Genomic DNA, 56,526 nt, shown 5'->3' with positions numbered 1-56,526 from the left:
TCGACCCCGAGGAGGAGGCGCCCGAGGAGGCGAGCACGCCCACGACCGTGACCCGGGTGCCGTTGACGGTGACCTGCTGCCCGACGGGGCTCTGCCGGCCGAAGAGCTCCGAGGCGGTGTCGGCGCCGATCACGGCCACCGTGGCGCCCTCGGCGGCCTCGGCCGCGGTGAAGAACCGGCCGGCGCTCAGCTCTCTGCTGCGCACGTCCGGCCAGGCGGTCGTGGTGCCGGTGAGGGAGGTGGTCCAGTTCGTGTCACCGTTGACGAGGGACACCGAGCTGGTCGTCACGGGCGCCACTCCCGCCACGTCGGGCGCCGCCTCCGGGTCCGCGAGCGCGGTGGCGTCGGCGATGGTCAGCGTCGACGCCGAACCGAAGCCGCCACGGATGCCGGAGCTGCTGGTGGTGCTGCCGGGCGAGACGATCAGCAGGTGGGAGCCGAGGGCGTCGATCTGGTCCTTGACCTCCTTCTGCGCACCCTGGCCCAGGCCGACGGTGAGGATGACCGACGAGATGCCGATGACGATGCCGAGGACGGTGAGCGAGGAGCGCAGCCGGTGCGACCTGATCGCCGCCAGTCCGGAGCGGACCGTCTCCCACCAGCTCATGCCGGGACCCGCGAGGTGAGGCGGTCGACGGTGATCAGCCCGTCGTCGATGACCAGGTTGCGCCGGGCCCGGCCGGCGACGTCCTGCTCATGGGTGATCAGGACGATGGTGCGCCCCGACTCGTGCAGCTCGTCGAAGAGCCCCAGCACGTCGCGGGTCGAGGTCGAGTCCAGGTTGCCGGTCGGCTCGTCGGCCAGCAGCAGGGCGGGCTCGGTGACCAGGGCCCGCGCGACCGCCACCCGCTGCTGCTGACCGCCGGACAGCTCGCCCGGCCGGTTGTCGACCCGGTCGGCGAGACCGACCTTCGTCAACGCCGCGATCGCCCGCTCCCTGCGCTCCGGACGCGGGACGCCGGCGTACACGAGAGGAAGCTCGACGTTGCGCCAGGCCGACATCGACGGCAGCAGGTGGAACTGCTGGAACACGAAGCCGATCCGGCGGTTGCGGATCTCGGCGAGGGCCGCCTCGTCGAGCTCGGCGGTGTCCTCCCCCGCGAGCACGTAGTGGCCGACGGTCGGGACGTCGAGGCAGCCGAGCAGGTTCATCAGCGTCGACTTGCCGGAGCCCGACGGCCCGATCACGGCGACGTACTCGCCCTCCTCGATGGTGGCGTCGATGCCGCGCAGCGCCTCGAACTCGACACTGCCCGAGGTGTAGGTCTTGCGTACGCCGGACAGCTCGATCAGGGCGCTCACCGGCTGCCTCCGCCCGGGAACCCGCCGGTGCCGCCGCCCGGGAAGCCACCGGGGGGCAGCCCGCCGTTCTGCTGCATCTGCTCGCGGAGCTGCTGCATCTGCTGGTCGCCGCCACCGCTGCCGGGGCCGGTGAACCCGGCGATCTCGACGACGTCGCCCTCGCTCAGCCCGGAGGTGATCTCGGTGGCCAGGCCGCTGGTCTCGCCGACCTCGACCTCGGTGCGCTCGGTGCTGTCGCCACTGACCTTCTCGACGTACGTCGTGTCGCCGTCGGTACGCAGCGCGCGGCTGTCCACGGTGAGCACGTCGGAGCGCTGGCTGACGACGATGGCGACGTCGGCCGACGTACCGCCGAAGAGGTCGTCGCGGGTGTCGGTCACCTGGACCGTGACGGGGAAGACAGCGGCACCGCTCGAGTCCGTCTCGGCGACCAGGCCGACCTCCTGGACGGTGCCGTAGACCGTCTCGTCGACGCCGCTGACGGTGATCTCGGCCTGCAGGCCGACGCTCACCTTCGCGATGTCCGCGCTGGCGACGGTCGCGTCGACGACGAACCGGCCGGTCGAGACGACCGTGATGGTGCCGGTGGCGTCCGTGCCGCTGGACGAGCCGGCCGAGCCGGCGCCGGCGCCGGCGCTGCCGGCGGAGTCGCCGACCTCGAGGCCGACGGCGGTCACGGTGCCCTTCGTCGTGGAGCGCAGCACGGCGTCGTCGACCGCCTCCTGGGCCTCGGCGAGCTGGGACTCGGCGGCGAGGACGGCGGCCCGGTCGGCGGCGAGCTGCACGTCCGCGGCGCCGTCGGCGATGTTCTCGGAGCGAGCGGTCCGGGCCGCGGTGAGCGAGCTCTGCGCGGCGTCCAGCTGGGCCTGGAGCACGTCGTCGTCGATCGCGGCCAACCGCTGCCCCTTCTTCACCGTGTCGCCCGGCTTCACGTAGACCGCCGTGACCGTCCCGCTCACGTCGAAGGACAGGTCCGCGGTCGTGGCGGCCGCCAGCGTGCCGCTCGCCGTGACGGTCTGCTTGAGGGTCTGGGTCTGCACCGTCGCGGTCGTGGTCGTCGCGGCCGCGGGCTCATCGCCCCGGAACAGCAGCCAGCCGCCGGCGACGCCGGCGAGGACGACCAGGGCCGTCAGGGAGAGGACGAGGCGCCGGGGACGACGCAGGCCGCGGACGCGGCGCAGGAGCTTGCGTTTCACGAGCCCGACCCTGTTCGGTCGGACTGTGGCGGTCCTCGGCCGAACCTATGGGCGCGCTGTGAGAGCGACCGTGATGCGGGTGTCCCCCGGGACGCTGCGCAGGGCGACCGTGCCCCCGTGCGCGCTGACGATCGCCTGCACCAGCGCGAGCCCCAGCCCGACGCCGTCGGAGCGGTGCCGGGACGCGTCGCCACGGGTGAACCGCTCGAAGGCGGTGTCGACCAGGCCGGCCGGGAAGCCGGGGCCGTCGTCGTGGACGTCGAACCCGTCGCGCCGGACGGTCACGGTCACGGTGGTGCCGGCCGGCGTGTACTTGCGGGCGTTGGTCAGCAGGTTGGTGACGACCTGGTGCAGCCGGTGCTCGTCGCCGACGGTCTCCACGGGCTCGCCGTCGGCGGGCAGCACGATCCGCCAGCGGTGCTCGGGCGCCACCACCCGGGCGTCGTCGACCGCCTCGAGCAGCAGCCGGGTCAGGTCGACCGGCTCGGCGGCGAGCGGACGGCCGGCGTCGAGCCGGGCCAGCAGGAGCAGGTCCTCGACGAGGGCGGTCATCCGCCCGGCCTCCTCCTCGACCTTGGCCAGGGCGACGGCCGAGGTGGCCGCGTCGCCGCGGCGGCGCGCGAGCTCGGTGTAGCCCGCGATCGTGGTCAGCGGGGTCCGCAGCTCGTGGGAGGCGTCGGCGACGAACTGCCGGACCTGCAGCTCGCTGCGGTGCCGGGCCGACAGCGAGGACTCGACGTGCTCGAGGAGCTGGTTGAGGGCCAGGCCGACCTGGCCGGCCTCGGTCCGCGGGTCGGTGAGGTGCTCGGGCACCCGCTCGGTCACGCCGATGTCGCCCTCCGCCAGCGGCAGCTCGGCGACGGCGTGCGCGGTCGCGGCGACCTCGGTCAGGGGCCGGAGCTGGCGGCGTACGACGGCGGTGCCGGCCAGCCCGGCGGCCACGATCCCGAGCAGGGCCAGCACGATCTCGAGGCGGATGAGCGACATGGTCGCCTCGTCGACGTCCTCGGTGGGCAGGCCGGCCACGACGGTGAAGTCCGAACGCTCGTCCCTCCCCCGCATGACGCGGTACTTGCCCAGGCCGGGCAAATCCACCGTCGTCGGCTCGCTGCCGACCTCCGCCAGCACCGAGAGCACGGCGGAGTCCAGGGATTCGGGCTGTACGACGTTGCTGCGCACCCGGACCACCTCCCCTTGCCGGGCGCTGCCGGCGAACCTGGCCTGCAAAGTGCCCGGCGAGCCGAACAGCACTCGGCCGCCCGGGCCGGGGCGCAGGCTCTCGGCCACGTCGGAGTCGAGCCGGTTGGTCAGCCACGCGTGCATGCCGAGGGTGGTGACCGTGCCGACGAGCAGCGACACCACCGCGACCAGGGTGACCGCGGTGACGACCAGCCGCGCGGTGAGCGAGCGGGGCACCAGGCGGCGCATCACGCCGGCTTCAGCACGTAGCCGGCGCCGCGCATGGTGTGGATCATCGGCTCCCGCCCGGCATCGATCTTCTTGCGGAGATAGGAGATGTAGAGCTCCACGACATTGGCCTGGCCGCCGAAGTCGTAGTTCCAGACCCGGTCGAGGATCTGGGCCTTGCTGAGGACCCGGCGCGGGTTGCGCATCAGGTAGCGCAGCAGCTCGAACTCGGTGGCGGTGAGCGCGATCTCCTCACCGGCACGGGTGACCTCGCGACTGTCCTCGTCGAGGACCAGGTCGCCGACCACGAGCGTGGAGCGACTCTGCTCGACCGCGGTGCCGGCCCGGCGTACCAGGGCCCGGAGGCGGGCGACCAGCTCCTCGAGCGAGAACGGCTTGGTGACGTAGTCGTCGCCACCGGCGGTCAGGCCGGCGACCCGGTCCTCCACGGCGTCGCGGGCGGTGAGGAAGAGCACCGGCACGCTCGGGTCGTCGGCGCGGATCCGGCGCAGCACCTCCATCCCGTCGTGGTCGGGAAGCATCATGTCGAGCACCACGACGTCCGGGCCGTGGCCGCGCACCGCCGTCACCGCCTCGGCGCCGGTGTGGGCGGTCTCGACCGCCCAGCCTTCGTAGCGCAGCGCCATCGCCACGAGCTCGGCGATGTTGACCTCGTCGTCGACGACGAGGGCGCGCAGCGGGGTGCCGTCGGGGCGGGTCGCGCTCTGGGTCATGACAGCAGACTGTGCCATCAGCCTGTGGGGATCCTGTGGATCCCTTGTGCGGATCCTGCGGCGCGACCTCGACACCTCACGGGCGGAGCACAGGCTCAGCACAGGGGGCGGAGGGAGCGTGGGGACATGAGTCAGCACGACGACCCGACCCCGCAGCCGCCCACCGAGCCACCCACCGAGCCGGCAGAGGCGTTGTCACCGCCCGACGTACCGCCGGCGCCGGCCCCGCCTCCCCCGGCGCCGGTGCTCAAGACCCGCTGGCGCGACCGCGCGTTCACCCTGCGCGCGATGGTCGCGGTCGGTCTGGCCGGCCTGGTGCTGGGCGCCGGCGCCGGAGTCGGCACCGCGCTGGTCGCCGGCCACGACGACGGTCCCGACTTCCGCCACCAGCGGATGGACGGGCCCGGCCAGGGCGGCTTCCCCGGCTGGGGCGGGCGCGACGGCCAGGGTGGTCCGCCGAACCCGGGGCAGGTGCCGCCGGGGAGCTCGCAGCAGCAGGAGGACACGCCCCAGGACGGCTCGTCGGCGGACACCTCGGGGAGCTGAGAGACGTCCGGGCCGGCGACGCCACGCGTCGCCGGCCCGGGTGGTGGGGTGACCGGTGCGGTCTAGCGGCGCCGCACCGTGAGCTTGACCGTCGCCGTCGAGGCCTCCGCCGAGGCACTGCCCGCGTAGGTCACGCGCACCTTGTGCTTGCCGGCCTTCGCCTTCGGCAGCTTCACGGTCACGCTGCCGCCGGCGCCGACCGCGGCGGTGGCGACCTGCTTCCCGTCGAGGGTGACCGTGACCGTGCCGGACACGTCAGCGCCCGGCGCGGCGACCATGACCTTGACCTTGGCCCGCTTGCCGACCGTGACCTTCTTGGCCTTCTTCACCTTGGCGGTGAGCGTCGAGGCGACCTTGCCGACCACCAGGGTGGCCGGCGCCGAGACGCTGGCCTGGAAGCCGGCGTCGCCGCCGTACTCGGCGGTCAGGGAGCGCGCCCCGGCCGTGGTGAATGCCTTCAGCGCGATCGTGGCGACGCCATCGCCGTCGATCTCGCCGCTGCCGACCACCACATCACCATCGCGGATGGTGACCACGCCGGTCGGCGTCGCCTGGTCGCCGGGGCCGGTCGCGGTCACCGCTACCTTGGCGGTGACGCCGGTGGCGCCGACGGCCACCTTCGCCGTGCTCAGCGTGAGCGAGGTCGCGCTGCCGGGCAGCGGCTCCTCGAAGCCGACCTCCGCCTTCCACGAGCGGTAGTTGCCGGGCTGACCGGGCACCAGGTGCCGCTCCACGTTGCCGCGGCTGTCGACCGTCAGCCAGCGGATCTCGGTCCCCTCGTCGACCTTGAGCCGCTCACCGTCGGTGTTGCGCAGGCCCGAGGCGTCGTACCGCTCGGACTCCAAGGTCGGCAGGCTGCCGTCCAGGGTGTAGAAGATGGCGGCCGGCTCGTTGGTGTCGAACACGACGTTCACCTTCCCCTCGGTCGCCGAGGGCGTGACCTCGACGGTCGAGACCGGCGGCACGTCGTCGCGCTCGTGGTCGAGAGCGACCTGCGCCATCTCGATCAGGCCGTTGGCGAACTCCTGGCTCTCCTCGTGCGCCGACGGCCCGTCCGGCGACGCGGCCGCGAACGGCGGCTGGAAGGTGACGCCGACCTCGAAGTCCCAGGCGTAGATGCCGTACTTGTACCAGAGCAGGTCACCGGAGTTGCCGGCCGCCGAGTAGAGCACGTCGACCACCTGTCCGGTCTTCGCCGGGGTGACGCTGAGGCCGCGGTGCCGCTTGATCGCGGTCAGGATCCGCGACGAGGCGCCCCAGAACAGCCCCTCCTCCTCGAGCGTCGGCACGGGCGCGGTCTCGCGTCCGGCCGCCTTGTACGACGCCGGCGACCACATGAAGTAGTTGCCCGAGCTGTGCACGTTCATCGAGAAGGTGATGTTGGGGTGGGTCTTGGCGACCCAGTCGACATTCCTGGCCTCGGGCTCGGTCAGCTCGCCCGGGCCGGCCGACGTACTGCTGGTGCAGCTGGTGGTCGAGGCGCCGGAATAGCCGTCGAAGGCGCTGTACTCGGTGTAGTTGCGGTTGACGTCGACACCCCAGCTGTTGCGGCCGTTGAAGTCGCCGTTGTCGGCGAGCCCGCAGTGCCTCGTCATGTTCTTGCGCTGCTGGGAGTAGTCGTAGAAGGAGTAGTGACCACCGTCCGGGTTCACCGACGGCAGGATCCAGATCTCCAGGTTGTCGACCAGGTCCCGGGTGGGGGCGTGCGAGGCGTAGTTGCGCAGCAGTCGCTCGGCCGTCTCGATCGTCACCAGCGGCGGCACCCACTCACGGGCGTGCTCCTGCGCGTAGTAGAAGACGCCGGGCTTCGAGCCGTCGCGGACCTTGCCGATCTTGATGGCGTAGACCTGCTGCGGGTCGCGCGAGACCGACGCCGGGGCGCCCAGACCGTCGGTCAGGGTGATCGGCTGGGTGGTCGCCGGCGTGACGCCGGCGCCCGCGTCGCCTCGATAGGTGTACGCCGTCACCAGGGTGCGCGCGACGACGTTGGCGTTGATCGCGGCCACGATCTGGGCGGCGGTGCTGGTGAGCGCGCCGGTGCCGTCGGTCGCGGAGGAGACCTTGATCGCCTTGCCGACCACGTTGACGCTCAGCGGCGCGCCGGCGACGCCCGGGTCGCTCACCTCGACGGTGATGCCGTTGCCGCCCTGGTGTCCCCAGGCCTTGGAGTCGAGGCCGAAGCGCTGCGAGACGGCGGTGGGGTTGTTGGCCGTCGGCCCGACCAGCGCCTGGGCGAGGCGCCGGTAGCCGTTGGTCTTGTACGGGAGCTTCACGATCTCGGCGAGATCGGGGAACTGGTCGGCGAGGTTCTGGATCCGGTCGTAGAGCTGGGTCGGGTCCAGGTAGGACCGAATGAAGTCCTCCTGGTAGCCGGCACCCTTGAACGGGTCCTCCTCGCCGTCCTGGGTCGGCAGCCAGTCCTCGACCTTGGCGATCGCCACGTCACCGCTCGGGCTGGTGATCCGGATCCGGTCGGGCCGGGTGGTCAGCTTGCTGGGATCGCCGTCGGCGGTCGAGCTCGCGCCGAAGTGGTACATGTACACGCCCACGTCGGTGAAGTCCTGCAGTACCTGGGTGCCGCCGTCACCGAACGCGGTGCCCGGACCGGCGTCCCGCTCGACGATCAGGTTGGCGACATTCGCGCCGTCGGCGACCTGCGCCTCGACGGACAGCACCGGGACCCCGAAGGAGGTGTAGTAGTCGGCGCGCAGGATCTTGACGTCGCTGACGTCCGGGTCGGTCGCGGCCTCGTCGAAGGCCTCCGCGGCCTCGGCGTTCGCCCGCACCGTGGCGTCGCGCTCGGCCAGCGCGGCCTCGCTGTCCTCCGGGGTCAGCAGTGTCTCGCCGACGCGGAAGCCGAGCTTCTTCAGCTGGGCGACCTCGCTGGGCGTGACGACGGCGCGGACGCCGAGCCCGTCCTCCTCCTGGTGCACCCCGTGGTCGAGGTCGACCCCGGTGGCGACGAGGCGGTCCAGCTCGGCGGTGCCGGAGACCACGATCTCGACCACGTCGGCCGCCTCGTCGGCCGGACGGTCCAGGGCGGCGTCGTTCGGGGCCGCCTGAGCGCGGACCGCGGGAGCCGCGGTCGAGGCGCTCGGGAGCACCCCGACACCGAGAGCGAACAGGGCCAGGCCGGCGGCGGATGCGCCGAGTCGTTTCCTTCTCAGATGTGCAGACACGATCAACCTTTGCGTGTGGGGGGACGGCCGATCACACTCCGAAGATGTGAGGGGCCTCACAAAAAAGTGTGTGCACACACAATCGGGTTCCACCGGGCTCGTCAACGGGTCCGGGCGAAATCGGTCGGACCTCTGCACGTTTGGCGCCGAAACGGCCCCCGAGAATGCCAAAAGCCCCGCCGGGCGGACCGGACGGGGCTGTGGAGCGTTGGCTCCCCCGATTGGACTCGAACCAATAACCCTGCGATTAACAGTCGCATGCTCTGCCAGTTGAGCTACGGGGGAAAGCTGCTCTCCACCGCGAGGTGGAAGCGGGGAAACACTAGCAAGGACGCGGCCCCTGCTGGAAATCGAGGTGGGGCTCAGCCGCCGACGTCGGCCTGGGCGGCCGCGAGCGCCTCCTGGACGACGGCGTCGACGCGGGGGTCGGCGGGGTCGAGGCCGTCGTCGTACTCGACGAACCAGGCGAGCTCGCCGTGGGCGCCGGGGGCGCGGCGGGCCAGGATCCGGACCTGTCGGCGGCCCGAGACCGGGACGTGACGCTGGACGGCGATGCTCGCCGTGACCCGCTCGCGGACCAGCTCGAGCAGGCGACCGGCCTCCTCGAGCCGCAGCAGGTGGACCGGGCTCGGCTCGCCGAAGCGGGCCACCTCGACCACCCGCAGGGTCGCCTCGTCCTGGTCCCAGTCGGCGCTCGCGACCTGCTCCCACGGGATCCGCTCGGGCAGGTAGAGGGCGTCGCGGGTGCCGCCGACGAGGTCGGGGCCGGCGCCCGGGTGGCGGACCGTGGCCCAGGCGAGCAGGCGCTCCCCCGCTGCGACGGGGAACGGCGGCCGGCGCGACGGCAGCGGCGGGAACCTCACGACACCGGCCTCACGGACCGCCGACGATCTTCTCGCGCAGGGTGCGGCGGTGCTGCTCCAGCGCGGCGAGCTCGCCGAACATCTTGTTGTAGTCGGTGGGGTTGTCGAGCGGGTTCGTGCGCTGCAGTCGCGACTTCACCTCGTCGATGCGGCGCAGCACGGTCAGCTCCTGCAGCCGGAACAGGTGGGTGGCGATGTAGCCGGCGTCGATGTCGCGGTTGGCGGGGATCGGCTCGACCGCCAGCGCGCTGACGATCGACGACACCGCCGGGTCGGTCGCGGCGTCGCGGACGTGGGCGACCCAGCCGGCGTCGTTCTGCCCGGCGACCGCGCCCCCGGCGGCGGTGATCGCCTCCCACACCCCGCGGTAGGTGGGGTGGACGAAGTCGTTGAGCCCGATGTCGGCGCTCGTGCGGCCGATCGCGACCGGATGCTGGAGGACCAGCTTGAGCGTCTCGCGCTCGATGCTGAACCGCGGGTCGCGCAGGTCGGGGACCCGGGCCACGGCCACCGGCTGCTCCGGCGGGCGCTCCGGCGCCCGGGCGTTGCGACCGCCACGCTCGCCCTGCGGCCCCTTCGCCGCGGCCCGGCGTACGGCGGCGAGGACCTGGTTGGTGTCGATGTCGGCGCCGATCAGCCGCGAGATCTCCTGCGCGAACGCGGTGACCTTGGACTGGTCGCGCACCGAGGCGACCAGCGCGGCCGCGTCGCGGACGGCGTCGATGCGGCCGTCGGCCCGGTCGAGGTCGTGGCGCTTGACGACGTTCTCGAGCACGAAGCGGTACAGCGGGCGCCGGCTCGCGATCAGCTCGCGCACCGCCTCGTCGCCCCGCTTGATGCGCAGGTCGCAGGGGTCCATCCCCTCCGGGGCCACCGCGACGTACGTCTGGGACACGAAGCGCTGGTCGCCCTCGAAGGTGCGCAGCGCGGCCTTCTGTCCGGCCTCGTCGCCGTCGAAGGTGAACACGACCTCGCTGCGCAGCTCGGCGTGGTCGTCGAGGAAGCGGCGCAGCACCCGGGCGTGGTCGTCGCCGAAGGCGGTGCCGCAGGTGGCGACGGCGGTCTCGACGCCGGCGAGATGGCAGGCCATCACGTCGGTGTAGCCCTCGACCACCACGGCAGTGGAGCTCAGCGCGATCGGCTTGCGGGCCAGGTCGATGCCGTAGAGCACCTGGCTCTTCTTGTAGATCGGCGTCTCGGCGGTGTTGAGGTACTTGGCCTCGATCCGGTCGTCGTCGAAGAGCCGGCGCGCCCCGAAGCCGATCGTGTCGCCGTTGGTCTCGCGGATCGGCCACAGCAGCCGGCCGCGGAACTTGTCGTAGAGCGAGCGGCCCATCGCCACCAGTCCGGCGGCGACCACCTCCTCGCGGGTGAACTTGCGTCCGCTCAGGTGGCGCCACAGCGCCTCGCCGTCGCGCGGCGCGAAGCCGACCCCGAAGGTCAGCGCGGCGTTCTGGTCGAAGCCGCGCTCGGCCAGGAACTGCCGGGCCGCCAGCGCGTCGGGGGTGCCGAGCTGCTCGGCGTAGAACTCCTGGGCCACGGCGTGCGCCTCGATCAGGCGACGCCGCTGCGGCCCCTTGGGCCGGTCGTCGCGCCCGGTCTCGTCGCGACGCAGCTGGACGCCGTACTTGTCGGCCATCCGCTCGACGGCCTCGCCGAAGCTGAGGCCGTCGATCTTCATCAGGAAGGTGAAGACGTCGCCGCCCTCCTGGCAGCCGAAGCAGTTGCCCGTGAGGATGTTGTCCTCCAGCGTGAACGCGTGCCCGTCCTCGACCTCGGCGCAGAAGACCTCCTCGACCCGATCGGTCTCCTCGACGCTCTCGACGACCCAGCCGCGCCGGGCGAACGCCTTGTGCGCCGCGGCGAACCGGTGGCGGTGCGGGTCGAGGAGGAAGAAGTCCTCCTCGAGATCCTCGTTCACCAGATGGATGCGGTACAGCTCGGACGGCTCTGTCCCCAGACCGAGGCGCGTCTGCGCCGTGATGCCGTAGGTCGCGATGCCGAGGCGGGTGCAGACAGTGCGGAAGAACTCCAGGTCGTCGCGGTCGGCCGAGTTCATGATGACGGTGCCGTCAGCCGCGACGAACCCGTCCGCTGCGAAGTAGCCGGCCAGCCAGCCGTAGAGGTAGGGCACCGACTCGTCGAGCGACGGCCGGTCCTTGAAGAACTTCGGCAGATGGTGGACGAGCAGGTTCCCGTCACCGCGGTCACTGGTGTGGCTGTTGGGGAACCACTTCAGCATCGCCTCGTCCTTGGGCGGGCAGATCAGCGCCATCGAGCCGGTGCCGTTGAGCGTTCCGTCGCCGTAGGTGAAGCCATGGGCGATGCCGAAGGGCGAGGGCGTGCTGCGCCGGATCCGGGACCGCGGGAACTTCGAGACCAGCCGGTCTCCGGCCTTCAGGTCCGTGGTCAGAACCTCACGCGCGTTTTTCTGGGCCTTGCCGGACCGGATGAACCACCGGTGCCCGTCAGTGGCGTACAGCTCCTTGCGCTGGCGGTTGCGGGTCACGGTGAGGCGGTGGAGGCGCTGGACGCCGTACGACGCGAAGGGCGCCTCGATCCAATCGCCCCTCGCGCCGAGAACCCGATGGACACCGCCGGCGAGCTCACGGATCTCCCGCGGCCCCTCCCAGGTGAGCACGCGGGTCTCGCCGGCCAGGCAATGGAAGAAGCCCCGGCTCGGCGTGACGTGGAAGGACGGCGACTTCTCGTCGTGGAACGGGCACAGCCCCTTCATCGAGCCGCCACCGGCGTTGCGCAAGGTGACGTACGACGACACGACCTCGTCGATCTTGACCCGCTCACGGACCGCGGCGATGTCCTCGTCACGAATCCGGCCGACCATGCGGCGATCCTACTGAGCACCCCCGGCACGAGCTCCGGCAGTCGGGCCCCGGTGGCCGGCGGACGCATTTCGACGCCGGGCGTGACCTTCGTCGCACCGGTTCGTTGCTCGTTCGGGAGAACCGCACGGGGGGTGTGGGGATGGACGTTCTGGGAGGGACCGAGCATGGAGGAGTCGCGCCGCCGTACCAGCTGGCCGGTGACGCTGGTCGTGCTGATTTTCGCGGTCTCGACGCTCGTCATGTTCCTCAAGGACGGCGGGGACGAGACGACTCCGGCGGCGGCGCCCACGGCGCCGGCCGACCTGGACCTCAAGAAGCTCCCGGTGAGCACCACCCACACCACCATCGAGGCGGCACCGCGGGATCCGCGACCCTCGAAGGTGCCGAACGGCACGGTCGTGCACCCCAAACGGGTGACGGCGCTGTACGACGAACCCGACGGGACCCCGTTCGGCAAGGTGCGCCCGACCGAGTTCGGCGACGTGTGGCTGCCGGTGATCAGCCGCAACCGCGACTGGGTTCAGGTGCTGCTGCCGTCGAAGCCGAACGGCTCGACCGGGTGGATCCGGGCCTCCGAGCTGGCCGAGGCCCGCAGCCGCTTCCTGGTGCGGGTGCATCTCGGCGAGCGCGAGCTGGAGCTGTTCGAGGACGACTCGCTGATCGGCACCTGGACCGTCGCGATCGGCGCCGGCTCCACCCCGACCCCCACCGGCCGGACCTTCGTGCTCGGGCAGATCATCGACGACCAGCAGCCGTTCTCGCCGGTGATCATGCCGCTGGGCAGCCACAGCGAGACGCTCGACTCCTATGGCGGCGGCCCCGGCACGGTCGCGCTGCACGGCTGGACCGACCCGTCGGTCTTCGGCAAGGCGATCAGCCACGGCTGCGTGCGGGTGCCCGATGACGCCCTCGACCTGCTGCGCATCGTCCCGATCGGCACCCCGGTCATGGTCGAGGCGACCTGACGGTCACGAACGGCTCCCCCTCGGGAAGAAATGATGAAGATGAAGGGAACACCCATGAAGAACAAGCGGCACCTGGCTCTGACCGGCGCGCTCCTCCTGGCGGCGGGAGCGGCGACGTCCGCGGCCCTTCTTCCGGGTGGGTCGGCGAACGCGGCGGGCACGCCGTCGTCCGCCTTCGGCCTGGAGCTCTCCATCGCCGGCAACGGGGTGATCCCGCGGACCCCCGCCGTGAGCTCCACCGACGGCGCGCTCAAGACCGACTCGCTGATCGGTCTCCCCGCCAACCCGGTGGCCAGCGGCGGCATCGTCAACGCGTCCGCGCAGAACGGCGCCGCCAGCGCGAGCGTGACCGACCTGACCGTCGGCCAGGACCTGCTCAAGACCATCGACCCGCAGGGCGCGCTCACCGGCCAGCTCAAGACCGCCTGCACCCAGGTCACCGACGCGCTCGCGCTGCCCCTCGACCAGGTCAAGGGCGCGCTCGACCAGGTGCTGCCCGGCCTGCAGACGGCGATCGACACCATCGCCGACTCGAGCAAGGGCACGCCGCTCAACCTGAGTGGGCTCGGCGCACTCGACATCACCAAGCTGACCGACCCGACTCAGCTCAAGGCGCTGTGCGACGTGCTCGCCGGCAACCTGAAGGTCGTCGGCGCCGGCGCCGTCGAGGCCAAGTGCACGGGCAACACCGGCACCACCACCATCGCCGACCTCAAGGCGCTCGGCCTGCCGGTCAACGTGGACACCAAGAAGGCCAACCAGGCGGTGAAGGTTCCCGACGTCGCCGGGGTGCCGCCGATCGTCGAGCTCGTCGTGAACCGGCAGACCGCGAACGCCGACGGCACCTTCACCGTCGACGCGCTCTACCTGAACGTCCTCGACCAGGTGAAGCTCACCGTCGCGTCCGCGACGTGCGGCAACGTCATCGCCGACCGCGGCGCACCCAAGCCCGGCGACGCTCCCGCCCCGAAGCCGGTCAAGCACCACATCCCGGTCACCGGCTGACCCGACCGAACCGATCGGCCCGTCGCGCGACAGCGCGGCGGGCCGATCCGTTTCCCGCGACCAGCCCGCGCCGCGAGGTCCTCCCGGTTCGGACTCAGCCCAGCAGACGGTCGTGCCAGGCCACGGCGCTGGCGTCGGTCAGCGAAGCGACCTGGTCGATGACCACCCGGGTCCGGGCGGCGTCGTCGGCCGCGGCGTGCCAGTCGGCGGCGTACGTCTCGTCGAGTGCGTCCGGAGCGCGGTCGAGCAGCACCTCGACCAGCGCCGCCAGCAGCTCGCGCTGCCGGACCTGCAGGGCGACCCGGTCGGCGGCCTCCATGACGTAGTGGGCGGCGATCCCCTTGAGCACGGTGATCTCGGCCCAGGTGTCGGCCGGGATGACCAGTTCGCCGACGTAGCGCACGAAGGGGCCCTCACCCGCCGCGAAGGTGGCCTGCTGCACCGCCCCGCAGAACCGGCCGATGAGGTCGCTGGTGAGGTTCTTCAGCGCGGCGAGGCCGGCCCGGCCGCCGTCGTACGGCGCCCGGGGCCAGCTGCCGACGGCCCGCAGCCGGTCGAGGACGGCGTCGAGCTCGTCGTCGCTCGCGTCGGGGAGGTACCAGACCCGGACCGTGTCCCACAGCGCCGCCCGGTCCAGCCGGGTCAGGTCGACCTTGCCGGCGACGGTGCCGTCCTCGACGTCGTGGACCGAGTAGGCGACGTCGTCGGCCAGATCCATCACCTGCGCCTCGAGACAGCGTCCGTCGGCCGGCGCACCGGCCCGCAGCCACTCGAAGGCCGGCCGGTCGTCGTCGTAGACGCCGAACTTGCCGGCGTGCTCGGCCGCCCGCTCCCGCCCCCAGGGGTACTTGGTGCAGGCGTCGAGGGTGGCGCGGGTCAGGTTGAGGCCCGCTCCGGGCGTCTTGGCCTCCAGCCGGGTGAGCAGCCGCAGGGTCTGCGCATTGCCCTCGAACCCGCCGCACGAGGAGGCCAGCTCGGCCAGCGCCCGCTCGCCGTTGTGGCCGAAGGGCGGGTGGCCGAGGTCGTGGGCCAACGCGGCGGTCTCGGTGATGTCGGGGTGGGTGCCGAGCGCCCGGGAGAGGTCGCGCGCGATCTGGGCGACCTCGAGGCTGTGGGTGAGCCGGTTGCGCACGAAGTCGTCACTCTGGGGGCCGACCACCTGGGTCTTCGCCGCCAGCCGCCGGAAGGACGCGGCATGCACCACCCGCGCCCGGTCGCGCTCGAACGGCAGCCGCTCCGGCGCCTCCACCCGCTTCGGGGGCTCGGGCACGATCCGCTCGCGGGCGTGCGCGTCGTAGCGCTGCTCGACCGGGTCCACGACGCGACCCTACCGATCCGCGGCGCCAGCACGGATCGCAGGCGCGCCCGAGGTGCGTGCCCTAGGCTCCGCGCATGCACGGTCCGCTCGCCCTCGCCGCCGACGGCTCCGGTGACTCCACGGCGTACGTCTTCCCGCTGGTCATCGGCATCGCGGTCACGCTCGTCGTACTCGAGCTCTGGGCATTGGTCGACGTGCTCAGCTGGCCGCGCTCGACCTGGGAGGCGGCCGGGCTGAGCCGGCGGCGCTGGGTAGGTCGGGTCCTGCTGCTCGGGCTGATCGGCGCCTGGCTCTACCTACGCGCGCCGAGGCCGGACCTGAAGGCCGCGTACGCCGACCTGCGCTGGCGGCGTTGACGCCGGCGCCGAACCGGTAGAAACCTCAGATGACCTCCGATTGGCGCTCTCGGTGGATCGTGACCGTTGCGAGTGACGTCAGTTCGCGAGACGGGATCGGCTGGGAGTTCGCGACTCTGAAGCAGGAAGATGTCTGGGCGGTCTTTCGCGAAGACGGGGGCGACGTCCCGGTGTTCTGACCGCACCCGGTCGCGGAGCGTCGAAATGGATGGGCTCTGACGAGCGTTGCAACCTAGGCTGCTCCAGATGCACTTCCCGCAGATCGAGCACGCTGCGCCCGCCGCCAGTCCCCTCGGCATGCTGCAACGAGGCCGAGGTTCCGGGTGGTCGGAAGCCGCGGCGTCCGATTCGGGAGCCGAACTGCTGCTCGCTTGCTTGGCTCATGAGCCCCGGTGGGATCGTCAGGTGGAGTCGCGAGCCGACTACTACGCGTCCCTGGCGCTTCACCTGGCCGTGCCCGTGGACGCGCTTGCTGCTTGCGCGAACGGTGACGACGACGAGTGGATCGTCGACGAGGTCATCGAGGCGATGGCCCGCCGCGGCTCGGTCGAGGCCGCGCTCTTGCGCCGCGCGACGCCCGATGCCGCGGACGTCAATCACTGCGAGCCCGAGCGTGCGGACCGCGGGACGCGGTCACCTATGAGTTCCATGACCTCGGTGGACGCGTCGATAGAGGACCTTCTCGGCGCACCCTGGACAGGCGCGTTCCCGAAGGCGGTCGTTCATCGTCTTCGCACCACCAGTGACCAAACGGAAGTCGATGCATTGCGTCGGGTTGCGCGCGAGGTCGAGCATCCGGGTTGGCGCCTTGCGGTCCACGTGCTTTCACGGCGCGGCGACATCTCGGCGTTGGACGTCGTAGAGCGGGTTCTCGAGACAGACGAGAGCGGGCCGGCCCGGGCGACCGCATATCGGTTCGTCACGGCACTGCCCTCGGCCGTTTCACTGCCATTGGCCCGCTCCTGGCTGTCGCACACCGATGGCCGCGGAGCCGTGGCGTCGGCCGTGTTCGCCAAACACGCCGAGGTCGAGGATGCTCCTGCCGTTCGGGCGGCGTTGGCAGTCGCTGATGACTACTACACGATGACCAGTCTCGCCCACGCCCTCGGCAGACTGGCTGAGGTCGGGCCGTTTCCGGAGCTCGACGAGATCTACCTCCATTCGGCGTACTCGTATGCGCGCGCCCGCGCGGTGCAGGCGATGGCCACCACCGACTCGGCGTTCGCCGAGAGGCGGGCCATGGAGTGCCTGTGGGACTGTGAGGAGTCGGTGCGCGTCCAGGGCGCATTGCTTGCGCCGATGGAGCAAGCCGCGTTGGACCGCCTACGACAACTTGCCGCCGACGAGCTCGAGGACCCAGATGTGCGTGCAGCGGCTCGCGCGCGGCTGGGCTAGCTGACGTCTGTTCCGCGGGCACTCAACCAAGAAGGCAAGCGCTCCGGAGCACAGACCTTCTGCCGGCGCTCCGTGGACAGGTCAGTAGACCGAGACGTGCACGTGGTCGAAGTGGTTGGCGGTGACCGAACCGCGGTTCGGCATGCCTCGCCAGCCCTCGCCGGAGCGCTCGACCGACCAGATCTTCTGGGAGTAGATGACGTAGGAGACGCCCAGCGCCGCGTAGTTGGCGCGGACGAACTCGGCGATCTTCCAGCCCTCGGGCCCGGAGATCATGATGTCGACGGCCCGGCCGCGCGGGTGGTCGCCCCCGCCACCGCGCAGCGTGCCGTAGACGCTGACGTCGGGGAAGTTGGCGCAGACGGCCTCGTGGACCTTCTTGATGCTCTCGCTGACGCCGGACGGGACGGTGGTGCCGTTGGTGCAGGCGCCGCCGAGGGTCGCGGGCTTCTCGTCGGTGAAGTGGCCGGTGGTGACCCAGCGCGCCTTGCCGTCGAGGACGATCTCGGAGCGCTCGCCGTACGTGCGGCCGGTGACGAGCACCTTCTCGCCCTCCTCGATCTCGCCGACCTGCTTGGCCCGCTTGTCGGGGCGGTTCCACAGGTTGAGGTCGGCGTCGGCCCACAGCCGCTGCTTGGCCGCGGCGATCGCCTGGCCGGTCGCGGAGTCGGAGAGCAGGGCGTCGAGCTCGGTGCCGATCGCGTCGGCGGAGCGGTCCGTGCTGCGCGACAGCATCGGGAGCCGTTCGCCGGTGTCGCCGATCGAGGCGGCAGGGGCGGACTTCGAGCGGTCGACGGCGACCAGGTCCGAATCCGGTGCGGAGGAGTTGAGGACGCCTCCACCGACGACCGCGGTGGTCGCCAAGGCGGCGAGCGAGCCGGCCAGCAAGGCGGCTCGGGGCGTACGTCGCGCGGTTTCCCGCTTGTGGCTGGTGGCCACGCGCTGATTCCTTTGCTGTCGCTTACAGATGCATCCCGAGGACCCTGACCTTCGCCAGAGCATCGTGCTACTAGAGCACAGAGATCAAGCCTTCAACCAATTGGTGAGACCGCTCCCGTGGGTGAGGCCGATCACCCGCCCGTGGTCTCGTCGACATCCTCGAGGACGCCGACGCCGCCGGAGAGCCCGTCGGTGTCGTCGAGCCAGCCCTCCGGGAGCACGATCCGTGCGCGCGGCGCGCCCTGCCGGCCGCGCGGGGCGCCCAGCTCGGAGGCGGGGAACGGCTCGGCCGGGTCGAGCTCGGCGAGCAGCCGGTCGAGGGCGGCCAGCGAGTCGACCAGGCCCAATGAGCGGCGCAGCTCGCCGCCGGCGCGGAAGCCCTTGAGATACCAGGTGACGTGCTTGCGGAACTCCTTGCAGCCCCGCTCCTCCCCCATGTGCTCGCACAGCAGCTCGGCGTGGCGGCGCATCATCGCCGCCACCTCGCCGAGCGTCGGCAGCGTGGTCTCACCCGGGCCGTCGGCGGAGAAGGCAGCGGCGAGGTCGCGGAACAGCCAGGGCCGGCCCAGGCAGCCGCGGCCGACGACGACACCGGCGGCACCGGTCTCCTCGATCATCCGCAGCGCGTCGGCGGCCTCCCAGATGTCGCCGTTGCCGAGGACCGGGATGTCGACGCTCGCGACCAGCTCGCCGATGGCGTCCCAGTCGGCCTGGCCGGAGTAGGCCTGCGCGACGGTGCGGCCGTGCAGCGCGATCGCGGCGACACCGGTCTCCTGCGCGATCCGGCCCGCGTCGAGGAAGGTGAGATGGTCGTCGTCGAGGCCCTTGCGGGTCTTCATGGTCACCGGCACGTCGAACGGCGCCGCCGCGGCCACCGCCTCCTCGAGGATCGCGCCGAGCAGATTGCGCTTCCACGGCAGCGCGCCGCCGCCGCCCTTGCGGGTCACCTTGGGCACCGGGCAGCCGAAGTTGAGGTCGACGTGGGCCACGCCGTAGTCCTCGCACAGGATCCGGGTCGCCTGGCCGACGTACGCCGGGTCGGTGCCGTAGAGCTGCACCGAGCGCACCGTCTCGGCCTCGTCGAAGACGAGCATCCGCTTAGTCGTCTCGTCACCCTCGACCAGCCCGCGGCTGGTGATCATCTCGCAGACGTAGAGTCCGGCACCGTGCTCGGCGCACAGTCGGCGGTAGGCGGCGTTGGTGATGCCGGCCATCGGGGCGAGCACCACCGGCGTGGGCACCTCGAGCGAGCCCAGGCGCAGCCCGCTCACGACGTCTTCTCGGCCTTCTCCGACGCCTTGCCCTTCTTGCCGGGCTTCTTGACCGGGCTCAGCTCACCGCTCCAGGTGACCGGGTCCTGGCCGCCGTAGGGCGAGAAGGTCACCCGCTCCAGCGCATGGGTGGGCGCGATGAAGTAGACCTGGCACAGCTCGGCCGTCGCGTCGGCCGCGAAGGGTGTCGGCAGCGGGTCGCCCGAGCAGACCGGAAGCTGGTCGGCCTGGTAGTAGTTGGGCGCCTCGAGGTTGGTGCCGTCGTCGGCCCAGAGCACGTTGTCGAGGCGCAGCCCACCGAGGTCGACGTCGCCGACGTTGGTGACCTTGACCCGCACGAAGTAGGGGGTGCGCGCGGCCGTCGCCGCGTCGACGTTCCAGCCGGCGAAGGACTCCTGGAAGGAGGTCCGCTCGATCCGCTCGACGGTGACCGCGAGCACCCCGACCTCGTCCTGGCGCCGTTGGAAGGCGACCACGCCCTCCTGCCCGAGCCCGAGGACGGTGCCGGGCTCGGTGAGGGTGACGTCGCTGGGCACCGGCAGGTAGTCGGCAGGCGCCGTGGTCGTGGCGCTCGCGGTCGCCCTCGCCTTCTTCGCGTCCTTCGGGTCGTCCGATCCGCAGCCCGCGAGGCCGGCGGACACCACGAGGGCGGCCACCGGCACGGCGACGGACCGGAGGCTCAGCACCCGACGAGCCGCTCGGCGAAGTAGGCGGTCAGCTTGGACAGCGAGACCCGCTCCTGGGACATGGTGTCACGGTCGCGGACCGTGACGGCCTGGTCCTCGAGGGTGTCGAAGTCGACGGTGACGCAGTAGGGCGTGCCGATCTCGTCCTGCCGGCGGTAGCGCTTGCCGATCGCGCCGGCATCGTCGAACTCGACGTTCCACAGCGCGCGCAGCTCGCTCGCGACCGCCTTGGCCTTCGGGGTGAGGTCCTCGTTGCGGCTCAGCGGCAGGACCGCGGCCTTGACCGGGGCCAGCCGCGGGTCGAGGCGGAGCACGGTGCGCTTGTCGACGCCGCCCTTGGTGTTGGGCGCCTCGTCCTCGGCGTACGCGTCGACGAGGAAGGTCATCAGGCTGCGCGACAGACCGGCCGCGGGCTCGATGACGTAGGGGACGTAGCGGGTGTTGGCGGCCTGGTCGAAGTACGACAGGTCCTTGCCCGACGCCTCGGCGTGGGTCGACAGGTCGAAGTCGGTGCGGTTGGCGATGCCCTCGAGCTCACCCCACTCGGAGCCGGCGAAGTTGAAGCGGTACTCGATGTCGACGGTGCGCTTGGAGTAGTGGGACAGCTTCTCCTTGGCGTGCTCGTAGTGGCGCAGGTTGTCGGGGTCGATGCCGAGGTCGGTGTACCACTTCGTGCGGGTGTCGATCCAGTACTGGTGCCACTCCTCGTCCTCGCCCGGCTTGACGAAGAACTCCATCTCCATCTGCTCGAACTCGCGGGTGCGGAAGATGAAGTTGCCGGGGGTGATCTCGTTGCGGAAGCTCTTGCCGATCTGGGCGATGCCGAACGGGGGCTTCATCCGCTGCGAGGTGACCACGTTGGCGAAGTTGAGGAAGATGCCCTGCGCGGTCTCGGGGCGCAGGTAGTGGAGGCCCGACTCGTCCTCGATGACGCCGAGGTAGGTCTTGAGCAGGCCGGAGAACTGGCGCGGCTCGGTCCAGGCGCCGCGGCTGCCGCAGTTGGGGCACGCGATCTCACTCATCTGGACCGCGTCAGGGTCCACCTCCTTGCCTTCGCGCGCCTTCTTCTCGGCGTACGCCTCCTGGAGGTGGTCGGCGCGGAAGCGCTTGTGGCACGACTGGCACTCGGTCAGCGGGTCGGTGAAGGTCGCGACGTGGCCCGACGCCTCCCAGGTCTGGCGCGGCAGGATCACGCTGGAGTCGAGGCCGACCACGTCGTCACGGCTCTGGACCATCGAGCGCCACCACTGGCGCTTGATGTTCTCCTTGAGCTCCACGCCGAGCGGGCCGTAGTCCCAGGCCGAGCGGGTGCCGCCGTAGATCTCGCCACAGGGGTAGACGAAGCCACGGCGCTTCGCGAGGGAGACGACCTGGTCGACGGTGGACGGGGGCGGCTTGGCCACGGTGATTTCCTTGCGTGGGACGAGCCCGGCTGGCTGCCGAGCGGGTGTGGGCGATGACTCGCGGAGCGAAACCCCTAGGTTACGCGAGGCTCCACCACATTGAGCACTCCGCCGGGCTCCACGACCTCGTAGGCGCCGGGCTCGTCGAGGGCGCGGCTCAGCACCGGGACGCCGTGCAGCTTGAGGTCGTACGTCGACAGCGCGCGACGGTAGGCGCCGACGTGGGCCCAGCGGGTGGTCAGGGTCCACAGGTCCGGGTCGTCGACGTTGCGGCCGACCCAGCCGGCGACGTACCCGGCCTGCGCGGCGAGGAGGCCGTGGACGAGCTCGAGGTCGGCCCGGAGGCCGGCCGGGTCCTCTCCGGCGCGGAAGCGGTTCACGACGAGCACGGCCGCACTCTACGCAGGGCTCGCCGCCGACTTGACCGCGCTGCCCCGGTTGATTGAGAATGATTCTCATGCGCTTGTACTCCGGTCTCGTCACGCTCTCCGCCCTCACCGTCGCCGGCTCGCTCCTCGCGGGCTGCTCGGCGTTCAGCGACGACTCCGGCACCGACGGCGAGGTCACCGTCGCCGCGGCGTTCTACCCCCTGGCGTACGTCGCCGAGCGGGTCACCGACGGCACCGGCGCCCGGGTGGCCCTCCTCACCCAGCCCGGCACCGAGCCCCACGACCTCGAGCTGACCATCAAGGAGACCGCGCAGCTCGCCGACGCCGACGTCGTCGTCTACGAGTCCGGCTTCCAGCCCGCCGTCGACGACGCGGTCGAGCAGAACGCGCGCGGCGCCACCCTCGACGCCACCGAGGTCGTCGACCCGGTGCCCTTCGCCGAGCACGCCGACGAGCACGCGGAGCACGCCGACGAGGAAGGCCATGCCGACGAAGACGAGCACGACCACGGCGAGTTCGACCCGCACTTCTGGCAGGACCCGATCCGGGTCGCCGACCTCGCCGACGCTCTCGCCGACGAGCTCGCCGACGCCGACCAGGACCACGCGGACGCCTACCGCGCCAACGCGAAGGCGCTGCGCGAGGACCTCACCGCGCTCGACGGCGAGTACGCCGCTGGTCTCGCCGACTGCGAGCGTGACACCATCGTGGTGTCCCACGACGCGTTCGGCTACCTGGAGAAGTACGGCCTGCACGTCGCCTCGATCGTGGGCCTGTCCCCCGACGCCGAGCCCACCGGCGCGGTGCTCGGGGAGCTGAAGGAGCTGATCAAGACGGAAGGCATCACCACGGTGTTCAGCGAGCCGCTCAAGCCGGCCCTCGGCGAGAGCTTCGCCAACGACCTCGGCCTCACCAACGGCGTGCTCGACCCCGTCGAGGGACTCACCGACGCCACCGCCGACCAGGACTACCTCTCCCTGATGCAGGCCAACCTCGCGACGCTGCGCTCCGCCAACGGCTGCCGATGAGCGCGGCCCCCGCGGTCGAGGTCCGCAACGCGAGCGTCGCCCTCGGCGGGCGGCCGGTGCTGCGCGGCATCGACCTGGCCGTCGTACCCGGTGACTTCGTGGCGCTGATGGGCGCCAACGGGTCCGGCAAGTCCACCCTGGTGCGCGCGATGGTGGGGCTGCGCCCACTGGTCGGGGGCGAGGTGCGGCTCTTCGGCACCCCCCTCGACGCTTACGACGCCTGGAGCCGGATCGGGTACGTCCCCCAGCGCGCCACCGCCGGCTCCGGCATCCCGGCGTCGGTGTGGGAGGTCGTCGCCGCCGGGCGGCTCACCCGGCGCCGGCTGCTGCGCCCGCTGTCGAAGGCCGACCGCGCGGCCATCGACGAGGCGCTCGAGGTGGTCGGCCTCGCCGACCGTCGCCGCGACGCCGTCACCAACCTCTCGGGCGGCCAGCAGCAGCGCGTCCTCATCGCCCGCGCGCTCGCCGGGGAGCCCGAGCTGTTCTTCCTCGACGAGCCCACCGCCGGCGTGGACCTGCCCAACCAGCAGGTGCTCGCCGACACCCTCGGCCGGCTCAAGGAGCGCGGCGCGACCATCGTGCTCGTCGCCCACGAGCTCGGGCCGCTGGCCCCGCTCGTCGACCGGGCCGTGGTCCTGCGCGACGGCCGGGTGGCCTACGACGGTGCGGCGCTGCGCGACCACGAGGTGCACCAGCCGTGGTTCGCCGAGCCCCACACCCATCACCACCACCACGACCACGTCCCGCACCCGTCGGCGCCCTTGGGGACCGAGCCCCACCTCCCGGGAGACCGCCTGTGAACGCCGTCGCCCTGTTCAACGAGCCGTTCATGCAGCGGGCCCTCATCGCCGCGCTGCTGACCGGCCTCGCCGCGCCCGCGATCGGCACCTTCCTGGTCCAGCGGCGGCTCGCGCTGATGGGCGACGGGATCGGCCACGTCGCCGTCACCGGCGTCGCGATCGGCCTCGCCACCGGTGCGTCACCGCTGTGGACCGCGGTCCTGGTCGCCGTGCTCGGCGCCGTGCTGATCGAGGTCATCCGCGAGCGCGGGCAGACCAACGGCGACGTGGCGCTGGCGCTGCTGTTCTACGGCGGCCTCGCCGGCGGCGTCTTCGTCAGCGGACTCGGCGGCCAGAGCGCCGCCGCGCTCAACCGCTACCTCTTCGGCTCCCTGACCACCATCTCCCCCGGCGACGTACTGATCACGATGGTGCTCGCCATCGCCGTCGTCGGACTCTGCGTCGGGCTCGCCCCCCAGCTGTTCGCGGTCGCCCAGGACCAGGAGTTCGCCCGGGTCGCCGGGCTGCGGGTGCGGGTCTACAACGTGCTCGTCGCCGTCCTCGCCGCCGTGTCGGTCACCGTCGCGATGCGCACCGTCGGCCTGCTGCTCGTCTCCGCGCTGATGGTCGTCCCCGTCGCCACCGCCCAGCAGCTGACCCGGTCCTTCCGCACGACCATCGCCGCCGCCGTCGCCCTCGGCACCCTCGCCTCCGTCGGCGGCCTGGTCACGGCCACCTTCGCGTCGTACCAGGCCAACGTCGCGCCCGGCCCGACCATCGTCCTGCTCGCTCTCGCCTGCTACGCCGTCGCCTGGCCGATCGGCATCTGGCAGCGCCACCGCGCCCGCCTGCGCGAGCCCTTCGCGGCCGGGCAGGCCGCCCCCGCGCACGAGGCGTGTGGTGAGCATCCCCACGACCACGGACCCGGCTGCGGGCACCTCGCCGTACCCCACGACGACCACGTCGACTACGTGCACGACGGGCACCGGCACGCCGTGCACGGTGGGCACTACGACGAGCACTAGGCCGTCGGGTTCGGCTCCGCCCCGCCGTAGCGCCGGTCGCGGCGGGCGTACTCGTCGATCGCCGCCCACAGGTGGCGCCGGTCGACGTCGGGCCAGAGCACGTCGGAGAACACGAACTCGGCGTACGCCGCCTGGTAGAGCATGAAGTTCGAGAGCCGCTGCTCGCCGGAGGTGCGCCAGATCAGGTCGGCGTCGGGGAGCTCGGGGACGTAGAGGTAGCGGCCCAGGGTGCGCTCGTCGACCTTGTCGGGGTTGATCCGCCCGGCGGCGACGTCGCGGGCGAGCGCCTTGGCGGCGTCGCCGAGCTCGGAGCGGCCGCCGTAGTTGACGCACATGGTGAGGGTCAGCACGTCGTTGTGCTTCGTCAGCTCCTCGGCGACCTGGAGCTCGGTGATCACCGACTTCCACAGCCGCGGCGCGCGGCCGGCCCAGCGGACCCGGACGCCGAGCTCGTGCATCTCGTCGCGCCGGCGGCGGATCACGTCGCGGTTGAAGCCCATCAGGAACTTCACCTCGTCGGGACTGCGCGACCAGTTCTCGGTGGAGAAGGCGTACGCCGAGATGGCCTTGACGCCGATCTCGATCGCGCCCTCGACCACGTCGAACAGGCTCGACTCGCCCTCCTCGTGCCCCTTGGTCCGCGGCAGGCCGCGCTCCTTGGCCCAGCGGCCGTTGCCGTCCATCACGACCGCGACGTGGTGCGGGACCAGCTCCGCGGGTACGGCGGGCGGGCGGGCGCCGGAAGGGTGGGGCGTGGGCGGGCGGACCGGGCCGCGGGTGGCGGCGGCCGCCGCGGCGGCACGGGTACGACGGGTGGAGCGGGTCACGGGGAGCAGTCTGTCAGGCGCAGCGGGAGCGCCACCTGGGCATCACCCGTGCCACTTGACGGGGCCACTTGACGGGCAGTTCTGTCACTTGGTGGGCGTTGCAACGGCCGACAAGTGCAGGAATCGCCGGTCGACCGGCGATTCCTGCACCCACCTCAGCGCTCGACGTACGCCAGCGACCGCAGCCCGCGCTCCAGCTGCCACTGCACGAACGCGGCGACCAGCCCACTGGCCTCACGGACGTGGCGCGGGTCCGCGGCCTCGATGACCGACCAGTCCCCGGCGAGCAGGCCGCCGAGCAGGGTGAGCGTCTCGGGGGCGGGGGTCGCGGAGCCGGGGATCCGGCAGGTCGAGCAGAGCACGCCACCCATCGACGGGTTGAACCAGCGGTGGTGCCCCAGCTCGCCCGTCGCGGTGACGGGCGGCCGGCCGCAGTGGGCGCAGTCGACGAAGGTCGGGGCGTAGCCGGCGATGGCGAGCGCACGCAGCAGGTACGAGTCGAGGACGTGGCACTGGTTGCGGCTCCCGGCAGCCATCGCGTTCAGCCCGCCGAGGAGCAGGGCGAACTGCTGGCGCGCGGGCTCGCGCTCCTCGACGACCAGGCGCTCCGCGGTCTCGAGCATGGCGGTGCCGGCGGTGTAGCGCTCGTAGTCGGCACCCAGCGGGGCGGCGTACGCGGCCCGGGTCTCGGCCTGGGTGATCGTGTCGAGGTTGCGGCCCTCGGCGAGCTGGAGGTCGACGTGGGTGAACGGTTCGAGGCGCGAACCCCACCGCGACGTCGTACGACGCACGCCCTTGGCGACCGCACGGACCACGCCGTGCTCGCGGGTCAGCAGGGTGACGATGCGGTCCGCCTCACCCAACTTGCGGGTGCGCAGGACGATCGCCTCGTCACGGTAGAGCGGCACTCCCCCATTGTGCGGCCTCGGCCGGGCGAATGCCCGCCGCCACCCCGTCGGCCCGGGCCCGGTCCTCGCCGTCGTACCCGGCATCCGGGTCGCGGATCGGCCTCAGGAGCGACCGAGATGCCGGGTGCGATCACCCTCCCGGCCCAGGCGCCGACCGATCACGACGACCGGGTACGACGCGCCCGCCGCGCCGGGCGGGCACACTCCAGCGCGAACCGGGTGACGACGAGGTCGAGCCGCTCGGGACGCCGCCGCCACTCCAGCGCCGCCTCCGCCCGCTCCAGGACCGCGCCGTCGATCTCCTCGACGAGCGTCGCGGCGTCGCCGACCGGGTGGAAGGGGTCGGCGACGCGGGCGAGCACCAGGGTGGGCGCGCGGACCTCGGCCCGCTCGGCCGAGGACGGCGCGAACCGGCCGAAGAGCACCCCCTGGACGACGGCCGCGACCGGGCCGGGGCGGGCGTCGAGGGTGTCGAGGACCAGGCCGACCCACGCCGGCGCGAGCCGCCGGGGCAGCGGACGGGTCGCCAGGCGGAGCGCGGTGAGGGCGAGCGGCGCGAAGCGGGCGGTGCTGAGCACCGGGGTGAGCAGCGCGAGCTGCGCGCCGAGGGCGTTCTCGAGGACCGGGCCGTCGAGCAGCAGGCCGGCGACGCGCTCGGGGGCGCGGACGGCGACCTCCAGCGCGACATTGGCGCCGATCGAGCTGCCGCCGACCACCGCCCGGGCCGCGCCGACGTGGTCGAGGAGCGCGACGACCTGCTCGGCGAACGCGGTCACGGAGTACGACAGCGGGTCGGCGGGTCGGTCCGAGCGGCCGTGACCGAGCGGGTCGAGGACGAGCACGTGCAGGCCGTGGGAGGCCAGCATCCGCGCGGTGCGGTCGTGGACCCCGCGCGGCACCAGCAGCGGCGGGACGAGGACGACCCAGGACTCGCCGGCGCCGTACGCGGTGTACTCGAGGCGGTCGCGACCGCGCCGGCCCTCGACGAAGACCTGTCCGACCTGCTCGGAGGCCAGCGCGGCGCGACCCATGTCCTCGGCCCTCAGGAGCCCGACGGGATGGTCACCGTCTGCGCGCGGTTCGCGGCGCAGACGACCGCCCGCAGGGACGCGGTGACGATGTTGTGGTGGATCCCGATGCCCCAGACGATCTCGCCGGCGATCTCGCACTCGACGTACGCCGCCGCGACGGCGTCGCCGCCCGAGGAGAGGGCGTGCTCGGCGTAGTCGAGGACCCGGATGTCGGCCCCCGCCTGGCGCATGCCGTCGACGAACGCAGCGACCGGGCCGTTGCCCATGCCGGTGAAGGTGCGCTCCTCGCCGCGGACGACGAGCCGGACCTCCTGGCTGTCCTCGCCGTCCTCGCTGGTGGTCGAGGAGAACGAGACCAGGTCGTAGGGCGCCTCGCGGTCGAGGTACTCCTTGCGGAAGATCTCCCAGATCGCCTCGGGCGTGACCTCGCCGCCCTGGGCGTCGGTGTGCTGCTGGATGACCCGGCTGAACTCGATCTGGGCACGGCGCGGCAGGTCCAGGCTGTGCTCGGCCTTCAGCACGTAGGCGACACCGCCCTTGCCGGACTGGCTGTTGACCCGGATGACGGCCTCGTAGGTGCGGCCGACGTCCTTGGGGTCGATCGGGAGGTACGGCGCCTCCCACGGGATCTCGCCGACCGGCTTGCCCTGCTCGGCCGCGATCCGGTCGAGGTCCTCCAGGCCCTTCTTGATGGCGTCCTGGTGGGAGCCGGAGAAGGCGGTGTAGACCAGGTCGCCGGCCCACGGGTGGCGCGGGTGGACGGGCAGCTGGGTGCAGTACTCGACCGTGCGGCGCACCTCGTCGATCTCGGAGAAGTCGATCTGCGGGTCGATCCCCTGGCTGAACAGGTTCATGCCGAGGGTGACCAGGTCGACGTTGCCGGTGCGCTCGCCGTGGCCGAACAGGCAGCCCTCGACCCGGTCGGCACCGGCCATCAGCGCGAGCTCGGTGGCCGCGACGGCCGTCCCGCGGTCGTTGTGGGGGTGCAGGCTGATCACCGAGTGGGCGCGGCGGGTGAGGTGGCGCGAGAAGTACTCGATCTGGTCGGCGTAGGTGTTGGGGGTCGACATCTCGACGGTCGCCGGCAGGTTGAGGATGATCTCGCGGCCGTCCTCCGGCTGCCAGACGTCGGAGACCCGCTCGCAGACCTCGAGCGCGAAGTCGGTGGGCGTCTGGGTGAAGATCTCGGGGCTGTACTGGTAGCCGAAGTCGGTGCCCCGGAGCAGCTGGTCGGCGTACTTCATCACCCACTCGGTGCCGCGGGTCGCGATCGCGATGCACTCGGCCTCGGTGACGCCGAAGACGACGCGCTGGAACAGCGGCGCGGTCGCGTTGTAGAGGTGGACGGTCGCCTTGTCGGCGCCCTGGAGCGACTCGACGGTGCGCGCGATCAGGTCCTCGCGGGCCTGGGTCAGCACCGAGACCCGGACGTCGTCGGGGATCCGGTCCTCCTCGACGAGCTGGCGCACGAAGTCGAAGTCGGTCTGGCTCGCGGCCGGGAACCCGATCTCGATCTCCTTGTAGCCCATCTTCACCAGGAGCTCGAACATCTTCATCTTGCGCGAGGGGCTCATCGGGTCGATGAGCGCCTGGTTGCCGTCGCGCAGGTCGGTGGACAGCCACCGCGGGGCCTGGGTGATCTTCTGGTCGGGCCAGGTGCGGTCGGGCACGGTCACCGGCTCGAAGGCGGTGTAGCGGTGGTACGGCATCCCGCTCGGCTGCTGGGCGGGGATGGTGACGCGCTGCTGGTTCATGACTTCCTCGGGGTTCGTGAGTGACGAAAGGCGCCGGGCGCGCGACTCACTCCGCAGCGAGGGGGTCCGGCTGAGTCAGACCTCGCTGCGGCCGCTAAGAAGGAGCGCTCGCGTCATGATGGCAGCCAGGGTAGCAGCACCCGGGATCCGGCCGGGACCGGCGGGTACCACGCGGAGGTCCGCAACCAGAGGAGCCTCCATGAACGCGAAGGACCCGAAGCACGACGCGATCCCCGGCGCGCCCGCCCCCGCGCCGCCCAGCCTCACCGAGCCGACCGAGCCGGTCGACCCGCTCTCGCCGAAGCCCGACCAGGGCACGCCCGACACCCGCACGCCGACCGGTGCACCCGCCGACGAGGACCCGCGGTCGGTGGGTCAGCAGGGGCGCTGGCTGACGACGTCCACCGGCACCCGGCTCCGCGACACCGACCATTCGCTCAAGGCCGGCGAGCGCGGGCCGACCCTGCTCCAGGACCACCACCTGCGCGAGAAGATCACGCACTTCGACCACGAGCGGATCCCCGAGCGGGTGGTGCACGCCCGCGGCGCCGGGGCCCACGGGTACTTCGAGGGCTACGGCACGGCGACGCCCGTCACCTTCGCCGGCCTGTTCGCCGAGGGGAAGCGGACTCCCGTGTTCGTGCGCTTCTCGACCGTGCTCGGCTCGCGCGGCTCCGCGGACACCGTGCGCGACACCCGCGGCTTCGCGACGAAGTTCTACACCGACGAGGGGATCTGGGACCTGGTCGGCAACAACATGCCGGTGTTCTTCATCCAGGACGGGATCAAGTTCCCCGACATCATCCACGCCGGCAAGCCCCATCCCGACCGCGAGATCCCGCAGGCGCAGAGCGCCCACGACACCTTCTGGGACTTCGTCTCCCTGCACACCGAGGCCCAGCACCACGCGCTGTGGAACATGTCCGACCGCGGCATCCCCCGCTCGTACCGGATGATGGAGGGCTTCGGCGTCCACACCTTCCGGCTGGTCAACGCCGCCGGCGAGACGTCGCTCGTGAAGTTCCACTGGAAGCCCCGGCTCGGCGTCCACTCCCTCACCTGGGAGGAGGCACAGCTGATCGGCGGGCTGGACCCGGACTTCCACCGACGAGACCTGGCCGACGCCATCGAGGCCGGCGCGCACCCGGAGTGGGAGCTCGGCATCCAGGTGTTCGAGGACACCGAGGACCAGCTGTTCCAGGGCATCGACCTGCTCGACCCGACCAAGCTGGTGCCCGAGGAGCTCGCTCCCGTCCAGCCGATCGGACGGATGGTGCTCGACCGCAACCCCACCAACTTCTTCGCCGAGACCGAGCAGGTCGCCTTCCACGTCGGCCACCTCGTCCCCGGCATCGACGTCACCGACGACCCGCTGGTCCAGGCCCGGCTGTTCTCGTACGTCGACACCCAGCTCACCCGGCTCGGCGGGCCCAACTTCAACCAGATCCCCGTCAACCGCGCCCACGCACCCGTCAACGACATGCTCCGCGACGGCTTCCACCAACACGCGGTGCACGCCGGTGTCGCGCCGTACCGGCCGAACTCCCTCGACGGCGGCTGCCCGTTCACCGCCGGCGCCGACCTGTCGGACGAGCAGACCCGGGCCTTCGTCGACGCGGCGCGCAACGTCACCGGGCTCAAGGTCCGGGCCCAGCCCGCGACCTTCGACGACCACTTCACCCAGCCGCGGCTGTTCTGGGAGTCGATGAGCCCGACCGAGCAGGAGCACATCATCCGCGCCTACGCCTTCGAGCTGGGCAAGTGCTTCGAGCAGGCGATCAAGGAGCGCCAGCTCCAGGCACTGGCGAACATCGATGGCCGGCTGTGCGCCGAGGTCGCCACGGCACTCGGCCTGCCCGCGCCCGAGCCCACCGGCGAGCTCGCCGACGTCACCCCCAGCCCGGCGCTGTCGCAGCTCACCGGCGGACCGTGGCCCGGTGACGGCCGGGTCGTCGGGATCGTCGTCGACCCCGACGGCGACCTGGCCGACGTACCGGAGGTGCGCGAGACCATCCTCGCCGCCGGCATGGTGCCGCTCGTGATCGCACCCCACGGCGGCACGGTCGGCGAGCTCACCGTCCAGCGGACCTTCGCCACGACCCGGTCGGTCGAGTTCGACGCCGTGCTGCTCGCCGGCTCACCCGTGGCGGCCCCGGACGCGCTCCCGCTGCGCGACGCGAAGGCCGGCGCCGCCCGCACCACCACACTGGACCCGCGGGTGGTGCTGCTGCTGGAGGAGGCCTACCGGCACGCGAAGGTGATCGGCGCCTGGGGCGAGGGCGTGCGCGCCCTGGCCGTGGCGGGCATCTCCGAGGACCAGCCCGGCGTGGTCTCCGGCAGCGCGGCGGTCGGCGTGCTCGACGAGGTGCTCGCGCTCGCCGGAGTGCACCGGTCCTGGGAGAGGTTCGCGTCGGTCTAGATGACTAACTCCAAGGGATCGTGCAAGCGAGCGGCGCTCAACGCGTGCGATGACAAGGCGCCGCCGCGATGGCATACCGGGCGTACGGCGAGCGTCGGCAACGCCGTCAGCGTGCGTGGTGAGCGTCGCGGAGCGTGCGAGACCTTGGAGTTAGTCATCTAGCCTGAGTGGGTGCCTCGGCTCCTCATCGTCCACCACTCCCCCAGCCGCTCGATGCGGACGCTGCTCGAGCAGGTGGTCGCGGGCGCGGGCGACGAGGAGGTGCAGGCCGCCGGGACGGTGGAGGTCGTCGTACGGGAGGCGTTGGAGGCGAGCGCGGAGGACGTGCTCGACGCCGACGGCTACCTGCTCGGCACCACCGCCAACTTCGGCTACATGAGCGGTGCTCTCAAGCACTTCTTCGACTCGACCTTCCTCGCCGTCGGCGGCGCGCTCGACCCGAGCGGCGCGCCCGCCGACGGCGCCGGCGACACGGCCGGCCGGCCGTACGGGCTGTGGCTGCACGGCCGCTACGACCTCACCGGCGCCGAGCGGTCCGTGCAGTCGATCGTCGGGGCGCTCGGCTGGCGTCAGGGATACGACGTGCTCGGCGTCCTCGGACCGGTCGACGACGCCGCGTTGGAGGCCGCCTATGCGCTGGGCGCTACGATCGCGGCACTCCTGACCGACTGACCACCGAAGGGGCTGGGCCGAGTGCTGCACCGAGCCGTCACGCTGCTCGCACTCGTCCTGCTGGTCCCCGCGCTCGCCGCGTGCGGCACCCAGAACCAGGGCGCCAACACCGACGACGACCAGGTCGACGCGGTCGCCGTACCCGAGAACGGGGTGTGCCGCTCCCTGACCCCCGACGACGTGGCCCAGCCCGCCAACGCGACCAGCACCGTCCCCTGCTCCAAGGAGCACACCGCCGAGACCTTCGCGACCGGCGAGCTGCCCGCCGAGTTCGACGACGCCGACTACGACGACAAGGCACTCGGCACCTTCGCCTACCAGACCTGCTCGACCGCCTTCGCGAAGTTCGTGGGCGCCGACGAGAGCCTCGCGCTGCGCACCACGCTGAGCTGGGCGTGGTTCCGGCCGTCGAAGAAGGCATGGGGAAAGGGCGCGCGCTGGTACCGCTGTGACGTGCTCGGTGGCAGCACCGCGAGCACGTCGTACCGACCACTCCCGGAGACGGCGAAGGGCATGCTCGCCGGCCGCCCGCCGGACGTCTGGCTCAGCTGTGCGCGGGGGCCATCGGTCGGCGAGGGCGAGAAGGTGCCGTGCTCGCAGAAGCACGACTGGCGCGCGGTCACGACCGTCAAGCTCGGACAGCCCGAGGACGCCTACCCCGGCGACCGGGTGATGGAGAGCCGCACCCGCTCGTTCTGCTCCCAGTCGGTGCGCGCCTGGTTGAACTACCCCACGGAGTTCGAGTACGGGTTCACCTTCTTCCACCAGGCCGAGTGGGACGCCGGGATCCGGCGCTCGGTGTGCTGGGCCAGGACGAGCGAGTGAGGCGATGAGGAACCCGAACCCCCGGCTGCGCCGTACCCGTGTCGTCGCCGCGGCCCTGCTCGCCCTGACCGGGCTGGCCGCGTGCAGCGGCGGCGACGGCGACAGCGGTCCCGAGCCAGAGCCGGCCCCGACCACCCAGACCACGGCGTCCGCGCCCGACCCCGGCCCCGCGGTCGGCGGCTGCTACGCCCTGCCGTACGACGCCGCCGTCGCCCCCACCTCCACCGTCGAGCCGACCGACTGCGCCCAGCCCCACACCAGCGTCACCTTCGCGATCGGCGCCATCGACGCGGTCGTCGACGGACACCTGCTCGCCGTCGACTCCGACAAGGTCCAGTCCCAGGTCTCCTCCGCCTGCCCCGCCCAGCTGCTCACCTACGTCGGCGGCAGCCTCACGAACCTGCGTCTCAGCATGATCCGCTCGATCTGGTTCACCCCCACCGTCGACCAGTCCGACGCCGGCGCCACCTGGTACCGCTGCGACGCCGTGGTCCTCGACGGCGCCGCCAAGCTCGCCGACCTCGACGGCGACCTCCAGGGCGTGCTCGGCAAGGAGGTGCCCGACCGCTACGCCATGTGCGGCACCGCCGCCCCCGACGCGCCCGACTTCGAGCGGGTCCGCTGCTCGGCCAAGCACTCCTGGCGCGCCATCGACGTGATCGCCTTCGAGGAGGCCGACTACCCCGGCGCCAAGAAGGTCCAGGCCGCCGGCCGCACCAGGTGCGAGGACGCGGCCGCCGACGTCGCCGAGGACCCGCTCACGTTCAAGTGGGGCTACGAGTGGCCGACGAAGGAGCAGTGGGCGATGGGACAGAAGTTCGGACGCTGTTGGACAGCTGAGTAAATCTGGCCGTCGCTTCGCTCCGGCATGTCGCGCGCGCTTTTGACGCGTTGCCTTCCTCCGCTCCGCTCGCTGGCGCTCGCTGCGCTCCGTCCAGGCAACGCGGCGCGCGCGACGAGACTCAGCCGGATGACCTTCCAATGCGCACGACCTTCGGCCGAACGGCCGGGGCCGATGCGCTGCGCAACCGACTCACGGTGTTGGTTTGGCTCGCTGCGCTCGCAGGTCGCGCGCGCTCTTGACGCGTTGCCTTCCTCCGCTCCGCTCGCTGGCGCTCGCTGCGCTCCGTCCAGGCAACGCGGCGCGCGCGACGAGACTCAGCCGGATGACCTTCCAATGCGCACGACCTTCCGCTGAACCCGGCGGGGCCGATGCGCTGCGCAACCGACTCACGGTGTTGGTTGGGCTCGCTGCGCTCGCATGTCGCGCGCGCTCTTGACGCGTTGCCTTCCTCCGCTCCGCTCGCTGGCGCTCGCTGCGCTCCGTCCAGGCAACGCGGCGCGCGCGACGAGACTCAGCCGGATGACCTTCGCATGCGCACGACCTTCCGCTGAACCCGGCGGGGCCGATGCGCTGCGCAACCGACTCACGGTGTTGGTTGGGCTCGCTGCGCTCGCATGTCGCGCGCGCTCTTGACGCGTTGCCTTCCTCCGCTCCGCTCGCTGGCGCTCGCTGCGCTCCGTCCAGGCAACGCGGCGCGCGCGACGAGACTCACCTGAACGACCTTCGAATGCGCACGACCTTCGGCTGCCCGTGCGGCCGAGCGGGGTTTCCGTCGGGCGCGCCGCGTGATCTGGACCGAGTGGAGCGAGCGACCGAGCGCCAGCGAGGAAGCGAGCGCAGCGAGGGAAGATCACGCGATAAGAGCGCGCCCGACATGCGAGCGCAGCGAGCCAAACAAGCACCGTGAGTCCCTCACGCAGCGCACCACCCCCCGCAGCGAGCAGCGAGCCACTTTCTGCCGGGTCAGCGCAATACCCGAGCCACTTTCTGCCGGGTCAGCGCAAAACCCGAGCCACCTTCTGCCGGGTCGCGCTAGAACCCGAGCTTCCGCAGCTGCCGGGGATCCCGCTGCCAGTCCTTGGCGATCTTGACGTGGAGGTCCAGGTAGACGGGGGTGCCGAGGAGCGCCTCGATCTGCTGGCGGGCGGCGGTGCCGACCTGACGCAGCCGGGCGCCCTTCTTGCCGATCACGATCCCCTTCTGGGAGTCGCGCTCGACGTACAGGTTGGCGTGGATGTCGAGGAGGGGCTTGTCGTCGGGGCGGCCCTCGCGCAGGCCCATCTCCTCGACGACGACGGCGATGGAGTGCGGCAGCTCGTCGCGGACGCCGTCGAGCGCCGCCTCGCGGATCAGCTCGGCGGCGAGGATCTCCTCCGGGGCGTCGGTGAGGTCGCCGTCGGGGTAGAGCGGCGGGCCCTCGGGCATCAGGGCGACGAGCAGGTCGCCGAGCAGCGAGATCTGGTCGCCGGAGACCGACGAGACGGGGACGATCTCGGACCACTCGGTGCCGGTCTCGCGGCCGAGCTCGGCGATGTCGAGCAGGTGCTCGCCGATCCGGTCGGCGGTCACCAGGTCGGTCTTGGTGGCGACCGCGATCTTCGTGGTCCGCCGGACCTTGGCCAGCTCGGTGACCAGGAACTTGTCGCCGGGACCGATCTTCTCGTCGGCGGGGAAGCACACGGCGACCACGTCGACCTCGGCCCAGGTGGTCTTCACCAGGTCGTTGAGGCGCTCGCCGAGCAGGGTACGGGGACGGTGCAGGCCGGGAGTGTCGACGAGGACCAGCTGTCCGTCGGGTCGGTGCACGATGCCGCGGACGACGGTGCGGGTGGTCTGCGGCTTGTCGGAGGTGATCACGATCTTCTGACCGACCAGGGCGTTGGTCAGCGTGGACTTGCCGACGTTGGGGCGCCCGACGAAGCAGGCGAACCCGCTGCGATAGCCGTCCGGTACGTCGCCGAGGCCGAACACCGGCGCGGCCGGCGGAGGCAGCGCCCCAAAGTCCTCGTCGAACTCGTCGTCCTCGTCGAGGTCCTCGTCGTCGAGGTCCTCGACCTCCACGTCCTCGTGGTCGTGCTCGCTCATCCCTGTGCCTCCCGTGCGGCGTCGTAGTCGGCCCAGATCTCCTCGTCGGACTTCCCGGCGGCCTTGCCGGCCCGCCAGATCGGGCCGGGGTCGACGGCCCGGGGCTGGCGCTTCGCGACCGAGCGCCAGTAGCCCATGACGTCGTAGTGGGTGCTGGGGAGCTTGCGCTCGCGCATCAGGTGCTTGCGGATGGCGCGCATCTGGGCGGACTCGCCCGCCATCCAGAAGTAGCCGTCGCCGGCGGGCCAGTCGAGCTCCTCGACGACCTGGGCCAGCCGGCTCTCGTCACCGAGCGGCAGCCAGCTCACCTCGACGCCGTCGGGGAAGTAGTCGGGGATCCGGGAGTCGGGGGGCACCTCGGCGTGGATCCGCACGGGCAGCCGGTGGCCGTGCTCGACCGCGATCCGGGCCATCGCCGGCAGCGCGGTCAGGTCGCCGACCAGCAGCAGCCAGGCCGCGTCGTCGGGCGGCAGGAAGGAGCCCTTCGCCTCGGTGAGCACGACCTGCTGCCCGACCACGTCGCCGGAGCCGCCCGAGGCCCACTCGGTCACCAGACCCACCTCGTGGACGACGACGTCGAGCACCAGCTCGGCGCCGGAGACCGAGCGCACCGTGTAGTAGCGGCTCTGGAACTGTCCGGGCACGACCAGCCCCACCCACTCGTCGGCGATGCCGGTCGAGGCGAAGCCGGGGACGTCGAGGGTCAGCCGCACGAGGTGCGGGGTGATCTGCTCACGGCCACGGACCGTGGCGTCGTACTGCTGGGCCCGGGTGCTCACCCGCCCAGGCTAGTGCTCACCATGCCGGGCGACCCACTCACCGGTTGTTGATGGTCGCGCGGTAGCGCCGGCGCGAGGCGTCGGTCGGCACCAGGAACAGCGAGGTACGCCGGAACGAACGCCGCTTCAGCTCGTAGGTGCCCTGCGGCGGCCCCGGCCGCTTGGTGGTGAAGGTGAGCTCGAAGCTGCGGTTGGAGCCCTTTGTCACCAGAGGGATGTTGGAGACGTCGACCAGCTTCAGCTTGATCCGCACCCCGGGCCCGGTGGCGGTGAACCGCTGCTTGCGGTGCTTCTTGAACCGCTTGCGGCGGTAGAGCTTCGCGTCCTTGGTGAACGCCCGCTCGGCGACGGCGGCGGGCGCCGCCAGGTCCGGTACGACGGCCGCGGCGCCACCGGCGGGCACGCCGACGACGGCCACGGCCACCCCGGTGGCCCCGGTCGCGAGGACGGCGCGGCGGGTCAGCTCGGTCATGGGTGCCTCCGGGTGGCTAGCATCGGTGGGTGGGTACGAACGGGTGGCTGGGCCATGACGACTTCGCCGGGCTGGTCGGTGACGGCTTCGAGGTGACGCTGGCCGACGAGGGCCGGCTGGAGCTGGTGCTCCGCGAGGCGACCCTGGTCGGTCACAGCGGGGGCACCGGTCCCGACGGGTCCGCGCGCGAGCAGTTCTCGCTGCTCTTCACCGGCCCGGAGGCGCCGGCGCTGGCGCAGGCGACCTGGCCGGTCCGTCACCCGGTGCTGGGCGAGCTCGAGCTGTTCCTGGTGCCGATCGGCCCGAGCCCGCAGGGCCTGCGCTACGAGGCCGCGTTCGCCTGAGCCTGAGCCGGCGCCCGGCCTCACGTCGCGCTCCGTTCCATCAGCACGTACACCCCGCGCTGCGCGACCGGCCGGAAGCCGAGCCGGGCGTACAGCGCCGCGGCCGGGTTGTGCATCTCGACGTGGATGCTGGTGGTGCGCCCCGAGGCCACGGCCTCGTCGACCACCCGCGCCACCAGCGCTCCCCCGATGCCGCGCCCGCGGTATGCCGAGGTCAGCGCGACGTCGATGATCCGCACGTCCTCCTCGCGGCGACTCACATAGAGCCGTCCGGCGGCCCGGCCGTCCACCTCGACGATGTCGAAGCTGCCCTGCGGGTGCGCACCCCGGTACTGCGCGGTCTGCAGATCGAGCTGCATCCGCAGGAATGCCTCCCGCTGTCCCGGCTCCCAGGCGACCTGGTCGAGCTCGGCGGCCCGGATCTCGCCGTACAGCGCGAGCAGGAAGTCGTCGTCGGCGGCGGTGACCGGACGCAGCGCGACCGTGGCGAGGACCGTCATCGCTCAGCCCCGCGGCGGGAAGACGCCCTGGAGGGCGATGCAGAAGGACAGGGTGAGATAGGGCTGCATGTTGTTGTGCGGCTGGTCGCCGCCGACCGGGGCGAGCGCCTCGGGCGCGAGATACTCGCCGGCCGTCGGCTGGCCGGAGCGGTAGAGGGTGCCGCCCGAGGACGACGTCAGCGCGGCCGCCGGGCCGGGGACGCTGACGTCGCCGAGCCCGTCGACATTGCCCTGCAAGGTGTGGGAGTGCGCCGGGATCTCCGACTCCAGCAGGGTGACGGTCTCCGAGCCACCGGTCTCACCGAGGTCGTGCAGGCTCAGCCCCGGCCCCTGCCCGGGGTGCATGGCGGCGCGTCCCTGCAGGTCGGGCAGCGCGAAGTTGGACTTGCCGTTGCCGCCGTACGTCGTGCCGAGCAGCGAGAACAGCGCGGTGTTCTGCGACAGCGGCAGCAGTTGGCCGTCGCAGAACGCCCAGCCGCGCGGGGCGAAGTTGAACGGGAAGATGCGGATCTCCGCAACGAAGGGGTCTGCCATGAGAGTTCCTGGTCCTAGGTCGGCGAGGGGAAGATCCCGAAGAGGGAGATGATGAAGTCGACGCACAGGTACGGCTGGAAGTTGGTGTGCGGCTGGCTGCCCCCGGTCCCGGTGACGGCGAGCTGGCCGAGGTCGTCGTCGCTCCCCGCGGTGCCGGGAGTCGCGGTGACATAGGGCACGACGTTGAGCGACATCGCCGGCAGGTTGCCCGCCGGGGATGCCTGGGTTCCGGGACGGCCGTCCACCGCCAGCAGCGGGTGACTGTGGTTCGGGATCTGCTGGGTGGTCAAGGTGACCTCCTCCACGCCGCCGGTCTCGGCGAGGATCGGGCTGAGGCCGCCCCCGGTCCCCTGGTGGACCGGGATCCGCCCGCGAAGATCGGGCAGCGCGAAGGTGCTCTGACCGTCGCCGCCGTAGGTCGTGCCGATCAGGTTGAACAGGGTCTCGTACTCGGAGATCGGCATCAGCTGTCCTTCGCAGAACATCCAGCCGGCCGGGGCGAAGTTCCCCGCGAACATGCGGATCTCGCCGACATAGGGTTGGGCCACGACCGCTCCTAGTTGGGGCTGGGGAAGATGCCCTGCAGCGCGATGCAGAAGCTGAGGGTCAGGTACGGCTGCACGTTGAGGTGCGGCTGGCTGCCACCGGTGCCGACGACCGACATCGGGTGCAGGCTGGTCGTCGGCGGCGCGGGCCGGTAGGCGTTGTTCGCCGCGCCGAGGTAGGCCCCCTTGGGGGTGGCCACGCCCCCGTCGGTCGCGGTCGAGACCGCGACCCGATGGATGTGCGTGGGCAGCTCCCCGACGGTGACGGTGTGGGCGGCCTCGCCACCCCGCTCGCCCAGCGAGTGTCCGGCCCCGACGTGGATCGGGGTGCGCCCCCGCAGGTCCGGCAGGGCGAAGTTCACCCGCCCGTCGCCGCCGTAGGTCGTGCCGAGGAGGGAGAACAGGCCCTGGTTCTGGTTGATGGGCAGGAGCTGGCCATTGCACAGCGCCCACCCCTTCGGGGCGAACACGAACGACATCAGCCGGATCTCGGAGAGGAAGGGCTCAGCCACGGGGCCTCCTGGTGGGGCGTGGGACGGGGGTCATGGGGCGGGGACGGACGGGCATGCGGCCCCGTCGAGGTTGGCGGGCAGGTCGGCCGTCGCGCGGACGTCGAGCACGCTGATCGGGTTGGCGACGAGGATCCGGTTCTCGGCGGCCGTGGTGCCGGTCCCGACGGCGCCCGGCACGTGCACCCGGGTGTTCTGCCGCTGGCGCACCAGGACGTCGGCGGCCGGGCTGGCGGGCGCGGAGCCGCTGGCCCCGAGGTCGTTGTCGCGCAGGTCGGCGCACGCCTCGAAGGTGTCGCCCGGGGTGGTACCGATGTTGTAGTGCACGCCCTGCTTGGCCAGCGACGCGGTGGCCGGGGCGGTCCCGGGCTCGCTGATCGCATTGCCGGTCACGACGGTGTTGACGATGCCCGAGCGCGGGCTGCCGCTCCCGCCGGCGAGCACCTCGATGCCGTAGTTGTTGTAGCCGCGGATCCGGTTGCCCGTGATCGCCCAGTCGAGCGAGCCGCCGCCGTACTGCTGGAGCTTGAGCGCCGACCCGGAGAGCGATCCCGAGTTCGCGACCCCGGAGGTGCCGATGGTGTTGTCGGCGAAGGTGCCCTGCTGCCGGGCGGAGCCGACGCCCTTCGCGATCAGCACGCCCGGCCCGACCGCGCCGGTGATGGTGTTGCGGGCGATGTTCATGGTGACGCCACCCGCCGCGCCGTCCTGGTAGATCGTCAGCCCGCCGCCGCTGACCGGGGACGGCTGGGCGTTGGCGAAGGTGTTGTCGGTGAGCACCAGGTCGCCGGTGCCGCTCGCGGAGTGGCCGTACTGCAGCAGGTCCCCGCCTGCTCCCTGCACGGTGCTGTTGCGGATCGTCACGGGCAGGTTCCCGGTGCCCGTCGAGTCGAGCGAGATGGCGTCGTTCTCCGGACGGCCGCCCGCCGCGCCGAAGGTGACCCGGTCGACGGTGAGCCGGGTCAGCGAGGTGGATGCGTTGGCGACCCGCAACGTGTCCTCCAGGCCCGCGCCCAGGGTGGTGTCGCTGATCGACGCCGTGCCGGAGAGGTTCGTCAGGAGCACCGTCGAGTCGTCGTACGGCGTCGCGCCGTTGGTGCCGACCGTGCCGCCGACCACGCTCTGGGCGAGCGTGAGGCCCCGGGTCCGGTCGCCCCGGATCCCGTAGTTGCTGGCGTCCCGCACCCACATCCGGGTCAGCGAGGGTGCCTTGGTGTCGGTCAGCACGATGCCGGTCCCGACCGGCGCCACCCCGGCGTCGTCGGAGCCGGTGCTGCCTGCGATCGTGCCGCCGGTGCAGCCGGACGTGTCGCCGGGGGCGCAGCTGCCACCGGCGCCGGTGACGACGAGCGAGCCGGCGTCTCCGGTTCCGTTCAGCAGGATGCCGTTGGGCGCGCCGGTCGCGGAGATCCGCTCGAAGGTCAGGCCCCCGGCGGCGATCTGGGTGCCGACCAGGCCGAGTGCGCGACCCGCACCGCTGGTGATCCGGTTGCCGGCCCCGCTCACGAGCAGGGTGCCGCCGGAGGCGTCGAGGCCCTTGCCGGTCGTGCTGGTCAGGACCAGGCCGCCGCCGGAGAGGCTGAGCGTGTGGCCACCGTCGGCACCGTTGCCGGTGAAGGCGATCGCGTCGCCGGTCCCGGTGTCGAGGGTGGTGCCCGCGGCGCTGAGCACGGTGCTGCCGCCGGAGTTGCCGCTGACCAGGATCCCGCCGCCGTCGTCGGCGGAGTCGGTGATCCGCTTGCTGATCGTGACCGTGCCACCGGTGCGACCGGAGACCTCGAGCGAGCGGCCGGCCCCGTTGCCGATGGTGCCGTCGTAGGTGACCGGGCCGCTGCCGCCCTCGACCACGAACGCCGCGCCGGTGTGGCCGGTGACCGTGCCGTTGCCGGCGACGAAGCTGCCGCTGTCCAGGCCACTCAGCCGGATGCCGCGGGTCGCGCTGCCCGTCGAGCTGACGCTCGCGAAGCTCAGCATCGACCCGGGCGCGGTGGCGACGTCGACGGCCGGACCACCGGTGGCGGAGATCGTGGACGTCGCGTCGAACACGGTGACCGCGCCGGTGTTCTGGAGGTCGAGCGCCGGGGTGGCCCCCGCGGTGGTCTGCAGCGCGAGCCGGCCGAAGGTGACCGGGCCGACGGTGCCGACCAGGCTCACCCCGCCGCTGCCGGAGCCGGTGACGCTGATGTCGTCGAAGGCGCTCCCGGTCAGGGTGGTTCCGGAGGCCGAGAGTGCCTTCGCGCCGCCGGTCTCGAGGGTGATCGTCGCGCTCGGGAGGAAGGTCACGGTGCCGGCCGAGACCAGCTCGACGCCGAGCGAGTTCACGCCGGCTCCGGACGCGCCGGTGGTGTCGACGAGCAGGTCGCCCACGGTGAACGTGCCCGACGTGCCGGCCAGGCGCAGCGCCGGCTGGGTGGCGGCCGGGCCGGTGTCGACGATGCGCAGGTCCGCGAGCGTGCCGCCCACGTCGCCGCTGCCGCCGGCGACGGCGCTGCCCGCGCCGGCCGGGTCGAGCAGCAGGCCGGTGACCGTGTTGCCCGCGGCCAGGGCGACCACATCGGTTCCGCTGGCACTCAGCCGCGGCCGCGACGCGGGTACGCCGGGCGCCAGGGTCGCGGTGCCGACCACCAGTGGCGCGGCCTGGCCGACCAGGCGCTGGTTGGCCTTGAGGGAGATGCCGGCGTCGTAGCCGGCGCTGGTGCCGTCGCCGCCGCGGACGTAGATCGTCTGGCCGGCCGCCGAGGCGAGCTGGGCCTGGGCCAGGGTGTCGAAGGGAGCGCTGGAGGAGCCGGCGTTTCCGGCCGGGTCGGCGTTGTCGACGTACCAGACGCAGCCGGTGACCACGATGGTCACCGTGGCGCCGGCGGTGCGCGGGTCGGTCGGGTCCTGGTCGGTCACGGTGTAGCCGAAGCTGTCACTGGTGACCGTGCACCCGGTCGGCGGGCTGTAGACGAAGTCGCCGTCGGCCTGCAGGGTCACCGAGCCGCCGGCGTTCGTGGAGTAGGTGCCGGCCTGGACCGCGAGCGAGCCGGGCGTCTCGACGTCGGTGGCGCCGGCCAGCAGGTCGCCGGCGACGGTCTTGTGCGGTCCGGACACCGCCGGCGCGCCGTCGGTCGGGTCGTCGACGACCAGGACCGTGTTGCCGACCGCCGCGTCGGCGCCGCCGATCGCGAGCGGTGCCGCGGTCGGTGCGTCGTTGACGCAGGTGACGGTGACGCTCACCGTCGCCACCGAGTCGCCGGTGATCGTGTAGGTGAAGGTGTCGGGCGTCGTGCCGGGCGGGGTGTTGCAGTAGTTCGCCGCCGGCGTGTAGCTGATCCGGCCCCCCACGATGGCCGTGCTGCCGCGGCTCGGCTGGCCCACCGCGGTGACCACCGGGTCCAGGTCGCCGCGCACGTCGTTGGCGAGCACGTCGATCGTGACGCTGCCGTCCTCGAGCACGGTCGCGGTGTCGGGCTTCGCGACCGCGGGGTCGATGACGCACAGGACGGTGACCGCCACCTCGGCGGTGTCGCCCCCGGTGACCGTGTAGCCGAAGGTGTCGAGCGTCGTCCCGGGCGGGGTGTTGCAGTAGTCCGGGTCGGGCTCGTAGGTCAGGCCGGTGCCGCCGCCCGTGACCACGACGTGGCCGTGGGCGGGCTGGGTGACCGCGACGACGGCGAGGCCGGTGTCGTCCGGGTCGAGGTCGTTGAGCAGGACGGCGACGGCGGTGGCGTCGTCGTCCTCGGTCACCGTGAGCACGTCGTCGTTCGCCACCGCGGGGTCGACGACGCAGGTGATGGTGACCCGCACCGTCGCCGTCGAGCCGCCGGTGATCGTGTAGGTGAAGGTGTCGGGATCCTCGCCGGGACCGGTGCAGTAGTCGGCGTGCGGCGTGTAGCTGATCGTGGCGCCGTTGGTGGTGGCGGTGCCGTGGGCAGGGGTGCCGACGTCGATGATCGACGGCGGGCTGTCGCCGACCAGGTCGTTGGCCAGCGCGAGGATGATCTCGGTGCTGTCCTCCTCGATGGTCACGTCGTCGTCGACCGCTCCGGACAGGTCCTCGACGCAGGTGACGGTGACCCGCACCGTCGCCGTCGGGCCGTCGACGAGCGTGTAGGTGAACTCGTCGGGGGTGCCGTCCGGGGTGGTGGTGCAGAAGTCCGCGGCGGGCCGGTAGCTGAGTCCGGTGCCGCCGCCGGTGACGACGACCTCGCCGTGCGCGGGCTGGGTGACGGCATCGATCCGCAGCGGGTCGCCGTCGGCGTCGCTGTCATTGGCGAGCACGTCGATCGGGGTCGCGGGGTCGTCCTCGGCGAGGGTCGCGACGTCGTCCCGGGCCACGGGCGCGTCGGGCAGGCAGGTCACCCGGACCCGCACCATTGCCTCGTCGCCGCCGGGCGCGAGCGCATACGTGAAGCTGTCGTACGACGGCGCCGGGGTGCAGTGGTCGGCGTCGGGCTGGTAGGTCAGTGCCGTCCCGCCGCCGGTGATGACCACCGTGCCGTGCGGCGGCTGGGTCACCGAGCCGATGCCGAAGGCGTCCCCGTCGGCGTCGCTGTCGTTGGCGAGCACGTCGAAGGTGGTCGCGCCGGAGTCCTCGGCGACGGTCTCGTCGTCGTCCCTGGCCCGGGGCGCGTCGTCGACACAGGTCACAGTCATCCGGACGGTGCCCTCGTCGCCGCCCGGGCTGAGGGTGTAGTCGAAGGTGTCGAGCACGGTGCGCGGCGGGTCGTTGCAGTAGTCCGCGTCGGGCTCGTAGGTCAGGCCGGAGCCGCCGCCCGTGATCACGACGGTGCCGTGGTCCGGCTGGGTGACCGCCGTGATCGACCGGTCGCCGCCGTCGACGTCGGTGTCGTTGGCGAGCACCGGGACCGCCGTCGCCACGGCGTCCTCGGTCACCGTGGCGTCGTCGTCGACCGCGACCGGCGGGTCGTCGACGCAGGTGACCTCGACCGTGACCACCGCCGTGGAGCCGCCCGGCGTGAGGGTGTAGGTGAAGTCGTCGGCCGGGCCGCAGTAGTCGGCGTCGGGCCGGTAGGTCAGCCCGGATCCGCCTCCGGTGACCACGACCGCGCCGTGCGCCGGCTGGGTCGTCGCGCCGATCACGAGCGGGTCGCCGTCGGCGTCGGTGTCGTTGTCGAGGACCGGGAGCGCCGTGGCGGCCGCGTCCTCGGTCACGGTGGCGTCGTCGTCGTGCGCGGTCGGGTCGTCGGGCACGCAGGTGATGTCGACGGTGACCCGGCCCTGAGCGGTGCGCCCGGTCCCGTCGCCGACGGTGTAGCCGAAGTGCCCCGCCCCCGGGCCGCAGCGGTCCGGCTCGGGGACGAAGCGGATCGTCGTACCGACGAGCTGGACCGTGCCGCCGACGGGGTCGGCAACCGCGAGCACGCTCAGCGCGTCGCCGTCGGGGTCGAGGTCGTTGGCCACGGGGCTGCCCGGGCCGCTGACCGGCAGCACCAGCTCGGTGTCCTCGTCCGTCGTGACCGTGTCGTCGACCGCCGTCGGGGCACCCGGCGCGGGCGGCGTCGGAGGCGTCGGAGGCGTGGGCGCCGAGGGACCGTCCTGGTCGGGACCCCCGTCGACCTGGTCCTTGCCCCGGCCACCGCGCAGGTCGTCGTAGCCGCGCCCGCCCAGCAGCCGGTCGGCGCCGGGGCCGCCACGGAGCTGGTCCGGACCCGCGCCACCGCGCAGCACGTCGTCGCCCGCGCCGCCGTACAGCCGGTCGGCGCCGGGGCCGCCGCGGAGCTCGTCGTCGCCGTCACTCCCCCACAGCACGTCGTCGCCCGCACCGCCGTCGATGACGTCGGCGCCGGGACCGCCGCTGATGACGTCGTCACCGCCGCCACCGCTGATCCGGTCGTCGCCGCCCCGTCCGCAGATGACGTCGCGGCCGGGCGTGCCGACCAGCACGTCGGGACCGGGGGTGCCGACGATGGTGCACGAGCTGCGCGCCGGCTCCCCCGGCGTCGCCGCCGTGGCCGGTGCGATCGTGGCCAGCACCAGGCCGGCCAGCGCGATCCCGTGAGTCGTCCTGATTGCACGCGTGGTCGCACGACCGAACGCCATGGTTGTCTGTCCCTTTGCCGCTGTGTCCCTGCAGCCCGCGCCAGACGGCGCACTGCCCCCAGCGGACACCTTCCCACGGCCGAGGCGGACGGCGGGCGGGAATGCGACGACCCGGGACCAAGGTCCCGGGTCGTCGGCGGCCATCAGAACTCGTGGCGCAGCGGGTAGCCGCTCTCCCCGTCGTCGGTGCGGGTGGCCAGCACGTGGTGCAGCTGGATCTCGTTGCGCTCGAAGGCGATCCGCGATCCCGCCATGTACAGGCCCCACACCCGGGCGGTGCCCTCGTCGGTCTCGGCGACGCAGGCGTCCCAGTTGTCGGCGAGGTTCCGGCACCAGCCGGCCAGCGTCTTGGCGTAGTGGACCCGGAAGTTCTCGTGGTGCTGGACCTCGAGCCCGGCGTTCTCCACGGCCTCGACGATCGTGCCCGAGCCCGCGAGCTCGCCGTCGGGGAAGACATAGCGGTCGATGAACGCACCCGTACGCCGGTCGACGTTGTCGTGGCGGGTGATGCAGTGGTTGAGCATCCGGCCCTGCGGCCGGAGCCGGTCGTGGATGAAGGCGAAGTACGCCGGGTAGTTCGCGATGCCGATGTGCTCGGTGAGGCCGATCGAGCTGATCGCGTCGAAGTCACGCTCCTCGACGTCGCGGTAGTCGGAGTGGCGCACCTCGGCGAGATGGTCGAGGCCCTGCCGCTTGATCTCCTCCTGCGCCCAGGTGGCCTGCTCGCGGGACAGGGTCACCCCGATGGCCTTGACGCCGTAGTGCTTCGCGGCGTGGCGCACCATCCCGCCCCAGCCGCAGCCCAGGTCGAGCAGGCGCTGGCCGGGCTTCAGGTCGAGCTTGCGGCAGACCAGGTCGTACTTGTGGTCCTGGGCCTCCTCGAGCGTGGCGTCCTCGGTCGGGAACACTGCGCAGGTGTAGGTCATCGACGGGCCGAGGACGTGCTCGTAGAAGGTGTTCGAGACGTCGTAGTGGTGGTGGATCGCGTCGGCGTCGCGCTCCTGGGAGTGCCGGCCCCACCAGTGCAGCGAGCGCAGGCCCTCGAGCCGGGTGCGCCAGGCCGGGAGGTGCTCCTGCGGCGGGGGCGGCGGCGGGATGAGGTGGCTCAGGCCGAGCGAGCGCAGGATCCCGACCGCCTCGAGCGGTCCGGGGATGCCGAAGTCGGTGTGGTCCTTGAGCAGCGCGAACGCCGGATAGGGGTCACCGGGGTGCGCGCCGTGCAGCACCAGGTCGCCGGCGACGTACGCACGGGCCAGGCCGAGGTCGCCGGGCGCGGTCATGATGTAGGACAGGCCGCGCTCGTTGACCAGCTCGATGCCGTAGGGCAGGTCGAGGTCGCCGGCCGAGGAGCCGTCGTACGCCTTGAGCCACAGCGGCAGGCCGCCCGGGAACAGGGATGCGATCGTGGGCGCGATGCCCTTGCGTGGCTGCGCGTTGTTCTGGGCCGTCATCGGCTCCTCACCGCCTTGTCGTAGAGAGTGGTCAGTCGGTCGTCGGGATCGTGGACGCGCTTGACCGCCGCGAGCCGGGCGGTGTTGTAGAGCGCGTCGAAGGTGTCCTCGTCGTAGTACGCGTCGGAGTAGAGCGACTTGTGGCCGCCGAGCTCGTGGACCTTGGCCTCGATCGCGCGGTTGCGCGGGCCGTCGACGGCGTCGGGGCCGACGTGGACGGTGCCCCAGAAGCCGACGTTGACGTAGACCTTGCCGGCCTCGAGCGGGTACAGCGGCCAGGGTCGGGTGGTCGCCAGCGGGCACAGCCAGACCGGCCGCATGCCGACCTCCTCGTCGAACCAGGCCAGGAACTCGCCCAGCCGCTCGACGGGCACCTCGATGTCCTGCACCACCCGCTCCCGCAGCGGACGGCCCGCACGACGGTCCAGCCGGTCGGCGATGCCGAAGCGGCGGTCGAGGTGGAGCATCCGCATGTAGACGTCGGAGCGCCGGTAGCGGCGCGGCCAGAGCCGGCGGATCCGCGGGTTCTGGGCGCCGAAGGCACCCGAGCACCAGAACCAGTCGGTGTCCCAGCGCCACAGGTAGTCGTGGAAGGTGAGCCGGTCGCGGTCGCAGGTCTGCAGCGAGCGGTAGTAGATCTGCTGGCCGGCGTAGTCGGACGTGGGGCCCGGCTCGTCGGTCCACCGGGCCAGGGTGAGGACGTGCTCGCCCGGGCCGAAGGACACGCCGTCGAGGCCGTGGACCGGCTCGCCGTCGTACTCCTGGGTGGCGGCGATCTCGGCGATCGTCTTCGCGAGCAGGTCGGCGTCGTCGAGGTGGACGTGACGCAGGGCGACGTAGGGCGGCACCGGGGCCAGCTTGATCCGCAGTCGCGTGGCGTAGCCGAGCGAGCCGTAGGAGTTGGGGAAGGCGTCGAAGAGGTCGTCACCGGGGCGGGTGGTGACGACCTCGCCGCTGCCGGTGAACACGTCCATCTCGAGCACCGACTCGTGGGGCAGGCCGAGCCGGAAGCTGGTGGACTCGATGCCGAGACCGGTGACGGCGCCACCGAGGGTGATCGTGCGCAGCTGGGGGACGACGTACGGGACCAGGCCGTGGGGCAACGTCGCGTCGACCAGGTCCTCGTAGGTGCACATCCCCTGCACCTCGGCGATCGGGCCGTCGGGGCTGTCGGGCAGGACCTCGATCACGCCGTCGAGGCCGCTGACGTCGAGGCCGGGAGCGGTGGTGGCCGTGCGGGCCCGGAACAAGTTGGTGGTGCGCTTCGCGAGCCGCACCGGCTGACCCGCGGGAATGGCGGCGTACGAGTCGGAGAGCCGTTGGACAGCCCGGGCGTGCTCATCCCAAGACGGGTTTGCCATGGTTCGAAAATACTCCTGTCCGACGACGACGGGCAGCCGGGTGGTTGACCTCACTCAACCAGTGGCGTCCTGTGGGGCCAAGTGGATTTCAGAGCCAGCCATTCCCGAGAGCCACGAGAACGGCCTCGGTGCGGTTGCTCGCGCCGGTCTTCCCGATCGCGGCCGACAGGTGGTTGCGCACGGTGCCCTCCGACAGGAAGAGCTCCGCGGCGATCGCCGCCACGGACGCGCCGTCACGGGCCGCCCGCAGCACGTCGGTCTCCCGGGCGGTGAGCGGCGACTCCCCCGTCACCAGCGAGTCGGTGGCCAGCGCCGGGTCGACCACGCGCAGGCCCTGATGGATGCGGCGCACGGCGTCCGCGAGCTGCGACGCCGGGGTGTCCTTGACGACGAAGCCCGACGCACCGGCCTGCAACGCACGGCGCAGGTAGCCCGGCCGGCCGAAGGTGGTGACGATCAGGACCTGGGTGTCCGGACTGGCCGCCCGGACCGCCGCGCACGCCGCGATCCCGTCCAGGCCCGGCATCTCGACGTCGAGCAGGGCGACATCGGGCGCGTGCTCGGTCGCGGCCGCGACGGCCTCCTCCCCCGTCCCCACCTCGGCGACGACCTCCAGGTCGGGCTCGAGGCCGAGCAGCGCCGACAGGGCGCCGCGGACCAGGGCCTGGTCGTCGGCGAGGAGCAGCCGGATGGTCATTCGACGACCACCGCCAGCGACCAGCCGGGATCGAGCCGCGTGGTCACCAGGCGCGCGCCGAGTGCGGCCGCGCGCTCCTGGAGACCCGTGAGGCCCGAGCCCCGGACGAGGGCGGCCGTCGTACCGGTGCCGTCGTCGCGCACCTCCGCCCGGTCGGGCCCGAGCAGCACCTCGCACCGGCGGGCACCGGAGTGCCGCACGACGTTGGTCACGCCCTCGCGCACGGTCCACGCGAACAGCTCGCGCAGCTCGGTGGGGACCTCGTCGGTGCTGTTGGGGAGACGCGCCTCGATCTGGGCGGCCTCGAGCGCGGTCCGGGCCCGGGCCAGCTCGCCGGGCAGGGTCAGCTCGCGGTAGCCCTCGACCGCCCGGCGTACGTCGGCCAGGGCGTCGCGGCTCAACCGCTCCAGGTCGGTGATCTCCTGCCGGGCGCGCTCGGGATCGGCGTCGAAGAGGCGGCCGGCGAGCTCGGCCTTGATCGTGATGACCGTCAGCGAGTGGCCGAGGATGTCGTGGAGGTCGCGGGCGAAGCGGGTCCGCTCGTTGTCGACGGCCAGCTCCGCGTTGCGGGCGTGGGCGGCGATGAGCTCGGCGTTGCGGTTGATGATCGTGCGGATGCCGAACACCGCGATGGCGGCCGCCACGACGCCGAACGCGACGCCGAACTCGAACTCCCAGCCCGGGAGCAGACCGAGGAGGACGGCCGTCACCGCGATGGCCACCACCGTCGGCGCGGCCCAGCGCGTCGGCAGCACCATGACCACCGCGACACCGACGTAGACGAGGCTGGCGACGCCCGGCTCGCCCAGCAGCACCATCATCAGCACGCTGAGTCCGGCGAGCACGAGCAGCAGCGCGCCGCCCGGGCCCGCCCCCTCGCCGACGCGATCGCCGAAGACCTGCGCTCGCGCCCGCATCCGCCACCACAGCAGCATGTAGACCGCCGCGAAGAGCGCCGTGGCCGCCACGCCCGTCAGGCCACGGGCCCGGTCGTCAGCCTGGAGGCCGGCCCGGATCGGGTCGATCAGGAAGAACAGCCAGACCGCGGCGAACAGCGGACCGCGCCGGCCCACCGTGCCGGGCGGGGTCGGCGCGGTCTCGCTCACGATGCTCACCGTAGTGCTCACACGCGTGCGGTGTCCTTGCTCATCCGCCAGGCCGCGCCGGCGACGAAGAGACCGAACCAGGCGACCGCGTTGACCACGGCGTACCACGGCAGCTCGTGGGTGAGCGGCGAGCGGGCGATCTCGGCGACGCCGTACATCGGGGTCCAGTAGGCAATCTGTCGGACCCCTTCCGCATAGTTGTCGAGCGGGATGAACACCCCACCGAGGAACGAGAGGAGGGCGAGGCCGGGACCGAGGATCTGCATGGCGTTCTCGCCCGGGACGACATAGCCGACGAACACGCCCAGGGCGGCGAAGGTCAAGGTGCAGAAGAGCGTGACCACGGCGCAGGCCACCCAGACGTGGGTCGGCATCTGCGCCTTGCCCTGCAGGGCTCCCACGACGTTGACCGCGGCGATGGCGAGGGCGCCCATGACCAGGGCGACGAGGGCCTTCATCAGGATGTAGACGACCGGGTTGAGAGGAGTGAGACGCAGCTGGCGCGACCAGCCGAGGGAGCGCTCGAGGGCGACCATGGAGCCGCCGGCGGCCGCGGTGAGGGCCGAGCCGTAGAGCGCCATCGAGGCGAGGATGTACGCCGCGACGTTGCCGTCGCCGACCTTGTCCTGCCAGCCCTGCTGGCCGCCGAAGGCGAGCAGCATCGCGCCGGGGAAGAGCAGCGTGAAGATGATGGTTCGGCGGTTGCGCAGCAGGCGGCGCAGCTCGATCCGCAGCACGGTGGCGTTGAACCCGCCCAGGGGCGGGACCCGGCGGGTGGTGGGGTCGATGGTGCTCATCGATTGTCTCCTGTCAGGCTGAGGAAGGCCTCTTCGATGCCCTGGGCGGTGATCTCGACGTCGCGGGCCGCGGTCTCGGTCAGCAGGTAGCGGGCGACCGCGTCGCTGTCCTTGGCGTGGATGGTCACCGACTCGCCGCGCACCTCGACGTGGTCGACGCCGCCCAGCGCGGTGATCGCGGCGGCGGCCGCGTCGTCGGCGCCCGGCAGCCAGGCGCGGACGGTGCGGCCGGAGGCGAGGGCGCGGATCTGGGGACCGGTGCCGTCGGCGACGACCCGGCCCTTGCTGATGAGGACGATCCGGTCGGCGTACTGGTCGGCCTCCTCGAGGTAGTGCGTCGCGAACAGCACCGTGCGGCCGGTCGCCGCGTCCGCGCGGATCGAGCTCCAGAAGGCGCGGCGGCCCTCGACGTCCATGCCCGTCGTCGGCTCGTCGAGCAGTAGCAGTGCCGGGTCGGAGAGCAGCGCCATCGCGAACCGGAGCCGCTGCTGCTCACCGCCCGAGCACTTGCCGACCCGCCGTCCGGCGATGTCGGTGATGCCGGCGCGCTCGAGCACCTCCTCGACCGGCCGGGTGTCGGCGAACAGGCTGGCCGTGTAGGCCACGGTCTCGCGGACGGTGAGGTCCTTGAGCAGGCCGCCGGTCTGCATCACGGCCGACACCAGGCCACGGGCGATCGCGCGGCGCGGCTCGAGGCCGAGCACCTCGACGGTGCCGGTCGTGGGCCGGGTCAGGCCCAGCACCATGTCGATGGTCGTGGTCTTGCCGGCGCCGTTCGGGCCCAGGAAGGCCACGATCTCGCCCGGGTGCAGCTCGAGGTCGATCCCCCGTACCGCCTGCACCCGGCCGAAGTCCTTGGTCACCCCGGCCAGCCGGACCGCCAGCAGGTTCGTGGTCGTCGTCATGGCCCCAGCCTGGTCGGCTGCGGGGCCCGGTGCCTCTGGCAGGCGTCATGACCCGGCCGTGACATCTGTCATGGCTCACCGCGGGTCCTCGGCTCCCGAGCGCCCGTCCGGCCTTCCGGCCGAGGCCGGCGTCAGGTGGTCAGGGGGCGACGGTGGCCGCGATGGCGCCCCGCGCGTCGCCCAGGTGGACGACGACGCCCGAGCCGCCGGCGAAGTCGGCGAGCACGGCCGCGTCCGGCTCGGTCAGGTCCTGCGCGTCGCCGAGGACGACGCACGCGTCGACGCCGGTGGAGCCCGAGGCGACGGCCATCGCGATCACGGCCTGGACCGCGGTCAGCTGGAGGGAGGGCAGGTCGACCGTCGCGGCGGCGTACGTGCGGCCGTCGGTGTCGCGGACGGCGGCGCCCTCGGCGGCCTGGATCCGGGCCCGCGTGGCGCGGGCGAGGGTGACCAGCTTCTGGTCCTCGGCGGAGAGGTCGGACATGGACCGATCCTCCCAGAGACCGCTCGCGAGCACTGCGGCAGGATGGGCACATGCCCGCCTACTGGATCAGCAGCTACCGCGCCGTCACCGACCCCGAGAAGATGGCGGCCTACGCCGCCCTGGCCGCGCCGGCGCTCACCGCCGCGGGCGGCCGCTTCCTCGCCCGCGGGCTCCCGGAGCGGGTCTACGAGGCCGGCCTGCAGGAGCGCTCGGTGCTGATCGAGTTCGACAGCGTCGAGGCAGCCGTCGCCGCCCACGACACCCCCGCCTACCAGGAGGCGCTGGCCGCCCTGGGCGACGGCGCCGAGCGCGACATCCGCATCGTCCCGGGCGCGTGAGATGGCGCTGAGCCTGCGGCTGCGGCTGGGGCGCCCCGAGCTCGGCCGGTACGCCGACCGGTTCGGGATCCCCCAGGCCGCGGACGGGCTCGGGGTCACCTTCCTCGGCGTGGCGAGCCTGCTGATCGAGGACCGCACCACCGCGGTGCTGACCGACGGCTTCTTCTCCCGCCCCTCGCTCCCCCGCGTCGCGCTGGGCCGGATCGCGCCCGACGAGGCCCGCATCGACGCCACCCTGGCTCGCGCCGGCATCGACCGGGTCGCCGTGGTGGCGCCCGTGCACACCCACTTCGACCACGCCATGGACGCCGCGGTGGTGGCCCGGCGCACCGGCGCCCGCCTCGTCGGCGGTACGTCGGTCGCCCAGATCGGCCGCGGCGGCGGCCTGCCCGACGACCGGATCGAGGTCGTCGTCCCGGGCGAGCCGATGACGGTGGGCGGGTTCCGGCTGACCTGGGTCGAGGGCGAGCACTGCCCGCCCGACAGGTACCCCGGTGCGATCACCGCTCCCGTCGTGCCGCCGGTGCGCACCGACGCCTACCGCTGCGGCGAGGCCTGGTCGATCCTCGTCGAGCACGAGACCGGTCGGTCCGCGCTGGTCCAGGGCAGTGCGGGCTTCCGGCCCGGCGCGCTGGCCGGCCGGCGGGCCGAGGTCGCCTATCTCGGGATCGGGCAGCTCGGGGTCCAGGACGACGCCTATCTCGAGCAGTACTGGGCCGAGACGGTGGAGACCGTCGGCGCCCGTCAGGTCGTGCTGATCCACTGGGACGACTTCTTCCGGCCGCTCGACCGGCCGCTTCGGGCGCTGCCCTACCTCGGCGACGACCTCGACGCCACCATGCGGGTCCTCACCCGGCTCGCCGAGCGGCAGGGCGTCGGCCTGCACTTCCCGACGGTGTGGCATCGCGAGAATCCCTGGGCGCTGCTCGGCTGACCGAGCCGGCCGCATCCGGTCAGTCCGCGACCGGCTCTTCGTCGAGAACCCGCGAGATCAGCACCGTGCCGATCTTGTTGCGGCGGCCGGCGGCGTGCTCGGCCTCGAAGCGCAGGCCGTGGGCCTCGACCACCGACCCGGGGATCGGCACCCGGCCGAGGTGCTTGGCGAGCAGGCCGCCGACGGAGTCGACGTCCTCCTCCTCGATCGGGAAGCCGAACAGCTCGTCGAGGTCGTCGACCGGGTAGCGCGAGGACACCCGGACCCTGGCCTGCGGGTCGTCGCCGTCGCCGAGGTGCTCGACCTCGATCTCGGCCTCGTCGTACTCGTCGGTGATCTCGCCGACGATCTCCTCGAGCAGGTCCTCGATGGTGATCAGGCCGGCGGTGCCGCCGTACTCGTCGACCACGATGGCGACGTGGAGGCGGCGCAGCTGCATCTCGCGGAGCAGGTCGTCGACCGGCTTGGACTCGGGCACCCACACGACCGGCCGCATCACCTCCTCGACCTTCTGGGTCAGCTCGACGTCGGGGGCCTCGAAGTCGCGGCGGACGACGTCCTTGAGGTAGGCCATGCCGCGGACGTCGTCGAGGTTCTCGCCCACGACGGGCACCCGGGAGAAGCCGGAGCGCAGGAACAGCGACATGGTCTGGCGCAGGTTCTTGTGGCTCTCGATGTAGACGACGTCACCGCGCGGGACCATCACCTCGCGCACGGTGGTGTCGCCGAGCTCGAAGACCGAGTGGATCATCTTGCGCTCGTCGGCCTCGATCAGCTCACTGGCCTCGGCGATGTCGACCAGCTCGCGCAGCTCGGTCTCGGTCTGGAACGGGCCCTCTCGGAAGCCGCGTCCGGGGGTGATCGCGTTGCCGACCAGGATCAGCAGGCGCGGCACCGGGCCGAGCACGGTGGTCAGCGCCGACAGCGGCCAGGCGCACCCCAGCGCTACGGCCTCGGCGTGCTGCCTGCCGACGGTGCGGGGGGCGACGCCGATCACGACGAAGGACACGACCAGCATCACGCCGAGCGCGAGTCCGGCCCGCGCCCACCAGGACGCGTCGAGCCGCTCGTCGACGTACAGGGTGACCACGACGATGGCCGCGATCTCGCACAGCAGCTGCAGCAGCAGCGCGGTGTTGAGGTGCCGCCGGGCGTCGTCGAGGACGACGACCAGGCGGCGGGCGCCCGCCCGCTGCTCGGCCGCCAGCTCCAGCGCGCGGGCGCGCGAGAACCCGGCGAGGGCCGCGTCCGCGGCGGCGAACAGGCCGGCGAGGACCACCAGGACGGCCGCTGCTCCCAGCGGCCAGAGACTGTCGGCGATCATGTGGCCGGCTGCGCCCGCCACTGGGCGAGCAGCTGGTCCTGCAGGCCGAACATGACCTTGTGCTCCTCCGGCTCGGCGTGGTCGTAGCCGAGCAGGTGCAGGATGCCGTGGGTGGTGAGCAGCTCGAGCTCGGCGAGGGTGCCGTGGCCGGCCGCCTCGCCCTGGCGCTCGGCGACCGCCGGGCAGAGCACCAGGTCGCCGAGGACGCCCTCCTCGGGCTCCTCGTTGACCAGGCCGGGCCGCAGCTCGTCCATGGGGAAGGCGAGCACGTCGGTCGGCCCCTCCTTCTCCATCCACTTCTCGTTGAGCTCGGCGATGGTGTCCTCGTCGACGGCCTTGATGCACAGCTCGGCGAGCGGGTGCACCCGCATCTGGTCCATCACGAACCGCGCCAGCTGGGAGAAGTGCTTCACGTCGAGTCCGCTGCCGGACTCGTCGAGGATCTCGATGCTCACCTGTCGCCCTTCTTCGCGGCCTTCTGCGCATCCTTCTGCGCGTCCTTCTTGGCGTCGAAGTCGTCGTAGGCCGCCACGATCCGCGCCACCAGCTGGTGGCGGACGACGTCATGGCTGGTCAGCCGCACGAACGCCAGGTCCTCGACGCCGTCGAGGATCCGCTCCACGATCCGCAGGCCGGAGGTGGTGCCGGAGGGCAGGTCGACCTGGGTGACGTCGCCGGTCACCACGATCTTGGACCCGAACCCGAGCCGGGTCAGGAACATCTTCATCTGCTCGGGCGTGGTGTTCTGCGCCTCGTCGAGGATGATGAAGGAGTCGTTGAGCGAGCGTCCGCGCATGTAGGCCAGCGGCGCGACCTCGATGGTGCCGGCGGCGAGGAGCTTGGGCACCGACTCCGGGTCGAGCATGTCGTGCAGCGCGTCGTAGAGCGGGCGCAGGTAGGGGTCGATCTTCTCGCTGAGCGTGCCGGGGAGGTAGCCGAGCCGCTCGCCGGCCTCGACCGCCGGGCGGGTCAGGATGATCCGGTTGACCTGCTTGGCCTGCAGCGCCTGCACCGCCTTGGCCATCGCGAGATAGGTCTTGCCGGTGCCGGCGGGGCCGATGCCGAAGGTGATGGTGTGCTTGTCGATGGTCTCGACGTAGCGCTTCTGGTTGAGCGTCTTGGGCCGGATCGAGCGGCCGCGGTTGCTCAGGATGTTGAGCGAGAGGATGTCGGCGGGCCGCTCGGAGGTCGCGGTCTGGACCCGCAGCATCGCCTCGACGCGCTCGACGACCTCGGCGGTGATGCCCTGGCCGGTGCGCAGGATCGCGACCAGCTCGTCGATCAGCTTCTCGGCCAGCTCGATGTCGTGGACGTCGCCGGCCAGGGTGATCCGGTTGCCGCGGACGTGGATGGTGACGCCGAGCCGCTTCTCGATGATGCCGAGGTGCTCGTCGCCCGGACCGA

Annotated in this window: 51 protein-coding genes, 1 tRNA gene and 1 pseudogene (2 of these 53 running past the window's edge); 15 read left to right on the top strand and 38 right to left on the bottom strand. The window is 72.1% G+C overall.

What is annotated here, in order from left to right; translation table 11 throughout:
* The 5 genes in view from JOD66_RS24095 to JOD66_RS24075 are tightly spaced (at most 45 nt apart) and all read right to left on the bottom strand, a layout consistent with a single transcriptional unit that may run on beyond the window.
* On the bottom strand, positions 1-607 hold the 5' portion of the coding sequence (locus tag JOD66_RS24095) for an ABC transporter permease (protein WP_204839334.1). The gene continues 620 nt to the left of window position 1, outside the view; only the first 607 of its 1,227 coding nucleotides appear in the window; its start codon is at positions 605-607; its stop codon lies beyond the left edge, outside the window.
* Positions 604-1,293, bottom strand: a complete 690-nt coding sequence (locus JOD66_RS24090; protein ID WP_205126533.1) for an ABC transporter ATP-binding protein — start codon at positions 1,291-1,293, stop codon at positions 604-606. Before JOD66_RS24090 ends, JOD66_RS24095 begins: the two co-directional genes overlap by 4 nt.
* Positions 1,294-1,298: 5 nt before the next feature.
* Entirely contained in the window at positions 1,299-2,498 is a 1,200-nt protein-coding gene (locus JOD66_RS24085) for an efflux RND transporter periplasmic adaptor subunit (RefSeq protein WP_204839333.1), read from the bottom strand.
* A gap of 45 nt (positions 2,499-2,543) precedes the next feature.
* The gene (locus JOD66_RS24080) at positions 2,544-3,926 is read right to left on the bottom strand and encodes a sensor histidine kinase (protein ID WP_204839332.1); all 1,383 of its coding nucleotides are present in this window, start codon (positions 3,924-3,926) and stop codon (positions 2,544-2,546) included.
* Positions 3,926-4,639, bottom strand: a complete 714-nt coding sequence (locus tag JOD66_RS24075) for a response regulator transcription factor (RefSeq protein WP_204839331.1) — start codon at positions 4,637-4,639, stop codon at positions 3,926-3,928. The genes JOD66_RS24080 and JOD66_RS24075 overlap by 1 nt, the downstream gene beginning before the upstream one ends.
* A gap of 126 nt (positions 4,640-4,765) precedes the next feature.
* Between JOD66_RS24075 and JOD66_RS24070 the strand changes: the two genes are divergently transcribed.
* The gene (locus JOD66_RS24070; protein WP_204839330.1) at positions 4,766-5,185 is read left to right on the top strand and encodes a hypothetical protein; all 420 of its coding nucleotides are present in this window, start codon (positions 4,766-4,768) and stop codon (positions 5,183-5,185) included.
* Positions 5,186-5,247: 62 nt separating this feature from the next.
* On the opposite strand, the gene JOD66_RS24065 is transcribed toward JOD66_RS24070, so the two are convergent.
* From JOD66_RS24065 to JOD66_RS28755, 5 genes and pseudogenes are all read right to left on the bottom strand, one after another.
* On the bottom strand, positions 5,248-8,364 hold the full coding sequence (locus tag JOD66_RS24065; RefSeq protein WP_204839329.1) for a M14 family zinc carboxypeptidase: 3,117 nt from the start codon (positions 8,362-8,364) through the stop codon (positions 5,248-5,250).
* Positions 8,365-8,573: 209 nt separating this feature from the next.
* A tRNA-Asn gene (locus JOD66_RS24060) sits at positions 8,574-8,649 on the bottom strand.
* 77 nt (positions 8,650-8,726) lie between these two features.
* The gene (locus JOD66_RS24055) at positions 8,727-9,227 is read right to left on the bottom strand and encodes a hypothetical protein (RefSeq protein WP_204839328.1); all 501 of its coding nucleotides are present in this window, start codon (positions 9,225-9,227) and stop codon (positions 8,727-8,729) included.
* Positions 9,228-9,237: 10 nt separating this feature from the next.
* Positions 9,238-11,286 carry a DNA primase gene (dnaG, locus tag JOD66_RS24050; RefSeq protein ID WP_239547007.1) on the bottom strand — a complete coding sequence of 683 codons (2,049 nt, stop codon included), beginning with the start codon at positions 11,284-11,286 and terminating at the stop codon, positions 9,238-9,240.
* Positions 11,287-11,886: 600 nt separating this feature from the next.
* Positions 11,887-12,072, bottom strand: a pseudogene (locus JOD66_RS28755) (CHC2 zinc finger domain-containing protein); the annotation flags it as partial.
* A 165-nt stretch (positions 12,073-12,237) separates the two neighbouring features.
* On the opposite strand from JOD66_RS28755, the gene ldt-CoaP reads away from it, so the two are divergent.
* Positions 12,238-13,038, top strand: coding sequence for a L,D-transpeptidase (gene ldt-CoaP, locus JOD66_RS24045; protein ID WP_204839326.1), 801 nt, complete (start codon positions 12,238-12,240; stop codon positions 13,036-13,038).
* Between the two features lie 54 nt (positions 13,039-13,092).
* Complete coding sequence (locus tag JOD66_RS24040; protein WP_204839325.1) at positions 13,093-14,043, top strand: hypothetical protein; 951 nt, start codon at positions 13,093-13,095, stop codon at positions 14,041-14,043.
* Positions 14,044-14,137: 94 nt separating this feature from the next.
* Here JOD66_RS24040 and JOD66_RS24035 read toward each other — a convergent pair whose 3' ends face one another.
* A complete protein-coding gene (locus JOD66_RS24035) occupies positions 14,138-15,361 on the bottom strand; it encodes a deoxyguanosinetriphosphate triphosphohydrolase (protein WP_204839324.1) in 1,224 nt (407 codons plus the stop codon).
* 74 nt (positions 15,362-15,435) lie between these two features.
* On the opposite strand from JOD66_RS24035, the gene JOD66_RS24030 reads away from it, so the two are divergent.
* A complete protein-coding gene (locus JOD66_RS24030; RefSeq protein WP_204839323.1) occupies positions 15,436-15,717 on the top strand; it encodes a hypothetical protein in 282 nt (93 codons plus the stop codon).
* Positions 15,718-15,963: 246 nt separating this feature from the next.
* Positions 15,964-17,112 carry a hypothetical protein gene (locus JOD66_RS24025; protein WP_204839322.1) on the top strand — a complete coding sequence of 383 codons (1,149 nt, stop codon included), beginning with the start codon at positions 15,964-15,966 and terminating at the stop codon, positions 17,110-17,112.
* An 81-nt stretch (positions 17,113-17,193) separates the two neighbouring features.
* Here the strand turns inward: JOD66_RS24025 and JOD66_RS24020 are convergent, their stop codons facing one another.
* From JOD66_RS24020 to JOD66_RS24000, 5 genes are all read right to left on the bottom strand, one after another.
* Entirely contained in the window at positions 17,194-18,051 is an 858-nt protein-coding gene (locus JOD66_RS24020; RefSeq protein ID WP_204839321.1) for a VldE C-terminal domain-containing protein, read from the bottom strand.
* A 131-nt stretch (positions 18,052-18,182) separates the two neighbouring features.
* A complete protein-coding gene (gene dusB / locus JOD66_RS24015; protein WP_204839320.1) occupies positions 18,183-19,322 on the bottom strand; it encodes a tRNA dihydrouridine synthase DusB in 1,140 nt (379 codons plus the stop codon).
* Positions 19,319-20,008: a hypothetical protein gene (locus JOD66_RS24010; RefSeq protein ID WP_204839319.1), complete on the bottom strand. Its 690-nt coding sequence runs from the start codon at positions 20,006-20,008 to the stop codon at positions 19,319-19,321. The genes dusB and JOD66_RS24010 overlap by 4 nt, the downstream gene beginning before the upstream one ends.
* A complete protein-coding gene (locus tag JOD66_RS24005; protein ID WP_204839318.1) occupies positions 20,002-21,411 on the bottom strand; it encodes a glycine--tRNA ligase in 1,410 nt (469 codons plus the stop codon). Before JOD66_RS24005 ends, JOD66_RS24010 begins: the two co-directional genes overlap by 7 nt.
* A gap of 74 nt (positions 21,412-21,485) precedes the next feature.
* Complete coding sequence (locus tag JOD66_RS24000; RefSeq protein WP_204839317.1) at positions 21,486-21,800, bottom strand: antibiotic biosynthesis monooxygenase family protein; 315 nt, start codon at positions 21,798-21,800, stop codon at positions 21,486-21,488.
* A 68-nt stretch (positions 21,801-21,868) separates the two neighbouring features.
* Here JOD66_RS24000 and JOD66_RS23995 point away from each other — a divergent pair, with 68 nt between their 5' ends.
* From JOD66_RS23995 to JOD66_RS23985, 3 genes are read left to right on the top strand one after another with little or no spacing between them, the layout of a single operon-like run.
* Complete coding sequence (locus JOD66_RS23995) at positions 21,869-22,828, top strand: metal ABC transporter substrate-binding protein (RefSeq protein ID WP_204839316.1); 960 nt, start codon at positions 21,869-21,871, stop codon at positions 22,826-22,828.
* Complete coding sequence (locus JOD66_RS23990; protein WP_204839315.1) at positions 22,825-23,628, top strand: metal ABC transporter ATP-binding protein; 804 nt, start codon at positions 22,825-22,827, stop codon at positions 23,626-23,628. The genes JOD66_RS23995 and JOD66_RS23990 overlap by 4 nt, the downstream gene beginning before the upstream one ends.
* Positions 23,625-24,632, top strand: a complete 1,008-nt coding sequence (locus tag JOD66_RS23985; RefSeq protein WP_307823690.1) for a metal ABC transporter permease — start codon at positions 23,625-23,627, stop codon at positions 24,630-24,632. Before JOD66_RS23990 ends, JOD66_RS23985 begins: the two co-directional genes overlap by 4 nt.
* Here JOD66_RS23985 and JOD66_RS23980 read toward each other — a convergent pair.
* The 4 genes from JOD66_RS23980 to leuA all read right to left on the bottom strand — a co-directional run bounded on the left by JOD66_RS23980 (position 24,629) and on the right by leuA (position 29,152).
* Positions 24,629-25,459, bottom strand: coding sequence for an isoprenyl transferase (locus JOD66_RS23980; RefSeq protein WP_204839314.1), 831 nt, complete (start codon positions 25,457-25,459; stop codon positions 24,629-24,631). The genes JOD66_RS23985 and JOD66_RS23980 overlap by 4 nt on opposite strands.
* 155 nt (positions 25,460-25,614) lie before the next feature.
* Positions 25,615-26,367, bottom strand: a complete 753-nt coding sequence (gene recO, locus JOD66_RS23975; RefSeq protein ID WP_204839313.1) for a DNA repair protein RecO — start codon at positions 26,365-26,367, stop codon at positions 25,615-25,617.
* Between the two features lie 158 nt (positions 26,368-26,525).
* Positions 26,526-27,398 carry an alpha/beta fold hydrolase gene (locus JOD66_RS23970; RefSeq protein WP_204839312.1) on the bottom strand — a complete coding sequence of 291 codons (873 nt, stop codon included), beginning with the start codon at positions 27,396-27,398 and terminating at the stop codon, positions 26,526-26,528.
* Positions 27,399-27,409: 11 nt separating this feature from the next.
* Positions 27,410-29,152, bottom strand: coding sequence for a 2-isopropylmalate synthase (leuA, locus tag JOD66_RS23965; RefSeq protein ID WP_239545415.1), 1,743 nt, complete (start codon positions 29,150-29,152; stop codon positions 27,410-27,412).
* 199 nt (positions 29,153-29,351) lie between these two features.
* On the opposite strand from leuA, the gene JOD66_RS23960 reads away from it, so the two are divergent.
* From JOD66_RS23960 to JOD66_RS23945, 4 genes are all read left to right on the top strand, one after another.
* Entirely contained in the window at positions 29,352-31,571 is a 2,220-nt protein-coding gene (locus JOD66_RS23960; protein WP_204839311.1) for a catalase, read from the top strand.
* A 171-nt stretch (positions 31,572-31,742) separates the two neighbouring features.
* Positions 31,743-32,243: a flavodoxin family protein gene (locus tag JOD66_RS23955; RefSeq protein ID WP_204839310.1), complete on the top strand. Its 501-nt coding sequence runs from the start codon at positions 31,743-31,745 to the stop codon at positions 32,241-32,243.
* Positions 32,244-32,264: 21 nt separating this feature from the next.
* Complete coding sequence (locus JOD66_RS23950) at positions 32,265-33,068, top strand: septum formation family protein (RefSeq protein WP_307823688.1); 804 nt, start codon at positions 32,265-32,267, stop codon at positions 33,066-33,068.
* Between the two features lie 4 nt (positions 33,069-33,072).
* Positions 33,073-33,912: a septum formation family protein gene (locus JOD66_RS23945; RefSeq protein WP_204839309.1), complete on the top strand. Its 840-nt coding sequence runs from the start codon at positions 33,073-33,075 to the stop codon at positions 33,910-33,912.
* Between the two features lie 1,032 nt (positions 33,913-34,944).
* On the opposite strand, the gene era is transcribed toward JOD66_RS23945, so the two are convergent.
* Genes era through JOD66_RS23930 form a run of 3 tightly spaced genes read right to left on the bottom strand, consistent with a single transcriptional unit; the run spans position 34,945 to position 37,248 of the window.
* Complete coding sequence (gene era, locus JOD66_RS23940) at positions 34,945-35,997, bottom strand: GTPase Era (protein ID WP_204839308.1); 1,053 nt, start codon at positions 35,995-35,997, stop codon at positions 34,945-34,947.
* On the bottom strand, positions 35,994-36,776 hold the full coding sequence (locus JOD66_RS29660; RefSeq protein ID WP_204839307.1) for a siderophore-interacting protein: 783 nt from the start codon (positions 36,774-36,776) through the stop codon (positions 35,994-35,996). The genes era and JOD66_RS29660 overlap by 4 nt, the downstream gene beginning before the upstream one ends.
* 37 nt (positions 36,777-36,813) lie before the next feature.
* Positions 36,814-37,248 carry a DUF6916 family protein gene (locus tag JOD66_RS23930; RefSeq protein ID WP_204839306.1) on the bottom strand — a complete coding sequence of 145 codons (435 nt, stop codon included), beginning with the start codon at positions 37,246-37,248 and terminating at the stop codon, positions 36,814-36,816.
* A gap of 29 nt (positions 37,249-37,277) precedes the next feature.
* Between JOD66_RS23930 and JOD66_RS23925 the strand changes: the two genes are divergently transcribed.
* A complete protein-coding gene (locus JOD66_RS23925) occupies positions 37,278-37,592 on the top strand; it encodes a DUF6916 family protein (protein ID WP_204839305.1) in 315 nt (104 codons plus the stop codon).
* 20 nt (positions 37,593-37,612) lie between these two features.
* Here the strand turns inward: JOD66_RS23925 and JOD66_RS23920 are convergent, their stop codons facing one another.
* The 12 genes from JOD66_RS23920 to JOD66_RS23865 all read right to left on the bottom strand — a co-directional run bounded on the left by JOD66_RS23920 (position 37,613) and on the right by JOD66_RS23865 (position 52,526).
* Positions 37,613-38,092, bottom strand: a complete 480-nt coding sequence (locus JOD66_RS23920; protein ID WP_204839304.1) for a GNAT family N-acetyltransferase — start codon at positions 38,090-38,092, stop codon at positions 37,613-37,615.
* Positions 38,093-38,095: 3 nt separating this feature from the next.
* Positions 38,096-38,626 (bottom strand): phage tail protein, encoded by a 531-nt coding sequence (locus tag JOD66_RS23915; protein ID WP_204839303.1) that lies wholly within the window; start codon positions 38,624-38,626, stop codon positions 38,096-38,098.
* A 14-nt stretch (positions 38,627-38,640) separates the two neighbouring features.
* The gene (locus JOD66_RS23910; protein ID WP_204839302.1) at positions 38,641-39,174 is read right to left on the bottom strand and encodes a phage tail protein; all 534 of its coding nucleotides are present in this window, start codon (positions 39,172-39,174) and stop codon (positions 38,641-38,643) included.
* A gap of 8 nt (positions 39,175-39,182) precedes the next feature.
* Entirely contained in the window at positions 39,183-39,683 is a 501-nt protein-coding gene (locus tag JOD66_RS23905) for a phage tail protein (protein WP_204839301.1), read from the bottom strand.
* A gap of 30 nt (positions 39,684-39,713) precedes the next feature.
* Positions 39,714-45,725: an Ig-like domain-containing protein gene (locus JOD66_RS23900; protein WP_204839300.1), complete on the bottom strand. Its 6,012-nt coding sequence runs from the start codon at positions 45,723-45,725 to the stop codon at positions 39,714-39,716.
* Positions 45,726-45,868: 143 nt separating this feature from the next.
* Positions 45,869-47,176, bottom strand: a complete 1,308-nt coding sequence (locus JOD66_RS23895) for an SAM-dependent methyltransferase (RefSeq protein WP_204839299.1) — start codon at positions 47,174-47,176, stop codon at positions 45,869-45,871.
* A complete protein-coding gene (locus JOD66_RS23890; protein WP_204839298.1) occupies positions 47,173-48,537 on the bottom strand; it encodes an FAD-binding oxidoreductase in 1,365 nt (454 codons plus the stop codon). Before JOD66_RS23890 ends, JOD66_RS23895 begins: the two co-directional genes overlap by 4 nt.
* Before the next feature lie 88 nt (positions 48,538-48,625).
* Complete coding sequence (locus tag JOD66_RS23885) at positions 48,626-49,234, bottom strand: response regulator transcription factor (RefSeq protein ID WP_204839297.1); 609 nt, start codon at positions 49,232-49,234, stop codon at positions 48,626-48,628.
* Positions 49,231-50,340: a sensor histidine kinase gene (locus JOD66_RS23880; RefSeq protein ID WP_204839296.1), complete on the bottom strand. Its 1,110-nt coding sequence runs from the start codon at positions 50,338-50,340 to the stop codon at positions 49,231-49,233. The genes JOD66_RS23885 and JOD66_RS23880 overlap by 4 nt, the downstream gene beginning before the upstream one ends.
* Positions 50,341-50,357: 17 nt before the next feature.
* Positions 50,358-51,137: an ABC transporter permease gene (locus JOD66_RS23875; RefSeq protein ID WP_204839295.1), complete on the bottom strand. Its 780-nt coding sequence runs from the start codon at positions 51,135-51,137 to the stop codon at positions 50,358-50,360.
* Positions 51,134-52,042 (bottom strand): ABC transporter ATP-binding protein, encoded by a 909-nt coding sequence (locus tag JOD66_RS23870; RefSeq protein ID WP_204839294.1) that lies wholly within the window; start codon positions 52,040-52,042, stop codon positions 51,134-51,136. The genes JOD66_RS23875 and JOD66_RS23870 overlap by 4 nt, the downstream gene beginning before the upstream one ends.
* Before the next feature lie 139 nt (positions 52,043-52,181).
* Positions 52,182-52,526, bottom strand: a complete 345-nt coding sequence (locus JOD66_RS23865; RefSeq protein ID WP_204839293.1) for a cytidine deaminase-like protein — start codon at positions 52,524-52,526, stop codon at positions 52,182-52,184.
* Between the two features lie 50 nt (positions 52,527-52,576).
* Here JOD66_RS23865 and JOD66_RS23860 point away from each other — a divergent pair, with 50 nt between their 5' ends.
* Entirely contained in the window at positions 52,577-52,864 is a 288-nt protein-coding gene (locus JOD66_RS23860) for a DUF1330 domain-containing protein (RefSeq protein ID WP_204839292.1), read from the top strand.
* Between the two features lies 1 nt (position 52,865).
* Complete coding sequence (locus JOD66_RS23855) at positions 52,866-53,798, top strand: MBL fold metallo-hydrolase (RefSeq protein WP_204839291.1); 933 nt, start codon at positions 52,866-52,868, stop codon at positions 53,796-53,798.
* 19 nt (positions 53,799-53,817) lie between these two features.
* Here the strand turns inward: JOD66_RS23855 and JOD66_RS23850 are convergent, their stop codons facing one another.
* The 3 genes in view from JOD66_RS23850 to JOD66_RS23840 are tightly spaced (each overlapping or abutting the next) and all read right to left on the bottom strand, a layout consistent with a single transcriptional unit that may run on beyond the window.
* Complete coding sequence (locus tag JOD66_RS23850) at positions 53,818-55,122, bottom strand: hemolysin family protein (RefSeq protein WP_204839290.1); 1,305 nt, start codon at positions 55,120-55,122, stop codon at positions 53,818-53,820.
* Positions 55,119-55,577: an rRNA maturation RNase YbeY gene (ybeY, locus tag JOD66_RS23845; RefSeq protein ID WP_204839289.1), complete on the bottom strand. Its 459-nt coding sequence runs from the start codon at positions 55,575-55,577 to the stop codon at positions 55,119-55,121. Before ybeY ends, JOD66_RS23850 begins: the two co-directional genes overlap by 4 nt.
* Positions 55,574-56,526, bottom strand: partial view of a PhoH family protein gene (locus JOD66_RS23840; protein ID WP_204839288.1) — the 3' portion only. It continues 94 nt past the right edge of the window; the window shows 953 of its 1,047 coding nt (coding positions 95-1,047); its start codon lies off the right edge, out of view; its stop codon occupies positions 55,574-55,576. Before JOD66_RS23840 ends, ybeY begins: the two co-directional genes overlap by 4 nt.

The sequence above is a fragment of the Nocardioides nitrophenolicus genome (genome assembly GCF_016907515.1).
Classification (GTDB): Bacteria; Actinomycetota; Actinomycetes; order Propionibacteriales; family Nocardioidaceae; genus Nocardioides; species Nocardioides nitrophenolicus.
This window is presented reverse-complemented; position numbering and strand designations above follow the sequence as displayed.

Excerpts from the sequence above, each read along its gene's own strand:
- JOD66_RS24080 (WP_204839332.1), bottom strand. The coding sequence starts at position 3,926 with ATGCGCCGCCTGGTGCCCCGCTCGCTCACCGCGCGGCTGGTCGTCACC.
- JOD66_RS24075 (WP_204839331.1), bottom strand. The coding sequence starts at position 4,639 with ATGACCCAGAGCGCGACCCGCCCCGACGGCACCCCGCTGCGCGCCCTC.
- JOD66_RS24070 (WP_204839330.1), top strand. The coding sequence starts at position 4,766 with ATGAGTCAGCACGACGACCCGACCCCGCAGCCGCCCACCGAGCCACCC.
- dnaG (WP_239547007.1), bottom strand. The coding sequence starts at position 11,286 with ATGAACTCGGCCGACCGCGACGACCTGGAGTTCTTCCGCACTGTCTGC.
- ldt-CoaP (WP_204839326.1), top strand. The coding sequence starts at position 12,238 with ATGGAGGAGTCGCGCCGCCGTACCAGCTGGCCGGTGACGCTGGTCGTG.
- JOD66_RS24040 (WP_204839325.1), top strand. The coding sequence starts at position 13,093 with ATGAAGAACAAGCGGCACCTGGCTCTGACCGGCGCGCTCCTCCTGGCG.
- JOD66_RS24030 (WP_204839323.1), top strand. The coding sequence starts at position 15,436 with ATGCACGGTCCGCTCGCCCTCGCCGCCGACGGCTCCGGTGACTCCACG.
- JOD66_RS24025 (WP_204839322.1), top strand. The coding sequence starts at position 15,964 with ATGCACTTCCCGCAGATCGAGCACGCTGCGCCCGCCGCCAGTCCCCTC.
- JOD66_RS23995 (WP_204839316.1), top strand. The coding sequence starts at position 21,869 with ATGCGCTTGTACTCCGGTCTCGTCACGCTCTCCGCCCTCACCGTCGCC.
- JOD66_RS23990 (WP_204839315.1), top strand. The coding sequence starts at position 22,825 with ATGAGCGCGGCCCCCGCGGTCGAGGTCCGCAACGCGAGCGTCGCCCTC.
- JOD66_RS23970 (WP_204839312.1), bottom strand. The coding sequence starts at position 27,398 with ATGGGTCGCGCCGCGCTGGCCTCCGAGCAGGTCGGACAGGTCTTCGTC.
- leuA (WP_239545415.1), bottom strand. The coding sequence starts at position 29,152 with ATGAACCAGCAGCGCGTCACCATCCCCGCCCAGCAGCCGAGCGGGATG.
- JOD66_RS23960 (WP_204839311.1), top strand. The coding sequence starts at position 29,352 with ATGAACGCGAAGGACCCGAAGCACGACGCGATCCCCGGCGCGCCCGCC.
- JOD66_RS23945 (WP_204839309.1), top strand. The coding sequence starts at position 33,073 with ATGAGGAACCCGAACCCCCGGCTGCGCCGTACCCGTGTCGTCGCCGCG.
- era (WP_204839308.1), bottom strand. The coding sequence starts at position 35,997 with ATGAGCGAGCACGACCACGAGGACGTGGAGGTCGAGGACCTCGACGAC.
- JOD66_RS23930 (WP_204839306.1), bottom strand. The coding sequence starts at position 37,248 with ATGACCGAGCTGACCCGCCGCGCCGTCCTCGCGACCGGGGCCACCGGG.
- JOD66_RS23920 (WP_204839304.1), bottom strand. The coding sequence starts at position 38,092 with ATGACGGTCCTCGCCACGGTCGCGCTGCGTCCGGTCACCGCCGCCGAC.
- JOD66_RS23915 (WP_204839303.1), bottom strand. The coding sequence starts at position 38,626 with ATGGCAGACCCCTTCGTTGCGGAGATCCGCATCTTCCCGTTCAACTTC.
- JOD66_RS23900 (WP_204839300.1), bottom strand. The coding sequence starts at position 45,725 with ATGGCGTTCGGTCGTGCGACCACGCGTGCAATCAGGACGACTCACGGG.
- JOD66_RS23895 (WP_204839299.1), bottom strand. The coding sequence starts at position 47,176 with ATGACGGCCCAGAACAACGCGCAGCCACGCAAGGGCATCGCGCCCACG.
- JOD66_RS23890 (WP_204839298.1), bottom strand. The coding sequence starts at position 48,537 with ATGGCAAACCCGTCTTGGGATGAGCACGCCCGGGCTGTCCAACGGCTC.
- JOD66_RS23885 (WP_204839297.1), bottom strand. The coding sequence starts at position 49,234 with ATGACCATCCGGCTGCTCCTCGCCGACGACCAGGCCCTGGTCCGCGGC.
- JOD66_RS23875 (WP_204839295.1), bottom strand. The coding sequence starts at position 51,137 with ATGAGCACCATCGACCCCACCACCCGCCGGGTCCCGCCCCTGGGCGGG.
- JOD66_RS23870 (WP_204839294.1), bottom strand. The coding sequence starts at position 52,042 with ATGACGACGACCACGAACCTGCTGGCGGTCCGGCTGGCCGGGGTGACC.
- JOD66_RS23865 (WP_204839293.1), bottom strand. The coding sequence starts at position 52,526 with ATGTCCGACCTCTCCGCCGAGGACCAGAAGCTGGTCACCCTCGCCCGC.
- JOD66_RS23860 (WP_204839292.1), top strand. The coding sequence starts at position 52,577 with ATGCCCGCCTACTGGATCAGCAGCTACCGCGCCGTCACCGACCCCGAG.
- JOD66_RS23855 (WP_204839291.1), top strand. The coding sequence starts at position 52,866 with ATGGCGCTGAGCCTGCGGCTGCGGCTGGGGCGCCCCGAGCTCGGCCGG.
- JOD66_RS23850 (WP_204839290.1), bottom strand. The coding sequence starts at position 55,122 with ATGATCGCCGACAGTCTCTGGCCGCTGGGAGCAGCGGCCGTCCTGGTG.